Origin of the sequence: Exiguobacterium sp. s166 (genome assembly GCF_018618855.1) — a bacterium.
Taxonomy (GTDB): Bacteria; Bacillota; Bacilli; order Exiguobacteriales; family Exiguobacteriaceae; genus Exiguobacterium_A.
The window spans coordinates 115,344-173,014 of record NZ_JACSMU010000001.1 but is presented as its reverse complement, the minus strand read 5'-3'; the positions used below and the strand labels follow the sequence as shown (position 1 = coordinate 173,014).

Here is a 57,671-nt window from a genome sequence, read left to right as displayed (position 1 = left end):
TCGAGCGGTTGCTTCAAGAAGATGCACCGCTCGATACGATTGTCGAACGTCTCGTGTCCGAGGCGAATGACCGGGGAGGCGCAGACAACATTACGATTGCTGCAATCCGTTTTAAAGAAAGAGAGAGGATCTGAATATGCGTTACGGAGATCGATTGAACGACCGCTACCGCATAGAACGGTTAGTTGGAAATGGCGGGATGGCAAACGTTTATCAGGCATATGATGAAATCTTGAATCGAACTGTCGCAATCAAAATTTTACGTACAGAGTTTTCGCATGATGAACAATTCATCCGTCGATTTGAACGAGAGGCACATGCTGCGACGAGTTTAAATCATCCCAACATCGTCGCGGTTTATGACGTAGGAGAAGAAGAAGCGATTTATTATATCGTAATGGAATATATTGATGGCATGACACTGAAAACGTATTGTGAAGGGCGAGCATTGCCGGTCGCAAAAGCGATTGACATCATCAGCCAAATTTGTGATGCAATTGATCATGCCCATGCACACCGGATTATTCATCGCGATATCAAACCGCAAAATATGCTGGTCCGTGAGGATGGGACTGTCAAGGTGACCGATTTCGGCATTGCGGTCGCCATGTCGAATGCGACCCTGACCCACACGATGTCAGTCCTTGGATCCGTGCATTACTTTTCGCCGGAACAGGCAAAAGGAAAATTTGCGGATGAAAAATCAGATATTTATTCGCTGGGAGCCGTTTTGTACGAACTCGTGACGGGGCAAGTTCCGTTTGAAGGCGATTCACCGGTTGCTGTCGCACTGAAACATCTGCAAGATACTGCCCGTCGTCCGACCTCGTTAAATCCGGCTGTGCCGCAAGCTTTAGAAAATTGCATCATGCAAGCTCTCTCGAAAGCGCCGCATGATCGGCAACAAACGGTCGCTGCCTTCAAAGAAGACATGGTGACCGCGATGTCAGCTGAACGGGCAAGTGAAGGCATTCGCGGTGACGATTTGATGGAAAAAACGATGGTGCTCAGTCCAGTGTCCCTGCCAACAGCAGACATCGAACACACAGCACCGGTTCCGAAGGTCGCTACCGTCATGTCAAAACCAGAAAAGAAAAAGAAACGTGCGTGGTGGATCATCTTATTGTTGTTATTCATAATGGCTGGAGCCGCAACGACTTTTGCCATGTGGCCTGACCCGACGGTCGTCGTTCCGGATGTAACGGGGAAAGATGCCGACGACGCGGAAACGAAGCTTGAAAAAATGGGATTCATCGTGGAATCGACCGAACGCTCAAGTGATACGGTGGAAGAAGGGTTCGTCATCAGTCAGTCACCGCGTGAACAGGCGACGGTTAAAAAAGGATCGACGGTGGATTTGATCGTTTCGACAGGAAGCGATCCGGTCGAGGTGCCGGACGTCTCAGATGAGACAGAGAAAAAAGCGATCGCCATCTTAAAGGACAGCGGTTTTGAAAAAGTGGATGTCGAACGGGAAGACTCTGAAGACATCAAACGTGGGAATGTCATCCGGCAATCCATTTCAGCTGGAACGGAAGTCATCGCGAAAGAACAGATGATTACCATCACGGTCTCAAATGGATCACCCGTATTCGTTCTGAAAGATTTGACTGACTTATCGAGTGCTGAAGCAAAAGCTTATTTGGATGAGATGGGACTGGACGGGACGTTTGAACAGGAGTTCTCAAGTGAGGTCGCGCTCGATCAGGTCATTCGTCAATATCCGCAAGCCGGTGCGCAAGTCGAACCGAACGATTCGGTAACGGTCTTTGTTTCTCGCGGAGAGGAAGAAAAGACCATCACGGCGACGTTCCCCGAGAAAGTAGTCTATGATGGCGTCAGTGAAGACGAGGAGCCTGCGCCACGTCAACTCGTCCGGATTGAGACGGAAGATGCCAAAGGAAAACGAACCGTCATCGAAGAATCGATTGATCAGGATGAAACGTTTGATGTTCCATTGACGATTGATCCGGGAGAAGAAGGCAAGATTACGATTTATAAAGATGACGAAGTTTACCGGGCGAAGACGATTACGTACAATCAGGCAAAATCACAAGAATAACGAGCAGGACGTTAATCCTGACAAAGGAGGGCATAGGATGGCAGAAAATCGAATTGAAGATAATCGGGATGGAACGATTATCCGTTTACAGGGTGGCTTTTATGATGTCATGACGCCTCAAGGTGAAATCCGTTCACGGGCACGCGGTAATTTCAGAAAACGGGGCATCAGCCCTGTCGTCGGCGATGAAGTCGTGTTACACATCGAAAGTGAGACCGGATATATCCTGGAAGTAAAAGACCGTCAAAATTTCTTGGTCCGCCCACCAGTTGCCAATATCGATCAAGCTTTGTTGGTCGTATCGGCAGCAGAACCTGATTTTTCTGCCCATCTGTTGGACCGGTTTTTAGTGTTGATTGAAGCAAAGGAAATTCAACCGATCATCATCTTGACGAAGATGGACTTGTTACAAGGTGAAGCCGAACAAGGGGTATTGGAAGCCATTGCCGCTTACCGGACCATCGGATATCACGTCATCGAAACTTCAAGTGAGACATTGGCCGGAGTCGAATCTGTCCGTCCGTTGTTAAAAGATAAAACGAGTGTCCTGGCCGGACAATCCGGTGTAGGGAAAAGTTCGTTGTTGAATGCCTTGGAACCTTCGTTGGCACTGGAAACGAGTCATATTTCGAAGGCACTTGGTCGTGGACGCCATACTACCCGTCATGTGACATTGATCCCGCTTGGCGAAGGCTTAATTGCAGATACCCCGGGATTTTCGAATCTCGATTTTCCGCACGAAATGGAACTCGAGGAGTTACGATGGTGTTTCCCTGAATTTGTTGCTTTACAGGACGAATGCAAGTACCGTGGCTGTCTGCACTTGAATGAGCCCGGTTGTGCCGTTAAACAAGCCGTCGAGGCCCATGAAATCATGGCTTCCCGGTATACGAATTATGGTATGTTTGTAGAGGAAATCAAGAATCGGACGCGGAGGTATTAAGATGATTAAAATCGCACCATCAATCTTATCAGCAGATTTTGCAAATTTAGAGCGGGATGTCAAAGCAGTTGAAGCGGCGGGAGCCGATTATATCCATTTTGATGTCATGGATGGTCAATTTGTTCCGAACATTTCCTTTGGACTCCCTGTATTAAGCAGTTTACGTCAAAAAACAGATATGGTTCTCGACGTCCATCTCATGATTGATCGTCCGGAAAACTTTGTCGAATCCTTCGTTGCAGCAGGTGCTGATATCGTAACCTTCCACGTGGAGGCGACGAATCATGTCCATCGTGTGTTGCAACAAATCAAAGCAGCTGGAGCGAAAGCAGGAGTAGTACTCAACCCGCATACGCCGCTGTCGACGATCGAACACGTGCTTGAAGATGTGGACATGGTCTTATTGATGACGGTCAATCCGGGATTCGGCGGACAAGCGTTCATTCCAGGTGTGATGAAGAAATTAAATCAACTGGCTGCAATGAAAGCAGAACAAAATCTATCCTTCGAGATTGAAATCGATGGTGGAGTCAATGCGGAAACAGCAAAATTATGTATCGAGAATGGGGCAAACGTACTTGTTGCAGGTTCCGCTATCTACAATGCACCGGATTATTCAGAAGCAATCACTAGTATTCGGAATGCTGCTCACGTATAATAGGGGCAGAATCAAAATTAAATGATGACCGCAAGGGGTGTCGCGTCAAGCGGCTGAGAGAAGTGATTGGACTTTAACCCTTCGAACCTGTTCCGTTCAGACGGACGTAGGGATGTGGCGCACGCAGGCAGTACGGCGTTCGTCGTACTGCCTTTTTGCCGTCCTGCGATTTTATTTTTTAGGAGGAAAAAAGGATGAAACGGCTACAAATGTTAATGGAAATTGCAATCTTTGCAAGTCTTGGTGTGGTGTTCGATTTATTGATCCCATTTAAAATGCCGCAAGGTGGTTCAATTAGTTTAGCGATGTTACCGATTTTCGTCATGGCGTTTCGTCACGGCGTTGTCGGTGGGGTCGTGACGGGAGCGCTCGTCGGAACGATTCAACTGATGTTCGCTCCACAAATCCTGACGGTCGTCCAGCCGTTACTCGATTATACGATCGCGTTTGGAGTCGTCGGGCTGAGCGGACTGTTCGCACGGCAAGTCAAAAAAGCAGCAGCAGCCGGGAAAAATGGCCGTCTAATGGCGATTGTACTAGGTGCGACATTGCTTGGTGCAGGTTTCCGTTATGTCTGTCACGTCATTAGTGGAATCGTGTTCTTCGCTGAGTATGCGGAAGGTCCGGTCGTCCCGTATTCGTTGATCTATAACGCGACGTATATGGTTCCATCGTATCTGTTATGTGGTATTGTCGCAGGACTCCTGTTTACGACAGCACCACGACTTCTTCGTTATTCAGCACGGGGTGTCTGATGCGGGTTGTGATTGTAGCGGCCGGTCCGGCGGAAGACATCCCGTCCCTGAAACCGTTTATGGATGAGAAGACGGTTGTCATCGCTGTTGACGGAGGTGTCACCGTGTTGGCACAGCAAGGTTTCGCTTTTGACTTGGCGATTGGGGACTTTGATTCTCTCGGATACAAACCGGAAGGAGCGATCATCCATCCGGCTGAAAAGGATGAGACCGACTTGGAACTGGCTTTACGACATGTCAGTCAACAGTATGAAGCAACGGAAGTGTTAATATTCGGTGCGACCGGAGGACGACTTGATATGACGCTTCAAAACGTCTATCTGCTAAAACAATTTCCGGCAGTCCGCTTGATGACGAAGCGGGAAGAGGTTCGTTTCTTACAGCCGGGGACGTATGAGATCGAGGCAGATGGATTTCACTATCTCTCTTTCATCCCGCTCGTTCCGACATGTCTGACCCTCCGCGGGGTCAAGTACCCGTTGACGAATCATGACGTGCCGGTCGGCGGATCATTGACCGTCAGCAATGAATGGACACATCACGGAGTGGCGAACGTGACGGTGCATACCGGTGAAGTGATTGCTTTAAGAAGTTTGTCAGACCACTAAAAAACGTGATCGGCTTTAGGATATCCTAAAAGTCGATCACGTTTTTTGTAGTTTTTTAAGATTCCAATGTCGAGCTGGCTGCCTGACGTTCAGTTTGAGCCGCAATATGTTTTCCTTTGACGAACAGGTGGTAAGAGGCCCACGTCAAGAGGAAGAATGGAACACCTATATACAGCGCAATCCGTTGATCCGCTTGGAATGCCAAGCTGATCAGTACAAGCATGTTTAAAGAGAACGAGATAATCGGCAAGACCGGGAAGAACGGAGTCTTGAATTTCAATTCACTGACAGCATGTCCCTCTTTGGTGAATTGACGACGGAAGGCGATCTGTGAAGCGGAAATCGAAATCCAACCGACTTGCGCACCGAGTCCTGCTAGTGACAACAACCAGATGAAGACGGTATCTTCCGCGAAAAAGGCAGTCAATAGTGATAACATCGCAAACAGCATCGTAAAGCACAAAGCGCGCATCGGTACTCCGCGTGAGTTGACGATGGCAAGTTTTTTCGAAATCATGCCTTCTTGTGACATCGACCATAACATCCGAGTAGCAGCGTACAACCCCGAGTTCCCGACCGACAGTAAGGCTGTCAACACGACGATGTTCATTAAATCAGCTGCATAAGGAATTCCGATGGCATCAAAGACCATGATGAACGGACTGCTGATGCCGCCGGCTGTTTCGTAAGGAATCAAGGCGCCGACAATCGTAATCGAGAGGACGAAGAAGATGAACGTCCGCCAAACGGTATTACGGATTGCTTTTGGAATCGATTTTTCTGGATCGTTTGATTCTCCGGCAGCAACCCCAATCAATTCGGTTCCTTGGAACGCAAAGTTGACGGCAATCATCGTCGTCAATACCCCCAGGGCGCCGTTCGGGAATAATCCGTTTGAAGTAAAATTGGCGAACAAACTTTCCGGACGTGCTGCCGCCATATCAATCCAGCCAAACCAAGCCGCTCCCCCGAGCACGATGAAAAATAGAATGGCCAGGACTTTCAGGCTCGAGAACCAAAACTCAGCCTCCCCGAAGGCTTTTGCGGAGACCGCATTGAGACCGAATAAAATGACGGTGAAAATCGCACACCAGATGACGATTGGTGTATCCGGAAACCATCGATCCATCAGACTGCCGGCTGCCGTGATTTCGAGCGCCACCGTGACAGCCCAACCGAGCCAGTAAATCCAACCGACGGCAAATCCGATACCCGGTCCGATGAACCGTGTCGTATACGTTTGGAAAGATCCTGAGACCGGCATATGGACAGCCATCTCCCCTAAACATAACATCGTCAGATACATGATGGTCCCACCCACGATGTAACTGAGAACCGCCCCGAGCGGTCCCGCTTGCGAAATCGTCAATCCAGAACCGAGGAACAGTCCCGTACCGATAATCCCTCCGAGTGAAATCATGAAGAGATGTCGGCTTGTCATTTCTCTTTTTAACTGCATGTTGACCCTTCCCCCTTGAAAAAAATAACTGCTCACTTATTGTAAGCGTTTTCAATTATTCAGACAATTAGTTTATAAGAAAAATAAAAAAAGAACAAAAAAAGAACCGGAAGGGAAGATTCCCATCCGGTTACTGCGCCTTATACGCGTTCGACTTTACCTGATTTGAGCGCTCGAGCTGAAACCCAAACCTTTTTAGGTTTACCGTCAACGAGGATACGTACTTTTTGTACGTTGATTCCCCAAGTGCGTTTCGTTTTGTTCAATGCGTGTGAACGGTTGTTTCCCGACTTCGGCGATTTCCCAGTAACGTAGCATTTACGTGCCATGTGTTCCGCCTCCTTTTATGTTGTTTTGCGTTCGTCCTAATAGACACTTTGCTATCTTAGCATGCTGTTAAGACGGTTGCAACATAAAAAAAGTAGCTGACAAGAAAAAAACTTGACAGACAACCTCAAAATTTAAAATAATGAATGAGAATGATGGTAAAAGTTCATTTGACCGCTACTATTTTTCACATATTCATTGTATAGTCAGTACGGCGACTTTTCAATAGTAGGTCCTTATAGTAGAATTATGAGAAGAACACAATTAACAAAGGGGGCTACTCAAGTGGCGATCGAGATGAAAACGACTTATGGAAAAATTGACGTAGACAATGATGTCGTTGCGCAACTTGCAGGCGGAGCAGCGATGGAATGTTTTGGTGTCGTTGGTATGGCATCCCAGTCGCAAATCAAAGACGGACTGGCTGAACTGCTGAAACGCGAAAACTTTGCCCGTGGTGTCATCGTGCGGCAGGTATCAGAACAAGTTCACATCGATATGCATATCATCGTGAGTTACGGTACGAAAATCTCAGAAGTCGCAAACAACGTCCAGAGCCGTGTGAAATATTCACTCAGCCAGGCACTTGGTTTAGAAGTGACATCTGTGAATATTTTTGTCCAAGGAGTCCGCTTGACGAATGTCTAAGGCGGGAATAGAGGAGGAAACTTTAGTGAGCGTAGATCGTTTAACAGGAGCGCAACTGGTCAAGATGATCCAGAATGGCGCAGCGAATCTCTATCAAAATGCGGATTTTGTCGATTCGCTGAACGTTTTCCCGGTCCCAGACGGTGACACGGGAACAAACATGAATTTGACGATGACATCGGGTTCGAAAGAAGCCGCAAAAACAACGACAGACTCGGTCTCAGAAGTTGCCACGGTTTTTGCACGTGGTCTTTTAATGGGAGCACGCGGGAACTCAGGCGTTATCTTAAGCCAATTGTTCCGTGGTTTCTCGAAATCAATCGAAGGAAAAGATGCGATTGATACAAAGGAATTCGCAGATGCCCTGCAAAAAGGGGTCGACACAGCGTATAAAGCAGTCATGAAACCTGTCGAGGGAACGATTTTGACAGTAGCACGCGAGACAGCTGTTGCAGCCATTGCCCAGTCAGAATCAACGACCGATCTGCTTGAGTTGATGCGCGGTATCGTTGAAGCGTCAAAAGTATCACTTGAAGGTACACCAGACTTGTTACCTGTACTTAAAGAAGTCGGCGTCGTCGATTCCGGTGGTCAAGGTCTTGTTTGTATTTATGAAGGATTCCTTGCGACACTTGAAGGGAAAGAACTTGAAAAACCGCATGCACCGGTCATGGAAGCACTCGTCGAAGCAGAGCATCACAAATCGGCTCAAAGCTTCATGTCGACGGAAGAAATTCATTACGGCTACTGCACGGAAATCATGGTTCGTTTCCAGGACGATAAACTGGCGAAAACACCATTTAGCGAAGAAACCTTCCGGAATGAGCTCGCGGAATTCGGGGATTCATTACTCGTCGTCGCAGACGAAGAGTTACTGAAGGTCCATGTTCACGTCGAAACACCGGGTGAAGTCATCACGAAAGGTCAACGTTTTGGTGAACTCGTTGCCGTCAAAATCGAAAACATGCGTCAACAGCACTCGACGATCCTTGAAGAAGAGGGCGTCAATCAAGTGGCAGCTCCAGTCGCGACGAAAGCAAAAGCGCAGTCGGCACTTGTGACGGTAGCGATGGGTGAAGGAATCAGCGAACTCTTTAAATCACTGGGTGTCAGTGTCGTCATCGAAGGCGGACAAACGATGAACCCGTCAACGGAAGACATCGTTAAAGCGATCGAAGATGCCCATGCGGAACATGTCTATGTCTATCCGAACAACTCAAACATCATCATGGCGGCCGAACAAGCGGCATCAGTGGCCTCTTGTGGTGTGACAGTCGTGAAATCGAAAACAGTTCCTCAAGGACTTGCCGCGACAATCGTCTACAATCCGGAAGCGACAGTCGCTGAAAACGAACGTCATATGATGGATGCGATCGCAGCAGTCAAATCTGGTCAAGTCACATATGCCGTCCGCGATACGAGTATCGATGGTGTCGAAATTAAAAAAGATGATCATATGGCGATTGCTGAAAAGCAAATCATCGCAACGGATCGTTCGAGTCTCGGTGCGGTCAAGAAACTCGTTGACACACTCGTGACGGACGAAGATGAAATCATCACAGTCCTGTTTGGTGAAGGCGTGGCGCAAGCAGAGGTTGACGAACTTGTTGCTTACATCGAATCCATCAATCCGGAAGCGGAAGTAGAAGTGCATGACGGCAAACAGCCACTCTACTCGTATATCCTGAGCGTCGAATAATATAAAACGTGAACGTACCTTTTCACACATCCCACCATCTGCGATAATAGAGGTGGGATTTTTGTTTAGTTGGAAGAGAGGGGAAAAAGAAGATGAAGTACCGAAGTGTATTTGATATCATCGGACCGATTATGGTCGGACCATCCAGTTCGCATACAGCGGGGGCAGCGCGAATTGGATTAATGGCAGGGAAACTGTTTGGCGAACAACCGACGGATATTACGATTACGTTTTATGGATCATTTGCGGATACGTACCGGGGACACGGAACGGACGTCGCCATTATCGGCGGTGTCCTTGGCTATGACACGTTTGACGACCGGATTCCGGAATCGATTAAGATTGCGGAACAAAAAGGGATCCGGATTCATTTTGAAACAAGTGAGGCGTTGACGGACCATCCGAATACGGCTCGCGTTCATTTGACGGATGGACAGGCGGAGTTTGAACTCGTGGGTATTTCAATCGGCGGGGGAACGATTGAGATTACCGAGTTGAACGGTGTGCCGTTAAAGTTGTCAGGCGGTGGACCGGCCTTGATCGTCCTGCATCATGACCGCTTTGGTGCGATCGCAGCCGTCACAAGTATTTTGGCCGATTATGAAATCAATATCGGACACATGGAAGTATCGCGTCATGAAAAAGGTAAACAGGCATTAATGGCCATAGAAATCGATGACCGGATGCCGATTGCTGTACTTGAAGAAATCAACCGGTTACCACAAGTCGAGCGTTCTGTCATGATGGGAGAGTGAAGAGATGTTTAAATCCGTAAAAGAACTCGTCGCACTGGCGACTGAAAAAAATGTACCGATTTCAGAAATCATGATTGAACAGGAAATGACCGTTAGGCACCTCGAGCGGGATGAAGTCCTCGGGATGATGGAACGGAATCTCGAAGTAATGGAAGCGGCGGTCGAACGTTCGTTGACAGGGGACGGCGTCGAGTCCGTCACCGGTCTGACCGGCGGCGATGCGGTCTTGCTGCAACGATACCGGGCGAGCGGTCAAGGCTTATCCGGTGATCTGTTGTTAGATGCCGTCAGCAAGGCGATTGGAACGAATGAAGTCAATGCCGCGATGGGCAAAATTTGTGCAACACCGACGGCTGGTAGTGCGGGCGTCGTCCCGGGAACATTATTCGCAGTTCGGGAACGCTTGAATCCGAGTCGCGAACAGATGCTACGTTTCTTGTTTACATCCGGAGCATTCGGCTTCGTTGTCGCGAACAATGCGTCCATTTCCGGCGCAGCGGGCGGATGTCAGGCGGAAGTCGGTTCGGCAACGGCAATGGCGGCGGCGGCAATCGTTGAAATGGCGGGCGGAACACCCGATCAATCGGCCCATGCGTTTGCAATCGCCCTTAAGAATATGCTCGGACTCGTCTGTGATCCGGTTGCCGGACTTGTCGAAGTACCGTGTGTAAAACGAAATGCCATGGGCGGAGCGAATGCGCTTGTTGCAGCTGATATGGCGTTAGCCGGTATTACGTCACGGATTCCGTGTGATGAAGTCATCGGAGCGATGTATGAAATCGGTCAAATGATGCCATCCGCTTTACGGGAGACGGCCAAAGGCGGACTTGCCAACACACCGACCGGACGCTGGCTCGAATCAAAAATCTTTGGGGAACTCTCGAATGAATCCATTAAGTAAAGTGACTGCACTAAAAGGAGTAGGGCGTGATTTAGCCCGTAAACTCGAAGAAATGGATATGCTGACGATTGCGGACGTGCTTGAGCACGTCCCGTTTCGTTATGACGATTTTGTGACCGGCAGTCTGACAGAAGCGATCCATGAAGACAAAGTGAAATTCACGGGGCAGGTTCAATCGGAAGCGCTTGTCCGTTATTATGGAAAAGGAAAAAACCGGCTCACATTCCGTCTGCTTGTCGAAGACCGTTACAGCGTCACCGTGACGATGTTCAACCGTGCTTTTTATAAAGATCAGTTAAAACTCGGCGAAGAAGTGACGGTCAGTGGCAAATGGGATTTACACCGAATGACGATTTCGGCGACGGAATTACAATTCGGAGCGATTGAGGGGGAATTGACGCCGGTCTATTCGCTAAAAGGAGATATGCGGATGAAGACATTCCGGCGGGTTGTCGAACTGGCTTTTGCCGAAAGCGAAACACTCGAAGAACGCGTTCCGGATAACATTCGCAAAACGTACCGGTTACTTGATCGCATGACGATGTTGCGTCGGTTGCATTTCCCGACGACCCGGCAAGATTTGACGACCGCCCGGAGAAGTTATGTGTATGAGGAATGCCTGTACTTCCAACTGAAGTTACAGACGTTACGTCTCGGAAAACGAAAGGGACAAGGTCTTGCTTTGCCGTTGTTCCAGCAAGAAATCGACCAATTCATCGCAGCGTTACCTTTTCCGCTCACGGGAGCACAGCAACGTGTGACGGAAGAAATCTTAGCCGACATGCATCGACCGGAACGGATGAACCGGCTTCTCCAAGGGGACGTCGGAAGCGGGAAGACGGTAGTGGCAGCTATCGCCCTCTTCACTGCAGTCCGTGCCAATAAACAAGGGGCATTGATGGTGCCGACAGAGATTTTAGCGGAACAGCATGCTTCATCACTGGCTCCATTGCTCGAGCCGCTGGGAATCAAAGTAGGATTACTGACGAGCTCCGTCAAAGGAAAAAACCGGGTGCTCCTACTGGAAGCATTAAGGCAAGGGGAAATTGATGTGTTGGTCGGGACACATGCCTTGATTCAAGATACGGTCATTTTTAAGGATCTTCATCTTGTCATCACGGATGAACAGCACCGGTTTGGTGTCGAACAACGAAAACGTCTCCGGGCGAAAGCGGAGAAGGCGGATGTTCTTTATATGACGGCAACACCGATTCCACGGACACTTGCGATTTCCGTGTTTGGTGATATGGATGTCTCAATCATTGACGAGATGCCGGCAGGAAGAAAAGAAATTGAAACTTATTGGGCAAAACCGGAACAAATGGAACGTGTCTTTGGGTTTGTCGAAAAAGAGTTACTGCTCGGTCATCAAGCGTATGTCATCACGCCACTGATTGAGGAATCTGAATCACTTGATGTTCAAAATGCAATCGAACTGCATTTGCTTTTGACAGAACGGTTTTCCACGCAACGTGTCGGATTGATGCACGGTCGTCTCAGTTCGTCAGAAAAAGACGACGTCATGCAAGCCTTTAAGGAAAATCAAGTGCAAGTCCTGGTTTCGACAACCGTCGTCGAAGTCGGTGTCAACGTCCCGAATGCCTCGATCATCGTCATTTACGACGCGGAACGATTTGGTTTGGCCCAATTGCACCAGTTACGTGGTCGGGTCGGGCGGGGAGCAGCCCAATCGTTTTGTATCCTGATTGCCGATCCGTCTTCCGACACAGGAAAAGAACGGATTAAAACGATGACAGAGACAAACGACGGATTTAAGTTGGCTGAAAAAGATTTGGAATTACGCGGAGCCGGAAACTTCTTTGGAACCGAGCAAAGCGGATTGCCCCGATTCGTGCTGACGGATCCGGCACTCGACATCCAAGTGATGGAGACTGCACGAAACGACGCAGTTCGTCTGTTACGTTCCGATGCCTTTTGGCAACAACCGGAGTACGCAGTTTTACGTCAATACATCGAACAGCAGGGACTGCTGGACGGAGAAAGAATCGAATAATACTTGAAAGTGAACAACAAGGGATATATACTACTATTAGTACCAGGTGATAATGGTAGACATCCTTCTTGTGGGAGGAACGTACATGCGGGTACCTAAAAAAGAGCGACAAACTGAATTACAGCATACAATTGAACAAAATCCGTTCATTACGGATGAAGCATTAGCGACTCATTTCAACGTCAGTATCCAGACGATTCGTCTGGACCGGATGGAAATGAAGATTCCGGAACTACGTGAACGTATTAAACACGTCGCGACGGAACGGTTAGATGATGTGCGTACATTGACTGAAAATGAAGTCATTGGTGATATGATTGACCTGAAACTGGATACATCGGCGATTTCGATTTTAGAAATCCTACCGGAACACGCGTTCAGCCGAAATGCGATCGCCCGCGGACATATTTTGTTTGCCCAAGCGAACTCATTGGCAATCGCCCTGATTGATGATGAACTGGCCTTGACGACAAAAGCCAATGTCCAGTTTACGCGATCCGTCCACGTTGGTGAACGTGTCGTGGCGAAAGCATTCGTCAGCTCGCATCGACAAGATGGACGATCGGACATTAACGTCGAGAGTTTTGTCGGCGATGAGTGTGTGTTCATCGGTGAATTTACGGTGTATCGAAGTAGTAAGGAGGAGTCAAGATGATTTTAGCAGTAGACGCAATGGGAGGAGATCATGCTCCACGCGCCATCGTAGAAGGAGTCGTCCAATTTTTAGCGGAACGTCCAACGGAACAGGTTGAAATTCGGTTGGTCGGCGATGAATTAAAGTTACGTTCGTATGACATCAAGGATCCACGTGTGAAAATCGTCCACGCTGCATCCGTCATTACCGGGGAAGACGAGCCGGTCCGCGCAATCCGTCGCAAGAAAGATAGCTCACTCGTGGTGGCTGCAAACCTGGTGAAATCAAAAGAGGCAGATGCTTTGATTTCAGCAGGCAACACGGGTGCACTCATGACAGCCGGATTGTTCGTGATCGGTCGAATCGAAGGAATTGACCGTCCGGCATTAGCGCCGACTTTCCCGACACGAAATGGAAAAGGGGTCGTCATCTTAGATGTCGGTGCCAATCCAGATGCAAAAGCAGAACATCTTTTGGATTATGCGATCATGGGGTCGGTCTACGCAGAACAAGTCAGAGGAATCAAACAGCCAAAAGTGGCGTTGCTGAATATCGGATCAGAAGCCGGTAAAGGGAACGCACTGACGAAAGAGACATATCCCCTGCTTGAGGCCGCTCCAATCCATTTTGTCGGGAACGTTGAGGCGCGAGAAGCGATGAGCGGTGAAGTGGATGTCATCGTAACGGAAGGATTTGCCGGAAATACGCTCTTAAAGAGTACAGAGGGTGCCGCCAGCATGATCATGGGCGTCATGAAAGAACAATTCATGAGTTCGTTCAGTTCAAAAATTGCGGCCTTGATTCTAAAGCCGAAACTGAAAAAAATGAAACAACTGCTTGCCTATGAAGAATACGGCGGAGCCGGATTGTTCGGGATTGCCGCTCCGGTCATCAAAGCACACGGCTCAAGTAATGCCTATGCATTCAGCCGGGCATTGGCACAAGCAGAACAAATGGTTGAACAGCAGGTAGTCACAAAAATCATCGAGGCAAAGACAACGAAAGAAATCTAAAGGGGTGAGACGGATGGGTAAAACAGTTTGGATGTTTCCAGGTCAAGGTTCACAAATGCCAGGAATGGGACAAACGCTTCTACATCATGAAGAGTCACGTCAAGCATTGATGGACCTTGGGACACGGATTGGTCTCGATTTAACGGATTTATTGACGACGGGGACAAAAGAAGATTTGAAGCCGACAGAAATAGCACAACCTGCCATCGTTGCACACAGCACGTTGCTTGCGAATCGTTATGCGGCACTTGGTCATCGACCGGACTTTGTACTCGGACATAGTGTCGGAGAGTACAGTGCACTCGTTGCAGCGTCTGTGTTAACAGCAAGTGAAGCGGTTTACCTCGTTCGCGAACGAGGTAATCTGATGAATCAAGTGACAGGCGGTACGATGGCAGCTGTCATCGGGTTGAACGATGTCGAAGCCGCACATCATGCGGTCGAGTCCATCGCGGCAACAGGAGAGATCGTCCAAATTGCAAACTACAACTGTCCGGGACAATTCGTGATTTCAGGACAAGTTGCAGCTGTCGAGGTGGCGACTGCGAAATTAAAAGAGTTGGGTGCGAAACGTGTCCTACCGCTTGATGTATCGGGAGCGTTCCACTCGTCGTTAATGACTCCATTCGCCTCACGATTTGAAGATATCTTGGTTTCTTCACCTTTCCAGGCGGCGAAAACAAAATTCATCTCGAACGTCGATAGTGATTTTCACGATCAGCCGGATGAATTGATTCGTTTACTGGTTCAACAATTGTATTCACCGGTTCGTTTTGAATCTTGTGTGGAAAAATTGATTGAAGAGGGTGCGGATACATTTATCGAATTCGGTCCGTCGTCACCACTTAGTGGGCTCGTCAAGCGGATTAAAAAAGATGTCAAGATCGTCAGCATCACGACACTTGAACAATTGGAAGCGGAGGCGATTCGTTGAATAAAGTAGCACTCGTAACCGGTGCATCACGCGGAATCGGAGCCGCTATCGCCAAACGTTTGGCGACAGACGGATTCCGGATCGTCGTGAACTACGCCGGTAATACAGCAAAAGCAGAAGAAGTCGTATCATCTATCGTTGATGCCGGTGGTGAAGCCATCGCCGTCCAAGCAGACGTTGCAGACGCTGAACAGGTGAAAGCATTGCTGAAGACGACAATGGATACGTACGGCCAGTTGGATTGCGTCGTCAACAATGCCGGTATCACGCGGGATGGTCTGTTGATGCGAATGAAAGAAGCCGATTTTGACGCCGTTCTGAATACGAACTTAAAAGGTGCGTTTCTTGTGACGCAAGCAGCGACGCGCCCCTTGTTGAAATCGAGCGGCCGCATCATCAATATCGCTTCCGTCGTCGGAATCACCGGTAACCCGGGTCAAGCCAACTATGTGGCGGCAAAAGCCGGTCTGATCGGATTTACGAAGTCGGTCGCACGTGAACTGGCGAGCAAAGGCGTTACGGCAAATGCGATTTGTCCCGGTTTCATTGAAACCGATATGACGGATGAATTGACAGAAACACAACGCAATCAGACACTCGACCAAATTCCGTTAAAACGATTTGGTCAGACGGAAGATATCGCGTCGCTTGTCAGTTTTATCGCGTCAGACAATGCCCGTTACATCACTGGTCAAACTTTGGCAGTCGATGGCGGCATGACAATGTAAGTGAACTGTGGTACTACTTTGCCAAATTGGCAATCATCTTATATACTCAACTCATGGAGGGATTTTCAAATGACAAAAGAACAAATTTTAGTAGACGTGCAAGAAGCAATCGCAGAGAAATTAGGCAAAGAACAGAGTGAAATCACACTCGACAAATCGTTCAAGGACGATCTCGGAGCAGATTCACTTGAAGTCATGGAACTCGTTATGGATCTCGAAGACAAATTCGAAATCACAATCGAAGATGACCAAGCAGAAAACTTAAAAACAGTTGGCGATGTCGTCAGCTACATCGAAACACAAGTCTAATACATGAAGCTGGACCCACCGCGTTTTTGCGGTGGGATTTAGCTGTTTAGGAGGCATTATGACGAATCAAAAGGGACGTCGTGTCCGAAAAGGACCGTATGTAAAGCGACGGAAAGACTCACGGGCTTTGGCGCAAATTGAACAGAAGTTCAGCCAGTTGCAAGAACGGCTGGATATTCATTTTGCGAATGTAGAACTATTGAAGCAAGCATTTACGCATTCTTCTTTCGTAAATGAACAACGTGAATCAGATGGAGATAACGAACGTCTGGAGTTTTTAGGCGATGCCGTATTAGAATTGACGGTCTCCAGGTATTTATTTCAGCACTATCCGGAACGTTCCGAGGGGGAATTAACAAAGCTGCGTGCGGCCATCGTGTGTGAGCCGTCACTGGTCCAGTTCGCGAATCATTATGAGTTTTCTGAAATGATTCTACTTGGCAAAGGTGAGGAACTGACAGGGGGAAGAAATCGTCCGGCACTATTAGCGGATGTGTTTGAAGCCTTCATCGGAGCCTTGTATTTGGACCAAGGGATTGAAGCTGCAGAACGATTCCTCGCCGAAGCGGTTTTTCCGAAAGTGGCGTCTGGATTTTTTGAAGAACAAACTGATTTTAAAAGCCAGCTCCAAGAAGCCATCCAACGGGTCGGACTTGGACAAATCGAGTATGAAATCATTGAGGAACGTGGTCCGGCGCACAGTCGTGAGTTCATCTCGCGCGTACACATCGCGGATAAGCTGGAAGGCATCGGGACCGGTCGTTCGAAAAAAGAAGCCGAACAGCAAGCAGCTAAACAAGCATTGCTGGAACTTAAAAACAGCTTCTGACATGGAAAAGGCACCCATTTTAAAATGGAGTGCCTTTTTTTGAGGAATCTTAAACGGTTTTGAGTGATTTCAGTTCGTCGACGATAGCATCGACTTCTGCTAACGTCAAGGACTCACGCATCATGACGAAGTCATAAATCTCTTTTAAATCATCATTTTTTGTTCCGTCGAATTGTTCCGCCTTGATGACGCCTTTGTTGATAATGTTTAATTTATCCAAAATGTCTACAATCATTTGTTCAATTGTCATGTCTTAAAATCTCCTCTTCATTTCTTTAAGCCTAACATTACCATAAAAGCTACCATTTTGTAGACCTTTCGGCTATGGTAAACTAAAAGAAAATCAAAAAGAAATTTAAACATATGGGTGGTCAAGATGTACTTAAAACGAATTGAAATCAATGGCTTCAAGTCATTTGCCAGTCGGACGGAGCTCGACTTCCTTCCGGGAGTCACAGCCGTCGTCGGACCAAACGGCAGTGGGAAGTCCAATATATCGGATGCTGTGCGCTGGGTGCTCGGTGAGCAATCAGCTAAATCATTACGCGGTGGGAAGATGGAAGATGTCATCTTTGCCGGAAGTATCACGGAACACCGGAAACAATTTGCGGAAGTCACGCTCGTGCTCGACAATGAGTCGGGGACTGTTGCCTTGCCGTATCAAGAAATCAATGTAACGCGGCGTGTCAGCCGGAACGGCGACAGTGATTATTTTTTAAATAAAAAACCATGCCGATTAAAAGATGTTCTGGATTTATTCATGGATACCGGATTGTCGCGTGACGCGTTCGCCATCATCGGTCAAGGACGGGTCGAACAAGTGATTTCCGGAAAGCCGGAAGAACGACGCGCGGTCATCGAAGAGGCAGCAGGCGTCTTAAAATACCGGAACCGTAAAAAACAAGCCGAACGAAAGTTAACGGATACAGAAACAAATTTGTCACGGGTCGACGACATCTTATTTGAATTGGGTGGACGAATTGAGCCATTACGGGAACAAGCATCACTGGCAAAAGAATTTTTAGTTGCACGGGAACGGTACGACTTCTTGGAACGGGGCATCATTGTAACCGAAATTCAACAATATAAGACACAGCTTGCTGACGTGTCGACGGAAATCGAATCGTGCCAAGCTCAGTTATTGATGGAACAAGACCGGTTGCAAGATACGATTGCAACACGGGAAACGCAAGAAACGTCGCTAGAAGAGACACGGCGACTTGAGACGGAGATGCAGGATCGTTTACGGCTTGTCTCGAATAAACTCGTTGAAATCGAAGGGGCTTTGAACCTGGCGAAAGAGCGGGAAAAACACGGGGCGGAAATGAAGGCGCGTCTGGAACGGGAAGTAGCAGTTGCCGAACAACGCGTAGCGCAAATCGAGCAAGAGGAACAGGCGGTGCTGAAACAACAGCAACAGACACAGCAACTGTACCTCGATACTGTTGCGCAACGGGAACAAGCCGATGCTGCCTTGTCTTACTCCGATCGGGATTTTGAAAAAGAAGCCGAACAATTACGTTCGGAAGCCTTTGAAGTGGCCAGCCGTCTGGCGGCGGCAACGAATGCTTACCACCGTGCCAAACAAGATCTTCTTCATGCAGAAGAACAGCAAATCAGCTTTTCTGAAAATGTCGGGTCAAAACAAACGGACCGCTCGACGTATGAAGCCGAAACGATCCGTCTGGGGCAACAGGCGGAAGAGTTGCGGAACCGTTTAGAAACGTTGCGTCAAGAAGAACACGCAAAACAAGACCAGCACCGTCAGCAACAAGAGACGTTGCGGCAAATGGAGCAATCCATCATCGATCTCCACCGGCGTCGCGATAAGACGGAAGACCGGATCGAGTTTTTGGAATCGGTCAAAGCGGACTACAGTGGCTATTTCGGAGCCGTCAAAACCGTTTTGAAACAACGTGACCGGATTGCAGGGATCCATGGCGCTGTTGCGGAACTGATTACCGTTCCTGCCCGTTTTGAGGCGGCAATCGAAACTGCTTTGGGCGGAGCGATGCAAAATGTCGTCGTCGATACAGATGTCACAGGCCGGAAACTGATTCAAGAACTACGTCGATTGAATGCCGGTCGGGCGACATTCATGCCGCTCGCGTCCATTCAGCGTCGTGAACTGAGTGCTTCCGTGCAAGAAAGTCTATCCGGCATGTCCGGCTACCTCGGCGTTGCGAGCAATCTGGTCACGACACGAGAAGACTTCACAAAACTGAAAGAGAATCTGCTGGGGACGACTTTGGTCGTTGAATCGCTTGAACAAGCGAATACGATTGCCCGTTCGACAGGACACCGTTACCGGATCGTGACGCTCGAAGGCGATGTCGTCAACGTCGGGGGATCGATGACGGGAGGCAGCCGGAAAAAAGGAACACCTCTCTTCAGCCAGTCGCGTGAACTGGAAGAGTTGCAGACAGGATTAAAACAAGGTCAGGCTGTTATTCGGGAACAAGAGCGACGCCGTGATGAAATGAGAACGGCTAACGCACAACTTGCCGGTTCACTTGAAGAAAATGTCCGCAACATTCAACTGGTCCAGGCGCAATTGGAAAGTGTCCGTGAAGCCTTTACAGAGGCGAAGCGCAGTCTTGCCGTCACCGCCTCGGAATTATCGGTTCACGATGGTCAGCTGAATCGTCTTGCTGAACAAGCGACCGAAGCAAAAGCAATCATTGCAACATCAGAGCAGGACATGGAACAGTTGACGAAACGCCAAGTGGAACTGCGCCAGGCTCTCGATCAACTGAAAGAAGCGCAGTCACGCGGGGCTGTTGCAGTCGAGGAATTGAAACAACAACAAGCTGAAGCATTGCTTGAGGAACGGACGGTCAGTATGACACGCGATCAAATCGACCGTGAAGTCATGCGTCTCCGGGAGACACTGAGTCATGCGAAATTAGAAAGAAGCCATAAAAGGCGTGATTTGAAGCATATTCTGGAAGGATTCGATGAAGCGAAGATTGATGCGCTGCACGTTGAAAAAATGCAGATGCAACAAGAACAAACTTCAGTCGAACATGAATTGACGCTTGTGACAAAAAAAATCCGGCAGGCAGCAGAAGATTTGCGTCTGTTACGGATTCAGGAAGCGAAATTGACGGAAGCACGTCAGGGGACGACGCAACGTCTCGATCAAGCCCGACTCGCCCAGGGACGACTCAGCACACGTCTTGAGACACGTCATGAAATACTGGAAGAAATGGGGCTGGTCGCGGACTTGATCCAACCATTGACCACTTCATTCGAGGAAGCCAAGGAAGAATTACATCTCTTGAAACGGCAACTCGAGGAAATCGGGATTGTCAATCTCGGTGCCATCGATGAATTTGCTGAAGTCGATCAACGCTTTACGTTCTTGGCGACGCAGCGTGACGATTTAGTCAATGCGAAAACTGATTTGTATGCTGTCATTGAAGAAATGGACCGGGAAGTCGTCCGATTGTTCAAACAGACATACACCGCCGTTCGGGAACATTTCCGGGAAACCTTCCGTGAACTGTTTGGCGGCGGGGAAGCCGACTTGATTTTAGTGGATCCAACCGACCTCTTGACAAGCGGTATCGATATCGTAGCCAAACCACCCGGCAAAAAGTTACAAAATCTGTCCCTATTGTCCGGTGGGGAACGTGCCTTGACTGCGATTGCACTGCTATTCGCCATCTTAAAAACACGACCGGTCCCATTCTGTGTTCTCGATGAGGTCGAAGCGGCCCTCGATGAGGCGAACGTCGCCCGGTTTGGAGAGTTCGTCCATCAACTGGCACGCGAGACACAGTTCATCATCATTACCCACCGAAAGGGAACGATGGAGTCTGCCGATGTCCTGTATGGCGTTACGATGCAACAAAACGGTATTTCTGAAGTATTATCCGTTAAACTGGAAGAAGCGAGACGGACACTCAGTGAAGAAGTAGAACCAAAGGGGATAAAAAAATGAGTTTCTTTAAAAAATTAAAAGATCGTCTGACGACATCCACGCAAGAAGTGACGTCGAAGTTTACAGAAGGCTTGACGAAAACACGGGACGGGTTGGCGAATGCCGTCAACGATCTCGTCTACCGTTTCCGTGAAGTCGACGAAGATTTTTTCGAAGAGTTGGAAGAAGTATTGATTCAGGCCGATGTCGGTGTCACGACGACGATGGATCTTGTTGAAAAGTTAAAAGTTGAAGTCAAACGTAAAAACGTCAAGGATACAAAAGAAGTGCGTGACGTACTGGTCGAAGTCGTCGCGAGCATGTTGGTGGAAGAGGAAGAGTCGGAACTGGATCTCAGTCACGAACTCAATGTCATCTTATTTGTCGGTGTCAACGGCGTCGGGAAAACAACGACGATCGGTAAACTGGCGAACCGTCTGAAAAACGAAGGCAAAACGGTCATGCTCGCAGCCGGAGATACGTTCCGGGCCGGTGCCATCGATCAACTACAAGTCTGGGGTGAACGTTCCGGTGTGCCTGTCATTCGTCAAGGTGAAGGGTCGGACCCGGCGGCAGTCATCTATGATGCGGTTCAAGCCGCTAAAGCACGAAAAGTCGACGTCCTGATTTGCGATACTGCCGGTCGACTGCAAAACAAAGTCAATTTAATGAATGAACTCGAAAAAGTAAAACGTGTCATCGAACGGGAAATTCCGGGGGCGCCGCATGAAGTATTGCTTGCGCTTGACGCGACGACCGGTCAAAATGCGATGGTTCAAGCAAAAGCCTTTAAACAAGCGACGGATGTCAGCGGGATCGTTTTGACGAAGCTCGACGGAACAGCGAAAGGCGGAATCGTCCTTGCGATTAAGAACGAGTTGGATTTGCCGGTGAAATTCGTTGGTCTCGGTGAAAAAATTGATGACTTACAACCGTTCGATGCTGAACAATTCGTATATGGATTATTTGGAGATGTCTTTGAAGAAAAAGAAACGGTCGAAGAAGTCCGAGAAGAGGACTGACCACGATTTCCTTGTAAAGAAAAAAACTTGACAACACACTGTGAGGGCTGTACTATACTATCTGTAAAGGAATTTCACTTAACAACCGCGGAGGTGTTCGAATGACACTTGATAAGACGAACCGGATGAATTATCTGATTGACTTTTATCAGGAGCTTTTGACGCCGAAACAACGGAATTATATGTCACTCTATTACTTAGATGACTTTTCGTTAGGTGAAATCGCCGATGAGTTTGAAGTCAGCCGACAAGCAGTCTACGACAACATAAAACGTACGGAAGCGATGCTTGAACAATATGAAGAACGACTGAGTTTGTTCGCAAAGTATGAACAGCGAAAGATACTTCTTGATCAGTTGAAGCAACTAGACCTTCCGAGCGAAGCTCACGTGACCATTATGGCACTCGAGCAATTAGAGTAGGGGGCAATTTCATGGCATTCGAAGGATTATCGGAACGGCTTCAAGCCAGTCTCGCTAAAATGCGGGGTAAAGGTAAGATTTCTGAAGCGGACGTAAAAGAAATGATGCGTGAGGTTCGCCTTGCGTTATTAGAAGCTGACGTCAACTTCAAAGTCGTCAAACAATTCGTAAATGATGTGAAAGAACGTGCAGTCGGGCAAGATGTCATGACGTCTCTCACGCCAGGTCAGCAAGTCGTCAAAATCGTCCATGACGAATTGACGAAACTGATGGGGTCAGAAGTTTCTCCATTGACGTTATCGAACCGTCCGCCAACCGTCATCATGATGACCGGTTTGCAAGGGGCAGGTAAGACGACGACAGTCGGAAAACTTGCGAATCATTTACGGAAGAAACAAAATCGCAGTCCACTGCTCGTTGCAGCGGATATTTACCGACCGGCTGCGATCAAACAGCTCGAGACATTAGGAAAACAACTCGAACTGCCTGTTTTCTCAATGGGAGATCAGGTCAGTCCACAAGAGATTGTCACTAATGCCCTCGACTATGCAAAAGAGCATCACCACGATATCGTGTTGATCGATACGGCGGGACGCTTACATATCGACGAGGACCTCATGCAGGAACTGGTTGATGTGAAAGAAATCGCCAAACCGAATGAAATCTTCCTTGTCGTCGATTCGATGACGGGTCAGGATGCCGTCAATGTCGCCGAAAGCTTTAATGAAAAGCTCGGTGTGACAGGTGTCATCTTGACGAAACTCGACGGGGATACTCGAGGCGGAGCAGCACTCTCCATCAAGGCAGTCACCGGAGCACCGATTAAGTTCGTCGGTCTTGGAGAGAAGCTGGACGCAATCGAGCCATTCTATCCGGAGCGGATGGCGTCACGGATTCTCGGCATGGGAGATATGCTGACGCTGATTGAAAAAGCGGAGTCTCAAATGGACGCGACACGCGCCAAAGAGCTCGAAGGCAAAATGCGCGATGCATCGTTCACGTTTGACGATTTCATCGAGCAGTTACAGCAAGTGAAACAGATGGGTCCTTTGGATGAGTTGTTAGGAATGATTCCGGGTGCCGGTAAAGGAAAGATGAAGGGTCTGAAAAATGCCCAAATCGATGAGAAGCAACTTGTTTATGTCGAAGCGATTATTCAATCGATGACAAAACGAGAGCGGACTGAACCGGAAATTCTCAATGCGAGTCGTCGGAAACGGATTGCGCGCGGCAGTGGTCGTAGCATTCAAGAAGTGAACCGATTGATCAAGCAATTTGAAGACATGCGGAAGATGATGAAACAATTCTCCGGCCAAATGGGCAAAGGGAAAAAGAAAGGCGGCTTTGGCCTCCCATTCTTCTAAAAGTCTTTTCACTTTTGCTGGAACGTTGTATACTAGTGAAGTTGTCAATTTGACTAAACCAAAAAATTATTTATTATCTGGAGGGACTTACGAATGGCAGTTAAAATTCGTCTTAAGCGCATGGGCGCAAACAAATCACCTTTCTACCGTGTGGTAGTAGCAGACTCACGTGCACCACGTGATGGTCGTTTCATCGAGCAAATCGGATACTACAACCCGGTTGCTAAACCAGAAGCAGAAGTAAAACTTAACGAAGAGCTTGCTCTTAAATGGCTCGCTGAAGGTGCTAAACCTTCAGACACAGTTCGTAACCTCTTCTCAAAAGCTGGTATCATGGAGAAATTCCACAACGCGAAACTCGCGAAGTAAGACGATTGGAGGTGAGCGAAAGCTTACCTCCTTTTTGTATGGCAAAATAATAACGGGAAACAAGACTTGTGAATAAGGAAGTGGAACAGATGGAATGGTTGGAAGTCGCAAAAATCGCCAACACGCACGGCTTGAAAGGCGAATTGAAACTACTGGCAAGCACAGATTTTCCGGAACAGCGCTTTAAAGTCGGCAATGATGTATTTTTAGAATCAAACGGAACATACACACCGTTTACGATCAGCAGTTACCGGAAACACAAACAGTTCATTATGGTGACGTTCAAAGGAATGCAACACATCAATGATGTCGAGAAATATAAAGGCTCGAAGTTGTATGTTCAGCCGGAAGCCTTACAGGAGCTCGGGGAACATGAATTTTATTATCATGAAATCATCGGCTGTACGGTCTTCGACGGTGAGAACGAAATCGGTGTCGTCTCTGATATTTTAGAAACGGGAGCGAATGACGTTTGGACAATCAAACGTCCTGGTAAAAAAGATGTTCTGATTCCCTATATCGAACAAGTCGTCGCCTCAATCGACGTCGAAGCAAAACGGATTCAAATCACACCGTTACCGGGTTTGATCGAAGGATGAACATCACGGTCCTGACGCTATTTCCGGAAATGTTCACGGCGCTCAATCACTCAATTGTCGCCCGTGCGCAAGAGGAGAAGCGGATTGAACTCAACTATGTCAATTTCCGGGACTATTCGACGAATCGTCATGGGCGCGTCGATGATTCTCCATACGGTGGAGGAGCCGGAATGTTATTGACTCCCCAACCGGTGTTTGACGCGATTGCGGCATTGCCAGAAGCCAACCGGCGAATCATTGCTCTGACACCGACGGGGCGGCGATTTGATCAGCGTCTTGCGGAAGAATGGTCAACCGAAACGGAGCTCGTCTTTTTGTGCGGTCATTACGAAGGCTTTGACCAACGGATCCATGATGAGCTCGTGACGGACGAAGTGTCGCTCGGTGACTTTGTTTTGACGGGCGGGGAGCTTGCCGCGATGACGATGATTGACGCCACCGTACGCCTGTTACCGGATGTCCTTGGGAAATCAGCCAGTCATGAAGACGACTCGTTTTCGACCGGATTGCTCGAGTATCCGCATTATACGCGTCCGGCTGACTTTCGGGGTTTAGTGGTTCCGGATGTCTTATTGTCCGGCAATCATGCCCGGATCGAAACATGGCGACGTGAACAGGCATTGAAACGTACGCTTGAACGGCGACCGGATTTACTTGAACAGGCCGATTTGTCCGAGGCTGACCGTCGTTACTTGCAATCAATTTCAGGATTGTCAAACGACTGAAACTGTGATAAGTTAAAACATGTGGCAAAAGCCACCTATTAACGATGTTCCGCTGTTGGATGCCAAGGGCAAATGAAGATACGAACATTGGTGAAAAAAGGAGAAATCATTCATGAACACACAACAATTGTTCCGTGAAATTACACAAGAACAAATCAAGTCAGACGTCCCTGCATTCCGTCCTGGTGATACAGTCCGCGTCCACGTTAAAGTCGTCGAGGGTACGCGTGAGCGGATCCAGCTTTTCGAAGGCGTAGTCATCAAACGTCACGGTGGCGGCATCAGCGAAACGTTTACAGTTCGTAAGATTTCTTACGGAGTTGGCGTTGAGCGTGCATTCCCGCTTCACTCACCACGTGTTGCGCAAATCGAAGTCGTTCGTTACGGTAAAGTCCGTCGTGCGAAACTTTACTACCTCCGTAACCTTCGCGGTAAAGCGGCTCGTATTAAAGAAATTCGTCGTTAATCATGTGAAAAAGTGGCTTGTCTCCGGACAAGCTTCTTTTTTTTACCGTTTATGCGTATACTAGGTTTAGGCAAGAGATTGAGTTGAAGGAGTGGAACGCGTGAAGGAGTTATTTAGTTGGATCAAGGCGCTGGTCGTGGCGCTCGTAATTGCGTTCATCATCCGAACGTTTTTATTCGTTCCGGTCATTGTAGACGGCGAATCGATGATGCCGACGTTACACAATTCGGACCGAATGATTGTCAATAAGGTTCCTTATTATTTCAATGAACCGGAACGGGGAGACATCGTCGTCTTCCATGCAACGGAAACACGGGATTACATCAAACGTGTGATTGCTGTTCCAGGTGATACGATGTACTACAAAGATGATACGTTATACGTCAACGATAAAAAAGTCGAGGAACCTTATCTGAACGAGTTTAAGGCGCAGATGAACGGTGTTCCGTTAACAGAAGACTTTACATTGGAAGAAAAAACAGCACAAACGACCGTTCCCAAAGGAAAAGTATTTGTAATGGGAGATAATCGTCAAAACTCGAAAGACAGCCGGGACATCGGTTTTGTAGACGAAGACCAAATCGTCGGTACGACGAATTTCGTTTTTTATCCGTTTAATGATGTTCGATCGGTCAATTGATGATTTCAGCAAGTAATTAAGAAACGGAGTTCACTGCATGTGGACTCCGTTTTTTTGTTCGGACCGGCACAGGGTTCTTTTCTGGCTAAAAGTTGCGTATACTAGAGAATGGATCGTTTCTCTCGAACAGGCAGTGGATCGGTCACACGAGACACGATGTATAAATCGTTCATTATTAGCAGTCCAAGCACTATGAAAACTTGAGGTGGAAGAAATGACAATACAATGGTTCCCGGGACACATGGCGAAAGCACGCCGTGAAGTCACGGAAAAATTAAAGTTGATTGATGTCGTCATCGAATTGGTGGATGCGCGGTTACCGATGTCGAGCCGTAATCCGATGGTCGAACAAATCACAGCAGGAAAACCGCGACTGATCGTCCTGAATAAATCAGACATGGCTGATGCCCGTCTGACCGAAAAGTGGATGCAGGCACTGCGGAAGGATGGTGTCGACGTCATCGCAGTCGATGCGAAGCATAACAAAGGGTTAGGACAGATTCATGAAGGTGCCTTACGCCTGATGAAAGACAAACATGACCGGATGCGGGATAAAGGGCGGAATCCAAGTGCGATTCGAGCTTTGATCATCGGAATTCCGAACGTCGGGAAATCAACGTTGATCAATCGGTTGGCTGGACGGAACATCGCGATTACAGGCGACCGTCCAGGTGTGACGAAACGTCAACAATGGATCAAAATGAAGACGGGTGAGATGGAACTGCTTGATACACCGGGAATTCTCTGGCCGAAGTTTGATGACCAGCTTGTCGGCTACCGGTTAGCGGCAACGGGCGCCATTAAGGATGATATCCTGAATATTGATGATATTGCCTTGTTTGCAATCCGTGAGTTGATGACTCGTTATCCGGAACAATTAAAACTGCGTTATCGTCTCAAGGAAATCACGGGAGAAGCTGTTGATGTATTAGAAGCCATCGGAAAAAACCGTGGTTTCGTAACCGGCGGCTATGTCGACTTTGAGCGGACAAGTGAAATGTTACTTCACGAGCTCCGAACGGAGAAAATTGGTCGGGTTACGCTCGAGACCGTCGAAGAGTGGGCGACTGTTACAGAATAAGACAGGCTTGGACTTCTCGAGATGAGAAATCCAAGCTTTTTTCGAAAAGGAGTCAAATCATGAACATTACTGAAATCAAAGCACGATTAGCAATCGTCTCACAGGGAGAATTTGAACAAGTAAAAATCGAGTTCGCACAAGATACCCGAAAAGGAGTCGTCGCTGCCCTGAAACAAGCAGAACGCCGGTTGTTAAACGAAGAGCAACAACGACTTCAGTTTCAAGAACGATCGTGTTTTGAAGACCAGTACCGCGCGCAAGGTCACCAGCGTATTGCTGGAGTGGATGAGGTCGGTCGGGGACCGCTTGCGGGTCCGGTCGTCGCAGCAGCTGTTATTTTACCAGTGGATTTTTATCATCCCGGGCTGACAGATTCAAAACAGATGTCGAAAAAACAACGACTTGCTGCATATGAGCATATTCAGGAAGTCGCAGAAGTCGCAATCGGTATCGTCGAACCGGAAGAAATTGACCGGATCAACATTTACCAGGCCTCTAAACAGGCTATGCAGCAGGCTGTCGCTCAATTGACGCCGGATGCCCTGTTAGTGGACGCGATGACGCTTGATGTCGATCTCCCACAGGAATCCTTGATCAAAGGGGATGCCCGGAGCATCTCGATTGCAGCAGCAAGTGTCGTCGCGAAAGAAACACGGGATACGATGATGGAACAATACGCCATGATCTACCCGGAATATGGCTTTGACCAACATGCCGGATACGGGACGGCACAACACTTACAGGCACTCGACCGTGTAGGTGTGACGCCGATTCACCGGAAGACATTTAAACCGGTCCTCGACCGACTTTAGGAGGTGAGCTATCGTGCAGATTGAGCATCGTGCCTTATTGCCCTTTAAAATTATTGATTCGGCTAACCAACCTTTGCGTGAAGGGGCAAACGTCATCGGTAAAGTACTGAAACTGCTTCCGGACGGTCTGATGGAACTGCAAGTCGGACAACGTGTCTTGACGGCGGGGACGACAGCCGAGCTAAAAGAAGGAGCGACCTACCGGTTTCTGGTCACGAGTACAGATGGACAGCCCGTTTTAAAAATTGTTTCACAGGAAACCAGTTCTCCGAAATTACCGGTGCTTCCGACATTTGATCGGATTGCTCCACTTTCAGCGGAATCCGTCCCGCAAACGACACGAGAAGTGTTGCAACAGCTGGGTCAAAAAGTGATGGAGGGATCCGGAACAGCCTTCAAACAAGCCATCATCGAGTTGGTTCAACTCGCTCGGAGTGCGGATGGTACAACAGAGGGGCAGCTCGACCGGAAGACGAGTGATCAGGTGCTGGCCCAACAGGTCATTCAAGCAACGAATGAAACCGGACGCGGTATATTTTTGTTTCAATTACCGCAATTTGGTCCTTTCGAAGAAGTCGACGTCACGATGGAGGCACCCTTTGATCAAAAAGAATTTAATCCGGATCACGCACGAATTGCTTTTTACTTAAAACTGCCGAAAGTCGGCGAAATTGCATTGGATTTATTAATCACGGATCGAAAAATCGCGATTTCCGTTTTTCATCCGGATGACCGGATTGCCGCTTTTATGTGCCACTATCAGCCGACCATCGAACAACGTCTGTACGAGCAGGGATATGATTTGATCCGCTTCGAACAAATAGAAGCGGAAAAAGAACGGATATCGTTCCAACCGACGGATCGAAACGGAAGGGTGGATTATCAGATATGAAAAAAGCCATCGCCTTATCATATGAAGAACAGATGCAGGCTCCTAAGGTCGTCGCGAAAGGATCAGAACGGGTGGCGGAGCGAATTCTCGAAGAAGCTCTCCAACACGGTATTCCGATACGGCAAGACGAGACGTTGGTCACATTGCTCGACGCCGTCCAAGTCTCAGAGCAAATTCCAAATGAATTATATGGGGTCATTGCCGAGTTATTCGCCTTTTTATATCAACTCGATCAAACAGGAATTTCGAAGAAATAAATGCTTTCGGTCGATAACGATAGACAGCGCTTCCAATTTTAACTACAATGAAAGAGCCGAAACTAAAGGGGTTAAGGGGGATTTTTTCATGAATGTACATGAATATCAGGCAAAAGAGTTACTTCGTTCGTACGGTGTACCTGTTCCGAACGGAATTGCAGCATTTACAGTTGAAGAAGCAGTCGATGCAGCAGAACAATTGTCAGGTCCGATCAAAGTCGTAAAAGCACAGATTCACGCAGGGGGTCGCGGTAAAGCCGGTGGTGTTAAATTGGCAAAATCGCAAGAAGAAGTGAAAGAATTCGCGACAGAGTTACTCGGCAAAACACTCGTCACGCATCAAACAGGTCCAGAAGGTAAAGTCATCCAACGTCTTCTTGTTGAGGAAGGTTGCGCGATTGACAAGGAATACTATCTCGGGATTGTCCTTGACCGTGTAACGGGACGTGTCGTCATCATGGGTTCAAGTGAAGGCGGAATGGATATTGAGGAAGTCGCAGAAGCAACTCCGGAAAAAATCATCAAAGAAGTGGTTGATCCGGCAGTTGGTTTACAAGCCTTCCAAGCGCGTAAATTGGCGTTTGCAATGGGTGTTCCGGTTAAACTTGTCAATAAATTCGTCGGTATGGTCACTAAATTGTATACATTCTTCGTCGATAAAGACTGCTCGATTGCTGAAATCAATCCACTCGTCACAACAAAAGACGGTGATGTCTTGGCACTTGATGCAAAACTCAACTTTGATTCAAACGCGTTATACCGTCATGCGGATGTCGTTGCACTCCGTGACGAGTCAGAAGAGGATCCACGTGAAGTGGAAGCTTCTAAAAATGACTTAAACTATATCGCACTCGACGGAAACATCGGATGTCTCGTCAACGGTGCAGGTCTCGCGATGGCGACGATGGATATCATCAAGCATTTCAGCGGCGATCCAGCAAACTTCCTTGATGTCGGTGGCGGTGCGACAAAAGAAAAAGTAACAGAAGCCTTTAAATTGATTTTATCGGATGAGAACGTCAAAGGGATTTTCGTTAACATCTTTGGTGGAATCATGAAGTGTGACGTCATTGCAGAAGGTATCGTTGCCGCAACAAAAGAAGTGGGCTTAGAATTGCCACTCGTCGTCCGTCTCGAAGGAACAAATGTCGATGCCGGGAAACAAATTCTCAAAGATTCAGGTCTAGCGATTACAGCAGCTACATCAATGGCAGACGGCGCAGAAAAAATTGCTGCGCTCGTGAAGTAAGGGGGAGCTAAGGATGAGTATTTGGGTAAATGAATCAACAAAAGTCATCATTCAAGGAATTACAGGGAATCAAGGGATGTTCCACGGCGAACAGATGATTGATTACGGAACGAACCTCGTCGGTGGCGTGACACCAGGTAAAGGTGGAACGGAAGTATTAGGAGTACCGGTCTTCGATACAGTAGCTCAGGCAGTCGAAAAGACAGCTGCCAATGCTTCAATCATTTATGTACCGCCTGCATTTGCAGCGGATGCCATCATGGAAGCAGCGGATGCAAACATCGCTTTGATCATTTGTATCACGGAAGGAATTCCGGTTCTTGATATGGTTAAAGTAAAACGTTATCTGGACGGAAAACCAGTCCGTCTGATCGGACCAAACTGTCCGGGTGTGATTACGCCAGGCGTTGCGAAACTTGGGATCATGCCAGGATACATTCATACTCCAGGTCACGTTGGAATCGTTTCACGTTCTGGAACATTGACGTACGAAGCAGTTCATCAATTGACGACAGCAGGAATTGGTCAATCAACAGCAGTAGGAATCGGGGGCGATCCGGTCAACGGAACAGATTTCATTGATACGCTTAAAGCGTTTAATGAAGATCCGGAAACAAAAGCCGTCATCATGCTGGGTGAAATCGGTGGAACGGCAGAAGAAGAAGCGGCTGAGTGGGTCAAAGCCAACATGACGAAGCCGGTCATCGGATTCATCGGTGGACAAACAGCACCTGAAGGTAAACGGATGGGTCATGCCGGTGCAATCATTTCAGGCGGTAAAGGAACTGCTGCAGAAAAAATCAAAACACTTCGTGCCAATGGTATCGAAGTAGCAGAAACGCCAGCTATCATCGGTGAGACGTTGATTCGTGTCATCAAAGAAGCCGGTATTTACGATGAATGTGTCACAGGTTCAACTGTGAACTAAACAAGATGTCAGCTGTCCTGATTTAATCAGGACGGCTTTCTTCTATATAAAAGGAGCGTAATGAATGGACAGAGAACTGTATGCACGTTTTGCGACTTGCCGGGTTCCGTATTCAATCGTTGTCTTGATCGAGCAGTACGGTCTTTTACCGGTAGAGGATTTACCCGTGTCAAGATCCATCAAAAACCGTTATCAGCAAGCCTTACAATTGGATCAAGTCCCAATGAACCTTCTTGTCCCCGGAGACCCGTGTTTTCCGATGTCGTTACTTCAGATTCCTCAGCCCGTTTATGGTCTTTTCTTCAGCGGTGATCCTTCCCTATTACAACAGCCGATGATCAGTATCATCGGAAGTCGTCAACCTTCTCCTTCTCACTCAAAACGTTTATCTTTCTTACGTCCCTTTTTTGAGTCTCCATTCGTCACGGTGTCAGGTGGCGCCCTTGGCATTGATTCTCTTGTACATCGTCTTTCCCTTAAACATCATCAAGCGACGATTGCTGTGTTAGCGAGCGGGTTTGATTACTTGTACCCCGTCCGGCATTCACGACTGTTCCAGCGGATTCAACAAGCCGGACTGCTTTTATCTGAGTATCCCGCTTCAACCCCAGTCAAGAAATATCAGTTTTTGGAACGAAACCGGATCATCTCGGGACTGGCGTCAGGATTGATTATCGTTGAGGCAACCCGGAAAAGCGGAACGATGAACACGGCAGGTCACGCGCTGGAACAGGGAAAAGACGTGTATTGTATCCCTGGTTGTCCAACAGAAAAACACTTTCAAGGGACAAATCAACTGATTGCGGAAGGGGCGATTCCGCTCTTGAATCCGGAAGAAGTTTCAAAAAGTATCTTGATGAACGTTGACAAATAGGAATCGAGACTACTATGATAAGTGAGATTAAAATACGAGTACGCCTCTAATAGGGAGCGATTGTAATGGCAAAATATTTAGTAATTGTCGAATCACCTGCAAAGGCAAAAACCATCAAACGTTATCTCGGTTCAAACTATACCGTGAAAGCTTCGATGGGACATGTCATCGACTTACCGAAAAGTCAAATGGGTGTTGACGTAGAACATGATTATGAACCAAAGTATATTACGATTCGTGGTAAAGGTCCGGTTTTAAAAGAATTAAAAACGGCCGCTAAAAAAGCACAAAAAATCTATCTCGCAGCCGACCCGGACCGCGAAGGGGAAGCAATCGCTTGGCATTTAGCGAAAGCCCTCGGTGTCGATGAATCGACAGAATGCCGGGTCGTCTTTAATGAAATCACGAAAGACGCCATCAAAGATTCGTTCAAGAGACCCCGCAAGATCAACTACGATCTTGTCGATGCACAACAGGCACGGCGTATCTTGGACCGTCTCGTCGGTTACAGCATGAGTCCGTTACTCTGGAAGAAAATTAAAAAGGGCTTGTCAGCAGGACGTGTTCAATCGGTTGCCGTGAAGATGATCATTGACCGCGAGCAAGAAATCAATGCCTTTTTACCAGAAGAATATTGGACGATCAAACTAGAGCTTGATGCCAATGGTGAAAAGCTCGAAGCCAACTTCTACGGGATTGACGGGAAGAAACGTGAATTGCACTCAGAAGAGGAAGTCAATGAAGTATTGGCAAAACTTTCAGAGTCCTTCACGGTCGACTCCGTCACGAAAAAAGAGCGTCGCCGGAATCCAGCCTTGCCGTTTACGACGAGTTCGCTCCAACAAGAAGCAGCCCGCAAGCTGAACTTCCGTGCGAAGAAGACGATGATGATTGCCCAGCAATTATATGAAGGAATCGAGCTCGGCAAAGAAGGAACGGTCGGTTTGATTACGTACATGCGGACCGATTCAACCCGGACATCCGAAACCGCCAACATCGAAGCGCAGGGGTTCATCGAAAATGCATACGGGAAAGAATACATCGCTGTCGAAAAACGGAAAGAGAAAAAAGCAGCGAATTCGCAAGATGCCCACGAAGCTGTTCGTCCGACATCGACGATGCGTGACCCGCAACTTGTCAAATCGTATTTATCCCGCGATCAGTTCCGGTTATACAAATTGATTTGGGAACGGTTCGTTGCGAGTCAAATGGCTCCGGCTGTTCTCGATACAGTCAAAGTCGACTTGGTCTCAAATGATGTCATGTTCCGGGCAAACGGTTCGACGGTCAAATTTGCCGGATTCATGAAAGTCTATATTGAAGATACAGACGATGAGACGGTAACGGACGTCAAGGACGGTTTGTTGCCGCCGCTTGAAGACGGTGAAGTCTTGGAGCAGGAAATGATTGAGCCGAAACAACACTTTACGCAACCACCACCGCGGTATACCGAGGCACGCCTCGTCCGGGCGATGGAAGAACTTGGGATTGGTCGTCCGTCGACGTATGCGCCGACACTCGATACGATCCAAAAACGTGGTTACGTGACGCTCGAAGAGAAAAAATTCCTGCCGACCGAACTCGGGGAACTGGTCATCGATATGATCAGTGATTATTTCCAAGAATTCATCACCGTTCAATTTACGGCGGATATGGAAGCGTTGCTCGATGCAATCGAAAAAGGGGACATGCAGTGGACGGAAGTCGTCGATCCGATTTATAAATCGTTCGAAAAGCGTCTGACACGTGCAGAAGCCGAAATCGAAAAAATCGAAATTAAAGACGAACCGGCCGGAGAAGATTGTGAAGTCTGCGGACACGCGATGGTCATCAAGATGGGCCGTTATGGAAAATTCATGGCGTGCTCAAACTTCCCGGAATGTCGGAACACGAAGCCGATTCAAGTTGAGATTGGTGTTAAATGTCCGACGTGTGGAACAGGTGAGATCGTGGAACGCCGGAGTAAAAAAGGACGCTTATTCTACGGCTGTTCGAATTATCCGGAATGTGAATTCGTCTCATGGGATAAACCGGTCGAAGAACCATGTCCGGTTTGTAGCAGTATGATGGTACAAAAGAAAATCAAGAACGGTGTGAAAGTAGAATGTACGTCTTGCGGACATCATGAAACACGCATCGATCAGGAGCAAGAGGAGGAATGACCGATGAAACGGGTAACCGTAATCGGCGCCGGTCTCGCAGGTTCTGAAGCAGCATGGCAACTTGCGAAACGTGGTGTACAAGTAGATTTATATGAAATGCGACCAGTCAAGCAGACACCTGCTCACCATACCGATCAATTTGCAGAACTCGTCTGCTCGAACTCACTTCGAGCTAATCAACTGACAAATGCAGTCGGTGTATTAAAAGAAGAAATGCGACAACTCGACTCACTTATCCTCAAGGCTGCCGATCTTGCGAGTGTGCCGGCAGGTGGTGCGCTTGCTGTCGATCGACATGACTTTGCCGGATACGTGACGGAAACGTTAAAAAATCATCCGAACGTCACGGTTCATCATGAGGAACTTGAAGCGATTCCGGATGGTCCGACCATCGTCGCGACAGGTCCTTTAACAAGTGCCTCCTTATCCGAATCCCTTAAGCAGTTCACCGGAGAAGATTACCTGTACTTCTTTGATGCTGCCGCACCGATTCTTGACGGCGATACGATTGACCGCGATAAAGTATATTTAAAGTCACGTTATGATAAAGGGGAAGCAGCTTACTTGAACTGTCCGATGACAGAAGAAGAGTTTATGCATTTCCACAATGAGTTGATTCAAGCGGAAGTCGTTCCGTTAAAAGAATTCGAGAAGGAAATCTACTTCGAAGGATGCATGCCATTTGAAGTATTAGCGTCACGCGGACCGAAGACACTTTTATTCGGACCGATGAAGCCGGTTGGTCTTGAAGATCCGAAAACGGGTGAACGTCCGTATGCCGTCGTTCAACTTCGTCAGGATAACTCAGCCGGGACATTGTTTAACCTCGTCGGATTCCAAACGCATCTGAAGTGGGGCGAACAAAAACGGATCATCCGTTTGATTCCAGGTCTTGAAAATGCTGAAATCGTTCGTTATGGTGTCATGCACCGGAATACGTTTGTCAATTCACCGAACTTGTTGCAACCGACGTATCAGACACGAACACGTCCGGATCTATTCTTTGCCGGTCAGATGACAGGTGTCGAAGGATACGTCGAATCAGCTGCTTCCGGTTTGACGGCAGGTATCAATGCGGCTCGTTTAGTTAATGAAGCGGAGCCGATCGCCTTCCCGAAGGAAACGATGATGGGTGCGATGGCGCATTACATCACGACGACGGAAGGAAAGAACTTCCAGCCGATGAATGCAAACTTCGGACTTGTACCGGGACTTGCCAACCAAACCGGTCGAATGAAGAAACCAGAAAAATATGCGCTTCTTGCCGAGCGGGCATTGGAAGCAATCAAAGACTTTACCGATATGTAAGTAAGATGGGGGAGAAGGCGCAATTCAGCGTTCTTTTCTCCCATTTCTTAATTTGTCATAAAAGCGTGATAATTTTGTTATTTTTCCGGTTTTTGGTCTATTGTCAGACTACTTACGGTGTGCTATGCTAAGGGCGATTCGAGTATGAAATGGTTAGAAGGGGGCTCATCAATGGGAGTAGACTCAGAGTTTGACGTACTGCGAAAATCGTTTTTACGGTATGTACACATCGAGCGTCAATTATCTCCAAATACGGGCCGCTCTTATGATCAAACACTTCGACAATACGCCGCTTTTTGCCTCGATCATCAGCTGAGATCGATTGAATTGGCAACTGCACGGCGTTATTTGTTTGCTCTTTATGATCAAAAAGCATCTAAATCAACGATCGCTCAAAAAGTATCTTGTTTGAAACAGTTCGGACGTTTTGTGACGCGGGATACGAATGACGTCAATCCTTTTGAGGGATTGAAGGCACCCAAACGTGTCCAAACGCTACCGACGTTTTTAGTGCCATCAGAATACGAACGATTTTTAGAAGTTTTCCGAACGTCGGATTCATTAGGGGTACGGAATGTGGCATTGATTGAGTTGCTGTATGCGTCAGGAATGCGTGTCAGCGAATTAGCCGGATTGAACGTAAAAGATTTAGATCCGGACTTGGAATATGTGCATGTATACGGAAAAGGACGAAAAGAACGGATTACACCAATCGGATCATTTGCGAGAAAAGCCTTATCCGAGTATTTGATGAAACGACAACCGGCCGAGGATGAAGCACAAGCCGTTTTTCTTTCTCGTTCAGGTCGCCGTTTGACAACGGACGGGATTCGGAAAATCTTAAAAAAGGCAGATCCCTTTTTATCGAAACATGTGACACCACATGCTTTACGACATAGTTTCGCGACCGATTTACTGGAACGTGGAGCAGATTTACGAGCGGTGCAAGAATTGCTTGGGCATGCTTCATTATCGACGACAGGGCAATATACACACGTCACGACGGAGCGGCTACGACATGTTTATCAGCAAGCGCATCCGCGTGCCTAAGGGAGGAAATAGCATGTTTCATGCAACGACGATTTTTGCGATTCAACATAACGGTCAATCTGCAATGAGCGGGGATGGACAAGTGACTTTTGGTAATCAAGTCATCATGAAGAAAAGTGCAAAAAAAGTCCGACGTCTCTATGGTGGAAAAGTGATTGCAGGGTTTGCAGGAAGTGTAGCCGATGCGTTTACATTATTCGAAAAGTTTGAAGCAAAACTTGAGATGTACAACGGGAACCTGCAACGAGCTGCCGTGGAATTAGCAAAGGAATGGCGGGGCGATAAAATGTTACGCCAGCTGGAAGCTTTGTTACTTGTCATGGATGGAACACATTTACTTCTTGTTTCAGGTAACGGAGAAGTCATCGAACCCGATGACGGGATTTTGGCCATCGGTTCAGGCGGAAACTATGCGCTTGCCGCGGGTCGGGCACTGGCTCGGCACGCTGCACACATGACGGCCGAGGAAATCGCCCGCGCCGCTCTTGAAACAGCAGGGGAGTTATGTGTATTCACGAATGATCAAATCATTTTAGAAACGATTGGGGGAAGTGCAGATGCATGAATTTACACCGAGACAAATCGTGGAAAAACTAAATGAACATGTTATTGGTCAAGCGGACGCGAAACGAGCCGTCGCGATTGCACTCCGAAATCGTTACCGCCGTCAGTTGCTCGATCCGAGTCTGCGTGATGAAGTGACACCGAAAAACATCTTGATGATCGGACCGACAGGAGTCGGGAAAACGGAAATTGCCCGTCGACTTGCTAAACTGGTCCGTGCACCGTTCGTTAAAATCGAAGCTACGAAATTCACGGAAGTCGGTTATGTCGGACGTGACGTTGAATCAATGGTCCGTGATTTAGTCGAAGCTTCACTACGGCTTGTCAAAGACGAGAAAAAGGAAGCTTTGAAAGAGCGTGCTGAAGCGGTTGCGAATGAACGAATCGTCGATGCCCTTGTCGGTAAAAAAGCTTCGACTGGTCTTGGGGGAGGAAATCCGTTTGAGATGCTGTTCGGTGGAACTCAAAAACCGCCCGAGCAGGAAACTGCCAGCGATACAGCCGATCGATCCGTCATTCGTCAACAATTGTTTCAAGGTCAACTAGAAGACCGCATGATTGATGTGGACATTGAAGAACGCCAAATGGATTTGTTCTCCGGACAACAAGGTATGGAAGGTCTTGCGAATCTGCAGGATATGCTCGGACAAGTCATGCCGAAAAAAACAAAGAAACGTCAGCTGAGTGTCAAAGAGGCACGTCCGATTTTGACAGCAGAAGAAGCGGAACGATTACTCGATTTAAATGAAGTCCACGATGAAGCTGTTCGTCGTGCTGAACAGATGGGAATTATCTTCGTCGATGAAATCGACAAGATTGCAACGAAGGGGCAAGATAGTGCCGGTGTATCACGTGAAGGCGTGCAGCGTGATATCTTACCAATCGTCGAAGGATCGACTGTCGTGACGAAGTATGGTCCTGTGAAGACGGATCATATGTTATTCATTGCAGCCGGGGCTTTCCATATGGCAAAACCATCCGATTTGATTCCGGAGCTGCAAGGACGTTTTCCGATCCGGGTGGAACTCGACAGTCTGACCGAAGATGACTTTGTTAAAATTTTGACGGAGCCTAATCAAGCATTGCTGAAACAATACAAGGCTTTGCTTGGAGCGGAGCAAGTCCATGTCACGTTTACCGAAGACGCGATTCGTCAAATTGCACGGATTGCGGCACAAGTAAATGATGAAACAGATAATATCGGTGCTCGCCGTTTATATACCATCATGGAACGTGTATTAGAAGAATTATCGTTTGAAGCGGCAGAGATGCCAGAGACAGACGTCACCATCACACCACAATATGTCATGGACCGCGTCGGAAAAGTAGCAGATGATCGTGACTTAAGTCAGTTCATCTTATAAGTGGAGGAAGAAAATCATGAATTTATTGGCAAAAACACGAAAGCTCAACACGATGTTACAACAAGAAGCAAGCACACATGTCGACTTTAAGGTCATGGCAGATCGTTTAAGTGAAGTTATGGAATCAAATACCTTTATCGTCAGCCGTCGTGGAAAGTTATTAGGAATTGCGATTAAACAACAAATCGAGAATGCACGGATTCGTGGATTCCTTGAAGAGCGTCAGTTTCCGGAAGATTATACGAAAAAATTGTTTAATGTGACGGAAACGACAGCGAACATCGCAATCGACAGTGAGCATACAGCTTTCCCGATCGATAACCGCGATATGTTTGAGACATCAAAAACGACGATTGTTCCGATCATCGGTGGCGGTGAGCGACTTGGAACACTTGTCCTTGGCCGGATGCTCGAAGATTTTAATGAAGAGGACTTGGTGCTTGCGGAATACGGAGCAACAGTTGTCGGAATGGAAATCTTACGTGAGAAAGCTCATGAAGCGGAAGATAAAGCGCGGAAGAAAGCCGTCGTTCAAATGGCAATCAATTCTTTATCGTATTCGGAACTTGAAGCCATCGAACATATCTTCGAAGAGTTGGACGGAAACGAAGGATTACTCGTGGCCTCTAAAATTGCCGATCGTGTCGGCATCACGCGTTCAGTCATCGTCAATGCGTTGCGGAAACTTGAAAGTGCCGGCGTCATCGAGTCCCGTTCGCTTGGTATGAAAGGGACATATATCAAGATTTTAAATGACAATTTCCTCTATGAGTTAGAGCGCATTAAATCGAACTAAAAAAAGGAAGAATTAGAATTTAAAAGAAGACCTAGTAAAGTACTAGGTCTTCTTTTTTTTATAGGTATTATTTATCATTTTTATAAGAAAAGGGTTTAAAAAGCGAAATACTAACATCTCATTCCCCTATTTTTCAAAAAACTTCTTTTCAAACATTGACCTATTTGTTTCAATTATTTCAGATATGTTACTAACCGCTTACTTTATAATACTAATTTTTACCAGATAAATAGAGGTGGAGGTTGAATGATGAACTGGCTTGGTTCAGATTATGCAACAATGACACAGGCCGTCGATCGGACGGTAGCTGCGCAGAAAGTAATTTCAGCAAATATTGCGAACGTCGATACGCCTGGATATAAATCAAAGCGCGTAGTGTTCGGAGATGTCTTGGATTCTGAAATGAAAATGAGTTTAAAACGACACGCGACGATCGGTACGTCAGGAAGTATCGTCGAACAATCGTCTGCTATGCGTAACGATGGGAATGGGGTCGATATTGATCTCGAAATGTCTGAATTATCACGCAATCAAATTGAGTACGAAGCATTGGTCGAACAATTGAACCGGAAATTTTCCGGAATCCAGTCTGTCATCCGGGGAGGACGTTAATTCATGAGTATGTTTTCAGGTTTTCATACGTCCGCAACGGGATTGACGGCACAGCGTCTGCGACTCGATACCGTCTCTGCCAATATCGCCAATGCTCAGACGACACGCGGTGAGCTAGTTGACGGAGAATGGCAACCATATGCCCGCAAATTAGCCGTTTTGAAAGAAACAGGCAACGGGGTGACAGTCAGCGAGATTCGAAAAGATCAAGAACCATTCAAATTGGAATACAATCCGAATCATCCAGATGCGGATGAACTGGGATACGTTAAAATGCCGAACGTCGATCTACTGAAGGAAATGGTCGACATGATGGGGGCGACACGTTCTTATGAAGCGAACGTCACGGCGTTGAATGCAACAAAAGCAATGTTGGTTAAAGCGATGGAAATCGGCAAGTAAGAAGGAGATGACACGATGGCGATTCAACCGATTCAAAGTATGCAAATGGTCTTACCGTCTCAATCGGTTACCAAAACGACACCAAGTGATTTCAGTGAAGTATTGAGTCAGGCCATGAACGGTCTGAACGAGGCGCAACAAGCCTCTTCGCAAGCACGAGTAGATCTTGCGACTGGAAAAACGACAGACTTACATAACATCATGATCAAAACAGAAGAAGCATCGCTTTCTATGCAACTCGCTATCGAAGTCCGGAATAAAGGCATCGAAGCATACCAAGAAATGATGCGTATGCAACTGTGATTGTTGAGGAAAGCGTGGGAGATGTTTGATGAATGAAGGACTAAAAACGCGCTTTGGCGCATTAAAAATGACATGGCAGGAATGGTCGCTCGTTAAAAAAGCAACGATCATCGGAATTATCTTATTTCTAATTGCAGCTATCATTGTTGCAGCCATTTGGTTAAGTAAACCAACGATGACACCGCTCTACTCAAAGTTGTCACCACAAGAGGCTGGGCAAGTGACTGAGAAATTAAATGAAGATGGTGTACAGTCCGAAGTCGTCAGTGGGACAGACGGTGTAACGATTCTTGTACCGGAAGAAAGTGCCGAAAACTTAAAAGTGGAGTTGGCGACAGCTGGAATACCTAAATCAGGTCAAATCGATTATTCATTCTTCAGCGAAAACGCCGGATTTGGAACAACAGATAAGGAAATGAACATTCTCGAGCGGGACACGATGCAGACGGAATTAGAAAATCTGATTACGCAAGTCAACGGGATTGATGCTGCGAAGGTCATGATTACATTACCGGAAAAAAGTGTTTTCTTATCAGATAAAGAAGAGACGTCAACTGTCTCAGTCGTCTTGACATCAAGCGCCGGCAGCGACTTGAATCAGCAGACGGTTCAAGGTCTGTATCATCTGATTGCGAAAAGTATCCCGAATCTAAAAGAAGAAAACATTACCATCATGGATCAGTACTTTACGTATTATGAGCCGGGTAAGGGAGCACAGACTGCAGGAGGAACGGATCCGATGCAGCTGAAGAAAACGACGGAAAAAGATTTACGCCAACAAATTCAGCAGATGCTGTCAGTCGTTCTCGGTCCACAAAAAGCACTGGTTTCTGTTACCGCAGATGTCGATGTCACGCAACGGCAAGAGGAACAAAAATTAGTTGAACCGGTTGATCCTGATAAAATCGAGGGAATCGTGACATCGGCAGAGAAAGTCGCTGAAGCGTATACGGGAGCGGCAAATGAAGGAACTGCAGGAACGGGTGAGAATGAGACCATTAACTTCCCGCAAGGTACAGGTACGGCAGGAGACACAAGTGAGAAGACGCACGATATCATCAATTACGAAGTCAATCGAATCACAAAACAGATTACCGGTGCGCCGTATGAAATTCGGGATTTAGGAATTCAAGTCATCGTTGAGCCACCTAAAGGACAAAATCAAATTGATCCGCAACTTCAAACAGATTTACAGACTATGATGTATTCGATCATTCGTACTTCACTGACGAAGACGGATGCGAAGACGACCTTAACCGATGCAGAGCTTGCGAATAAAGTCGTCGTCATGTCAAGACCATTTGCCGAGACACCGAAACAGACAGTAACAACGGAAACAACACCGATGTGGGTCTGGTTTGCATTAGGTGCCGCAGCACTGGTTGTAGTAGGAGCCATCTTCCTGTTGATGCGTAGAAGAAGAACAGCTGAAATTGAGGAACTGGAAGAATGGACTCCGATTGAGACAGAGATTCCTGAACTGTCGACAGAGGACACAAGTGAAGGAACGGTCAAACGGAAACAGCTTGAGAAGCTTGCCGCATCCAATCCGGATGAATTTGCGAAGTTGTTACGCACCTGGTTAGCGGAGGATTGATGAGATGAAGAAGTTAGAGATGAGTAGTCGGGAAAAAGCCGCCATTTTAATGATTTCGCTTGGTCCGGAAGTCGCGGCCAGCGTATACAAACATTTGTCTGAAGAAGAAATGGAATGGCTGACATTACAGATTTCGAGCATGAAACGGATTGATCCGGATGAGAAGCTCGAAGTGTTAGAAGAATTCCATGAATTAGCGACAGCGCAAAATTATATCACGCAAGGTGGTATCGGATTCGCCAAATCCGTGTTGGAAAAAGCATTAGGTGAAGAGAAGGCGATGGAACTCATTTATCGTTTGACGTCGACGCTTCAAGTGAGACCGTTTGAATTTGCCCGCAAAGCGGATCCGAAACAATTGCTGAACTTCATTCAAAATGAACATCCGCAGACCATTGCCTTGGTCTTGGCGCATCTGGATCCGGTCAAATCGGGACAAATTTTATCAGAACTTCCGGCAGAAGCCCAGTCAGATGTCGCCCGACGGATTGCAACGATGGACCGGATGAATCCAGAAATCATCAGTGAAGTCGAACAAATTCTTGAACGGAATCTATCGCAAGCAGGAATGCAGGATTATGCCCAATCTGGCGGAATCGAGGCAGTAGTTCAAGTCTTGAACGGTGTCGATCGGACGACGGAACGGACGATTCTCGATACGCTTGAAATTCAGGATCCAGAGTTGGCGGAAGAAATCAAAAAGCGGATGTTTGTCTTTGAAGATATCGTTACGCTCGACGCACGTGCCATCCAACGGATTATCCGGGAAGTTTCGAATGAAGACTTATTGCTTTCACTTAAAGTTTCATCGGAAGATGTCAAAGAAATGGTGTACCGCAATATGTCCCAGCGAATGGTCGAATCGTTCAAAGAGGATATGGAATTCATGGGACCTGTACGCTTACGGGATGTCGAAGAAGCACAAAGTCGTATTGTTGGCATCATCCGTCGCCTAGAAGATATGGGTGAGATCGTGGTAGCCCGTGGTGGAGGAGATGATATCGTTGTCTAACGTCATTAAGCGTCAAGTTGTTTTCGACCGGACGCAACGAACGATTTTCCATCAGACGGAATCCGAGCAGGTGACTGAAACCGAACCGCTTGTTTCTTATGACGAGATGATGCGGGAAGGACAAGCCCAACTAAAGCAACAGCAGCTGTTGATCGAACAACAAGAACAAACACGGCGGGCTGATTTGGAGCAAGAGCGGCTTCTCGTGTTTGAAGAAGCGAGACAACAGGGTTACAAAGAAGGGTATCAGTCGGGTCAACAAGCTGGACAAACACAATACGAACAACGGATTGAGGAAACAAATCAACTTGCGAACCGGCTCGAACAGATGTTTTCAGAACGAGTCCTCCTGATGGAAGATGAATTGTGTGCACTGGCTCTTCAATTGACACATCAGTTTTTGGAGCAGCTTCACGATAAGGATGAAGAAGCACTTTATCAGACGATTCAACAGTTGATTCTTCAATTTAGAGATCGCGAAAAATTGATTGTCTATACATCAGCTGAAGACTTTGAACGGGTTGTCTTACTGGATGAACGGTTACAGACCATTTTAGGAGGGACGGCAACAATCCGTTTACGGATTGATCCCGAGCTTCCTGCACGAGATTTCCGGATTGATTCAGAGAACGGTGCCATCACGGGTGGATTGTCAATCGGTTATCAACGATTAATGGAGCAACTCACCGAGGTGTTACACGATGTATAAACTCAAACAGTTACAAGCAGCGATTCGAGATGTTCGTCGGGAAGAACTTGTCGAGCATTCTGGTAAAGTCGTTCAAGTCATTGGCTTGATGATTGAATCACGTGGTCCGACAGCTGTTGCCATCGGCGAGCGGTGCTTGATCCGGATTCATCGTGGAGACGAGATTGAGGCAGAAGTCGTTGGATTTCGAGAAGGACATGTACTATTGATGCCTTATGGTGAAACGACGGCCATTGCACCGGGATCGATTGTCATCGCAACAGGAAAACCGCTTCATGTTCCTGTCGGAGATGATTTGATCGGGAAAGTCCTGGATGGTCTCGGACGTTCGCTAGACGGGAAATCACTGGCGCATTTACGGACGACTTCAATTGTCCGTAAGCCGCCAAGTCCACTCGATCGTCCGCGGATCGATCAAGTGTTATCGACAGGTATTCGTGCCATCGACGGTTTATTGACCGTCGGACAAGGGCAACGAGTCGGACTATTCGCAGGATCGGGTGTCGGTAAATCGACATTACTCGGTATGATTGCCAAACGATCGACGGCTGATATTAATGTCATCGCCTTAATCGGTGAACGGGGCCGTGAAGTGAAGGAATTCATTGAGGCGGAGTTAGGTGAGGAAGGCATGAGCCGTTCGATCATCGTCGTAGCGACGAGTGATCAGCCGCCACTCGTTCGACTCAAAGGAGCGTATACGGCAACGGCAATCGCTGAATATTTTCGGGATCAAGGAAAAAATGTCGTATTGATGATGGACTCCGTCACACGTTTTGCCATGGCTCAACGTGAAATTGGCCTGGCGACCGGTGAACCACCTGCTTCGAAGGGATATACACCGAGTGTATTCGCCTTACTTCCACAACTGTTGGAACGAAGCGGGAAAACGACAGAAGGTTCCATTACGGCATTTTATACCGTACTGGTTGACGGCGATGATATGAATGAACCGATTGCGGATGCGGTCCGCGGAATTCTTGATGGTCATTTTGTCCTCGACCGAAATCTCGCTAATAAAGGACAATATCCGGCGATTCACATCTTACGCTCCATCAGCCGGGTCATGAATCAAATTACTTCGACCGAACATAAAGATAGTGCGATTACGTTCAGACAGTTATTGTCGACATACCTCGATGCCGAGGATTTAATCAATATCGGTGCTTATAAAAGTGGTACAAACCCTGACATTGATCGGGCTGTTGAAAAATATCCTGAATTGATCGGTTTTTTAAAACAACGGGTGGAAGAAAAAAGCCATTTCGAAGATGGCATGGGTCGTCTGATTTCGACAATCCGTTAAGGGAGGGCGCGAATGAAAACCATATATGAACGTATTATTCCTTTAGCGGAAGCGGAAAAGGATCGTGTTTCAAAACATACTGCTGAAAAAAAGAAGCAATATGAAGTCGAGGTCGAGAAACTGTACCATCTTCTCGTTCGTTATGAAGCTTTTTTAAAAGCACAAAATGAAACAGGAACGGTTGAGCTGCTTGCTTCTCAATACCGTGAACGTGCACGTGATGTCGTCAAACAACAGATTGAGCGACAACAGCTATACGTGACCCAGGCGAAAAATCAGTATGAACGGGCTCAAGTCGATTTAAAAGAGGCTTTGATTGAAGAAAAGAAATTTACACGACTGCAATCAAATCAATTAGAAGAAAATCGGCGGACACTCGCTTTGGTGGAACAGAACCAAATGGATGAATTAGCATTATTGCAGTTTGGAAGAAGGCGAACGACATGAGTGAGAACAAGTCATCAAAACAATGGATTTTGCCCTTATTAATCATCCCGTTGTTATTGTTATTATTTACAGCCTATCTCGTATTAAATTACGCTAATGGGCGGCCGATTTTTTCATTGCCTTTTGCGTCAGAAGAAGTAACGAACACGAAGGTAACGTCTTCAAAAAGTTCGGAGATCGAACAACGTTTGAAATTAGCAAACGCTGAAATCAAAAAACTACGGGCAAAGACGACTGATCAAGCAGAACTCATCCAAGCGAAAGAACAGGAAGTCGTCCGGTTGATTGCGGAACGGGATCGGTTGAAAAACACGCCGGCTACACCTGCAACGACAGTGACAGATAAGTCTGCGTCGAAAAAGACTGCTGATGTGACAGATGTCTATGCGGAGATGACGCCGAAAGATGCAGCCAATATTTTTAACGAATTGAGTCCGACGGAAGTCGTTGCAATCATTAAAGAAATTGATGCTGAACAACAGGCGGCCATCATGGCAAAGATGGATCCTAAAAAAGCTGCAGCGTTGACACAATTGTTGGCAGTCCAATAAGGGGTGAGAAAATAAAATGAACTTGACGACGGATGTACAGCAAGCACAAACAGCTAAACCGGTTACGAAGTGGAACGGGAAAGAGCTCCCGGCGAATGGCGTTGGAAATTTTGCTTCGTTACTTCAATACTTAGTGCAACCTCTAGCTGAGGGCGTACAGAATCCTTCACTGGATCAACAGACAATACCAACTGAAGGGGAGACGAATCTTGAAGTCAAACCGCTGTTGGAACAATTGACCGCACAGCCGGAAAAAGTCTTAAAACTTTTGGAGCAACCCGAAGTAGAAGGTATGATACATGATCCAAAAAAAGCGACGGAGCTGATTCAGTTCATCAAGTTGATACAAGACGGACAACAAGGACAAGCGATGGAGTTATTCGAACAATTTCCTGTCTCGGTCCAACAAGTACTCGCAGCGGCCGTTTCAACTGTCATCGGAGTCGATAAGGAAAATGTGAAATCAAATGAATTACCGGTCGGAATGAATACTCCGGTTATACGGATGACTGACACTCCAGGAATTGCCTTGTCAGCTCCACCGGTGAGTAATCCCACGTTGGTTGATTCTACAGGCATCAAAAAAGATGCAGTTGTGACTCCGTTTTCGAACCGTCTTGTACTTCCTGAACAAAATACACCAACACTGAAAACAAGTGTCATGACTAAAAAGGTGATTGAATCCATTCAGATAGCTGCTGATTCGGAAGGGAAAGACCAACCATCAGCACTAACCGGTTTGAAATTTGAACGAATGAACAGTGCATTAGGAGTAGGCGTTCGGCCATCCATCATGCAGCCAAGTGTCGATGATCAACTCACGTCACGGATTGAAGCGGCGATGAAACAAGCACCATTTTTAAAAGGCGCGGACGGTTCGACAAGGATGTCCATCCGATTATATCCAGAACAGTTGGGTGAGGTCGTCATCCAATTGGATAAAAAAGATGGTTTATTGACGGTAAAGCTTTTCGCAGCGACGGAACAAGCGAAACAAATGCTGGATCAGCAACTAGGAAAGTTACATACTTCGTTGCAGCCGCAAGCACCATTCGTCAAAGTCGAAACCGGGATGTTAGCATCGAGTGTCAAAGACTTTGAACAAGGTTTACCGCAAGAACGACGAGAGCGTCAGCAAGAAGAACCTGCACCGTACGAAGAAGAACTAGAGGAGGATGAAGATGACTGAATCCATCAAAAATGATGCGTCGTCCTATCAGTTACCGGAGAAAACGAAAGTACCATCCAGTAACTCGATGGACAAAGACATGTTCATGAAAATCCTGATTGCCCAACTGTCCAATCAAGATCCGACGGCACCGATGGAAGACAAGGAGTTCATTTCGCAGATGGCTCAGTTTTCTTCTCTTGAACAGATGCAAGCGATTGGAAAAGGGATGGATACGATGATGCTCAATCAGCATGCGGCGGCTCTGATGAACTATAGTAATTTGATTGGAAAAAGTGTCAGCTATGAAGGTGAGACTGTCACGAAAGATGCGACAGGAGCAGATGTGACATCGACCGGTAAAGTGACGGCAAACGTCCTCAGTGTAAAGCGTGACGGGGTCGATGTCATTGCCGAGTTATCGAACGGAAAAAGTGTCAGTGTCTACGAATTGACTGAAATTAAAACAAAGGAGGAAAAATAATGTTACGTTCAATGTATTCAGGAATCAGTGGGTTAAAGAACTTCCAAACAAAGTTAGACGTCGTCGGGAATAACATCGCCAACGTCAATACATTTGGTTATAAAAAAGGCCGTGTCACGTTTAAGGATCTTGTCAACCAATCAGTTGGTTCCGCATCAGGTAATGGTGGAGGTGTCGGTGGGACAAACCCGAAACAGGTAGGACTCGGGGCCTCGATGTCAACGGTCGATAACGTTTACAATCAAGGAGCGTTACAAAATACAGGTCGAACGCTTGATGTCGGGATTTCCGGTGAAGGATTCTATCAAGTCTTAACGGCAGACGGTGTGCGTTATTCTCGTTCCGGTAACTTTTATACAGATCTTCAAGGAAATATCGTAACGGGAGATGGAAATTATCTCGTAGGATTGTCTGATCCACCGCCTGCCAACCCTGGACAGCCACCTGCCGATCAAGCAAACCTACCTGCCAACCAATACGATGCTCAAGGTCAAATCACAAACAAAGTAAATAATGGCTACATGAAGTTACAAATTCCGACAGGAGCACAGAACCTTGCAATCGGAAAAGATGGACTAGTCACGTTTGTCGATGGAACGGGTAACTTGCAACGAGTTGGTTACGTATCAATGGCTAATTTTGCTAACCCGGGTGGTCTTGAAAAATCAGGAGTGAACTTATTTGCCGCTTCTCAAAACTCGGGTATCGCAGCGACTGGAACGCCAAGCACAAACGGTCTTGGTCAATTAACATCCGGAACACTTGAAATGTCAAACGTCGACTTATCGGAAGAGTTTACGGAAATGATCATCGCCCAACGCGGATTCCAGGCGAACACCCGGATCATTACAACATCAGATCAGATTTTAGAAGAACTCGTTAACTTGAAACGATGATTACTTTAACGACATTACGTGAAACACCGCTTGTCTTAAATGCAATCTTAATCGAAGCGGTCCGGTCGACACCCGATACGACGATCCAGTTGGTCGGGGGACAGACTTATGTCGTCAAAGAAACATTGGAAGAGGTAAAAGCAGCCACAATCGATTTTTACCGACAAGTCGGTTTAACGGGCTTGAACAGTGCTAGGAGGCTCGAAGATGGCAGAAGAAAAGAAGAAGAGTAAGTTGAAATTACCACTCATCATGGTCGTCGTCGCGATTATGATGGTAGGCGCGGGCTACATGCTTTCAAAATATTTGTTAACGAGTGATCCGACCGAAGCGAAAGTCGAACAACCGACAGGAGCGGAACTCGAAGAGCGAAGTTTTCAAACAGATGATTTAACGACGAACATTGCAGACGAACGATTCTTAAATGTTCAGTTTACAATCGTCACGGATGACGCGGCGACGCGGGAAGAACTGGAGTTACGCAAGTTTCAAATCAACAATATCATCTTAGGGGATTTAGCTTCGATGAAAAAACAAGATTTAGATTCTAAACAAGACATGGCGAAACTCGAAGAAAAATTACGGGGGCAATTTAAAAAGCTCCTGCAAGAAGGCGATGTTCAACGTGTCTACACGACGAAAAAAATCATCCAGTGAGGTGGCCGCATGAGCGAAGTATTATCACAACATGAAATTGACGCCCTGCTATCAGCCATTTCAAGCGGAGATATGGAAGTCGAGGAAATACGCAGTCAAGAAGAAGAACGTCGTGTGAAAGTCTATGACTTTAAACGGGCGTTGCGATTCTCAAAAGACCAGATGCGGAACTTAACGCGGATTCATGAACAATTCGCCCGAGTCTTGACGACCCATTTCTCAGCACAGCTTAGAACATACGTCCAGTTTACGGTCAATACGGTCGAACAGCTGCCTTATGATGAATTCATTCATTCCATTCCGAACATGACCTTGATTAATTTAGTGAATCTTCATCCGTTAGACGGACGGGTCATCTTCGAAGTGAATCCGAACATCGCGTATGCGATGCTCGATCGATTGCTCGGCGGACCGGGTGAAGGCATGAATAAGATTGAGAACTTGACGGAAATCGAAACCCGGATCTTGACGCAGTTATTCAAACGCGCCTTTGTTCAATACGGGGCAGCGTGGGAATCGATTGCCGAAATCGAAGCCGAGTATGATGATTTGGAAATCAATCCACAATTTCTTCAACTCGTCTCACCGAATGAAACGGTCATTCTCGTCTCGATTTACGTGACGGTCGGAGAAGTAAGCGGAACGCTTAATGTCTGTCTGCCGTTCGTGACACTCGAACCAATCATTCCGAAACTTTCGAGTCACTTTTGGATGCAACAAGAGAAACGAAAGTCAGCCGATAACCAAGAGTCAGAACATATGCAAACACAGTTGATGGGATCAATCGTCGATTTGAAAGCAGTGCTCGGCCAGACGGAACTTTCGTTTGGAGAATTGTTACACCTCGAGGTAGGCGATTGCCTGTCCCTCCAGACACGTACATCCGATCCGGTTGAATTGTTCGTCGATGATCGGAAAATGTTCAAAGCGCGGCCTGGTCTGAACGGGAAGCATCTCGCTTTACAAGTCTTACAACGAATTGAGGAGGAATAACATGAGCGATATGCTTTCGCAAGATGAAATCGATGCATTATTACGTGGAACCCCATCGGCTGAAGAACCAACCGATACCCAATCAACAGACGATTTACATCAATTGGATGAGATGGAAATTGATGCGCTTGGAGAAGTCGGGAATATCTCGCTAGGGAATTCCGCGACGGCTCTGTCCGCGTTATTGAATCAAAAAGTCGAAATCACGACACCACACGTGCGGATGATTACGATGGAAGAATTGCGGAGTCGTTATCCGATTCCCCACGTCGCCCTTCGTGTCGGATATACAGAAGGATTCAAGGGAGAAAACGTTTTAATTTTGACACAACGGGATGCTTCCGTCATTGCGAATTTGATGATGGGCGGCGATGGTGTCGTTGACGAGAGTCTTGAAATGGAACCGATTGCGTTATCTGCCGTCCAGGAAGCGATGAACCAGATGATGGGAGCGGCTGCGACCTCAATGTCGACCGTTTTCTCAATGCGTATCGATATCTCGCCTCCAGCGGTCGAAGTTTTTGATTTCTCGCAAGAAAAAAGTATCGTGGATAGCTTCTCGTTATGGGAAAGCATGGTCATCATCGAGTTTGATTTGAAGATCGGAACGCTGATCGATTCAAAAATCGTACAATTGGCACCACTTGAATTTTCCAAACAACTGATTCAGAAATTATTCAGTGCCAGTACGACAACGACCGAACCGGCACCCACAGCTCAAGTCCCTACACCAGAACCGGTCCGGGAACAGCCGGCCGCGCCACAGCCACAACCGGAACCCCGGTATGAAGCACCGCCGGAATACAAAAAAGAGCCGGTTGGTGTCAGTCCTGTCCAATTCGGTCAGTTCTCTGAAGTGCAACAAGAAGGTCCGCCCGGAAATATCGGCATGCTCTACGATGTACCATTGAATGTCACAGTCGAACTGGGACGGACACGCCGGTCAGTCCGGGACATTTTGGAACTGACGCAAGGTTCAATCATTGAACTGGATAAATTAGCAGGAGAACCCGTTGACGTGTTCGTCAATAATACATTGATTGCAACGGGTGAAGTCGTCGTCATCGAAGAAAACTTCGGTGTCCGGATTACAGAGATTGTCAATAAAAAAGAACGTCTGCGGATGTTCTAAGGAGGAAATAGGATGAGTGCAAAAGTTTTGATTGTAGATGATGCAGCTTTCATGAGAATGATGATTAAGGAAATTTTATCGAAGAACGGCTATGACGTCGTCGGTGAGGCGGAAAACGGACGTGAAGCAGTTTCGAAATATAAAGAGTTAGCGCCGGATCTCGTCACACTTGATATCACGATGCCGGAAATGGACGGGATTTCAGCATTAAAAGAAATCAAAGCCTTTAACCCGGCTGCCAAAGTCATCATGTGTTCTGCAATGGGACAACAATCGATGGTCATCGATGCGATTCAAGCCGGAGCAAAAGACTTCATCGTTAAACCGTTCCAGGCAGACCGTGTACTCGAAGCCGTTTCGAAAACCATTTCATCATGAGAAGACTGACCTGTTTGACCTGTCTTCTCCTGTTCCTGCTGACGCATCAGGTCGGTGCCGAAACAGTGGAAGAGAAGCTCAACCCATCTAAGAAAAATGAACCTACAACACAACAGGTCGACGGGTCATCGACAGTCGTCACGGTCGTAAAAATCGTCGTGACACTCGCAGTTTTGATTGGTGGATTCCTTCTTGCCGTCCGTTTCATCAATGAACGGACAAAGGGAGTCCGTCAATCGAGCCGACTGTCGCATCTCGGTGGTGTCCCGCTTGGCAAAGATCGATCCGTTCAGCTCGTGAGGGTTCACGGTAAGATTTATGTTGTCGGTGTCGGTCAGAACGTTGAACTGCTTGATACGATTGAAGAAGACGACGAATGGTTAGCAACGGATACATCCGACAGCCTACCACATCCGTCAGCCGCATCCCCGTTTCTGGAATCATTTAAGCAACAGCTCGATCAGTTCCAGAAGAAACGAGGACGGTCATGACGACGATTGAAAACTTGATTTCCTTGGATACGCCGTCCGGGACGGCGACTTCCATCAAATTACTGGTCTTACTTACGCTTTTATCATTAGCACCGTCGTTACTGATTTTGATGACTTGTTTCACACGCGTCATCGTCGTCTTATCCTTTGTTCGTTCTGCTTTAGGAACACAACAAACACCGCCTAACCAACTGCTCGTCGGACTGGCGTTATTCATCACATTGTTCGTTATGGCACCTATTTTAACAGAATTGAACACGACGGCATTACAACCGTACATGGACGACAAAATCAGTCAAGAGGAAGCCTTTGATCAAGCCGGAGGAACGATGAAACGTTTTATGTCTCAATACACGCGGAGCAATGACTTAGAACTGTTTTTGAAGTATGGCAATTACGAGAAGCCCGAGAAGGTGGAAGATATTCCGCTCGTCGCGTTAGTACCGGCCTATGCCATCAGTGAGTTAAAGACGGCGTTTCAAATCGGATTTATGATTTTCATTCCGTTCCTCGTCATCGATATGGTCGTTTCGAGTGTCTTGATGTCGATGGGGATGATGATGTTACCACCGGTCATGATTGCCTTACCGTTTAAATTATTATTGTTCATTTTAGTAGATGGTTGGCATTTGATTGTCGAATCACTACTCGTCAGCATGCGATAGGGAGGGACGACATGACGCAGGAAATGATTATTCAATTAGCCAGTTCGGCCGTCTGGACCTTGTTAAAGGTGTCAGCTCCGCTCTTGCTCGTCTCACTCGTCGTTGGACTTCTCGTCAGCATCTTGCAGGCGACGACTCAAATTCAAGAGCAGACCTTATCGTTTGTTCCGAAGATTGTTGCCGTTTTTTTAGCACTCGTCTTTTTTGGACCATGGATCATGGAAGAACTCAAAACGTTTACGATTGAAATCTTCAAACAGATTGCCGAGGTTTCGCGGAAATGACGTTACTGTCCTTTGTCAGTGTTTTTTTACTTGTATTTGGCCGACTTGTTGGATTTTTAGTGGCTGCTCCTTTGTTTTCATCGAAGCAGTTACCCGCTCAGCATAAGTTGGCAATTGCTGCAGGACTTGCCTATTTTGCCAGTTACGCGGTCAAGACAACGGTTCAAGTCGATGACATCGATTTCTTTTTTCGAATGGGAACAGAAGTCATCATTGGGCTCGCCCTCGGTTTGCTCGCCAGTTTTTTACTGTATGCGCCACAAATGGCCGGATCAATCATTGATTTACAGATGGGGCTGGCGATGGCTTCCGCATATGATCCGATGTTTGGTGGTCAATCGCCGATCGTCGGTCGATTTTTTTACATGTTGACACTGCTCGTGCTGCTGGCGTCAGATATGCATTTGATTTTACTGGATGGCATCTATACGAGTTTTAAAATCTTTCCGCCCGGCAGTGCGATTAACGTTTCCGGAGAAGCCGGCATGAGCTTAGTCGTTCGTGTCGTCGGGCTCGCGATGCTCACGGCTCTTCAAATGGCGATGCCACTTGTGGTTGCCTTGTTTTTAGTCGATTTGGCGCTTGGTTTTTTAGCGAAAACCGCACCCCAGTTCAATATTTTTGCGATTGGATTTTCCGTCAAGTTATTGATGGGTTATGCGATTTTGTTTTTACTCGCCGGAGCGACCATTACCGGGATTTCCCGATTTGTTCCCTTATTACAAGACGTACTGTCCGATGCGATTCAATTACTAGGAGGTTGAGATGAAAAAATACACATTAACGCTTGACCTCCAGTATTTTGCGGGCGAAAAGACGGAAAAGGCATCACCCCGAAAACGTGATGACTCTCGGAAAAAAGGTCAGGTCGCAAAGTCGGCTGATTTAACGAGCAGTTTGATGTTGTTCGGAATGTTCTTGATTCTATTTTTCTTTGGTCCGTTTTTAGGGAAACGGTTCGTCATGGTATTAGAAGATGGGCTGAGCGCCCAAACGGTTTTAGTCGCTGTCGAAGAAGGACGCGTCCAGGAAGTCATGATTGAAATGCTGGTCCAAATGAGTATTCTTGTTGCACCATTCTTTCTGACGGCTGTCGTCATCGGCATTTTAGGGAATTTTGTACAAATCGGAGCATTGCTTAGCACCGAATCGATTCAACCGAAACTCGACCGGATCAATCCGTTGCAAGGCGTCAAACGAATCGTCAGCATGAAAGCATTAATTGAATTCTTAAAATCTGTTTTTAAATTACTTGTCATCGGTGTGACGAGCGGAACTGTCTTATGGAATAACAAAGTAGAAATTTCACGTTTGACGTCAGAACCGATTGGTGACGCCTTGGCGATTATCGGTCATCTGACGTTCCTGTTAGGGATTTCGGTCAGTATTGCGTTGATTGTCCTTGCTGTACTCGATTTTGCATATCAAAAATTTGATTTTGAAAAGTCGATTCGGATGAGTAAACAAGACTTAAAGGATGAGCATAAGAATACGGAAGGTGACCCGCAAATCAAAGGGAAAATTAAACAGCAACAACGGGAGATGGCGATGCGGCGGATGATGCAAGAAATACCGAATGCCGATGTTGTCATTACGAACCCGACCCATTACGCCGTAGCGATTCAATATGATGACGGCAAACATGCCGCACCCATTGTCGTCGCCAAGGGAGTGGATGCTGTCGCATTCCGGATTCGGGAGAAGGCGACAGCAGCTGAGATCCCGATTATTGAAAATAGACCGCTCGCACGAGCATTATTCGCAAAATCAGAAATAGGAATGGCAGTGGATGAATCATTTTATCAGGCACTCGCTGAAACACTCGCCTTTGTCTATCAAATGAAACAAGCGAAATGAAAGGATGAAGCATCATGACTATTTCAACACGAGATTTATCTGTCCTGCTAGGCGTCATTATGATTGTCTTCATGCTCGTCATTCCACTGCCAGGATTTTTACTCGATTTTCTCATTATCATCAATATTTTAATTGCCTTAATGGTCTTACTTGTCGCAATGAACGCGAAAGAAGCATTGGAATTTTCCGTTTTCCCGACACTCTTACTGATTGTGACTTTGTTCCGATTGGCATTGAACGTCTCGACGACCCGTGCGATTCTCTCGAACGGGAACGGTGGAGAAGTCATTGAAGCATTTGGTAGTTTCGTTGTCGGCGGAAACGCCCTGGTTGGATTCGTCGTCTTCTTGATTCTCGTATTGATTCAGTTTTTGGTCATCACGAAAGGATCAGAGCGGGTATCGGAAGTGTCGGCCCGTTTTACGCTTGATGCCATGCCCGGAAAACAGATGGCGATTGATGCCGATTTGAATTCCGGTATGATTGACGAATTACAGGCCCGGACACGCCGCCAAAAAATTCAATCGGAAGCCGATTTTTACGGAGCAATGGATGGAGCTTCGAAATTCGTCAAAGGAGACGCGATTGCCGGAATCATCATCGTCATCATCAACTTGATTTTCGGAATGATCATCGGTGTCGTGCAACAAGGGTTACCAATGGGGGAATCTGTCAAGCTGTATACGCTGTTAACCGTCGGTGACGGTCTTGTCAGTCAAATCCCGGCCTTATTGATTTCTGTTGCAACCGGAATCATCGTTACCCGCTCGACTTCTGACGGTAACTTAGGAGAAGACATCATCGGTCAGCTCTCACGGACACCGCTCCTCGTCATGATTGGAGCCGGTGCAATCTTCCTGCTAGGACTTTTTACAGCAATTCCCGATTACGTGACGATTCCTGTCGCGGCTGCAGCGGCTTTCTTCGCTTGGCGATTGACACGAACGTCAAAAGCAGCACAAGAAGAAGTGGCTGTCGAAGAAGCACCAACTGAAAATCTGCGATCTAGCGAATCGGTCATTTCCCTCTTGAACGTCGATACAATTGAGTTTGAATTTGGCTATGGTTTGATCCCGCTCGCAGATGAAGCACAAGGTGGGGATTTACTCGACCGGGTCGTCATGATCCGGAGACAGTTGGCACTTGAACTTGGATTCGTCTTACCGACAGTCCGGATTCGTGACCATCTGCAACTTCCACCGAACCACTACCGGATAAAAATCCGTGGAAGTGAGATGGCAACCGGCGAACTGTTACTCGATCATTACCTGGCAATGAGTCCGGGAGTGGATGATCCGGAAATCCAAGGTATCGAGACGGTTGAACCCGCGTTTGGGATGCCGGCCTTATGGATTGACGAACGGACGAGAAGCCGAGCAGAGATGTCCGGCTATACAGTCGTCGACCCGCCATCTGTTGTCGCAACACATTTGACAGAGCTTCTGAAAAAACACGCGGCCGATTTACTCGGTCGGGAAGAGACAAAACAACTGGTTGATCATTTAAAGGAATCGCATCCGATTTTAGTCGACGAAGTGACACCACAATTGTTGTCGATCGGCGAGCTACAAAAAGTGTTCGT

65 protein-coding genes and 1 riboswitch (2 of these 66 cut by a window edge) are annotated in these 57,671 nt (G+C 47.1%); of the genes, 62 read left to right on the top strand and 3 right to left on the bottom strand.

The features are described 5' to 3' along the window. From KNP93_RS00905 to KNP93_RS00880, 6 genes are all read left to right on the top strand, one after another. On the top strand, positions 1-134 hold the 3' end of the coding sequence (locus KNP93_RS00905) for a Stp1/IreP family PP2C-type Ser/Thr phosphatase (RefSeq protein WP_131972498.1). It extends 601 nt beyond the left edge of the window; 134 of the gene's 735 nt are visible here — the last part of the coding sequence; the start codon falls outside the window, past its left edge; its stop codon occupies positions 132-134. A gap of 2 nt (positions 135-136) precedes the next feature. Then, the gene (gene pknB, locus KNP93_RS00900) at positions 137-2,062 is read left to right on the top strand and encodes a Stk1 family PASTA domain-containing Ser/Thr kinase (RefSeq protein WP_214852704.1); all 1,926 of its coding nucleotides are present in this window, start codon (positions 137-139) and stop codon (positions 2,060-2,062) included. 37 nt (positions 2,063-2,099) lie between these two features. Continuing rightward, entirely contained in the window at positions 2,100-3,005 is a 906-nt protein-coding gene (gene rsgA / locus KNP93_RS00895; RefSeq protein WP_131972499.1) for a ribosome small subunit-dependent GTPase A, read from the top strand. 1 nt (position 3,006) lies between these two features. Continuing rightward, positions 3,007-3,663 carry a ribulose-phosphate 3-epimerase gene (gene rpe / locus KNP93_RS00890; protein WP_131502611.1) on the top strand — a complete coding sequence of 219 codons (657 nt, stop codon included), beginning with the start codon at positions 3,007-3,009 and terminating at the stop codon, positions 3,661-3,663. Between the two features lie 23 nt (positions 3,664-3,686). Continuing rightward, a riboswitch (TPP riboswitch) is annotated at positions 3,687-3,793 on the top strand. A 64-nt stretch (positions 3,794-3,857) separates the two neighbouring features. Then, entirely contained in the window at positions 3,858-4,418 is a 561-nt protein-coding gene (gene thiT, locus KNP93_RS00885) for an energy-coupled thiamine transporter ThiT (RefSeq protein ID WP_131502610.1), read from the top strand. Beyond that, positions 4,418-5,026, top strand: a complete 609-nt coding sequence (locus KNP93_RS00880) for a thiamine diphosphokinase (RefSeq protein WP_131502609.1) — start codon at positions 4,418-4,420, stop codon at positions 5,024-5,026. The genes thiT and KNP93_RS00880 overlap by 1 nt, the downstream gene beginning before the upstream one ends. A gap of 55 nt (positions 5,027-5,081) precedes the next feature. Here the strand turns inward: KNP93_RS00880 and KNP93_RS00875 are convergent, their stop codons facing one another. Further along, a complete protein-coding gene (locus KNP93_RS00875) occupies positions 5,082-6,485 on the bottom strand; it encodes an amino acid permease (protein WP_214852699.1) in 1,404 nt (467 codons plus the stop codon). Between the two features lie 140 nt (positions 6,486-6,625). Beyond that, positions 6,626-6,814, bottom strand: coding sequence for a 50S ribosomal protein L28 (gene rpmB / locus KNP93_RS00870; protein WP_012370787.1), 189 nt, complete (start codon positions 6,812-6,814; stop codon positions 6,626-6,628). Positions 6,815-7,097: 283 nt separating this feature from the next. On the opposite strand from rpmB, the gene KNP93_RS00865 reads away from it, so the two are divergent. From KNP93_RS00865 to rnc, 11 genes are all read left to right on the top strand, one after another. Continuing rightward, positions 7,098-7,460, top strand: a complete 363-nt coding sequence (locus tag KNP93_RS00865) for an Asp23/Gls24 family envelope stress response protein (RefSeq protein ID WP_026827974.1) — start codon at positions 7,098-7,100, stop codon at positions 7,458-7,460. A 25-nt stretch (positions 7,461-7,485) separates the two neighbouring features. Further along, the gene (locus tag KNP93_RS00860) at positions 7,486-9,159 is read left to right on the top strand and encodes a DAK2 domain-containing protein (RefSeq protein ID WP_370528937.1); all 1,674 of its coding nucleotides are present in this window, start codon (positions 7,486-7,488) and stop codon (positions 9,157-9,159) included. Positions 9,160-9,251: 92 nt separating this feature from the next. Continuing rightward, complete coding sequence (gene sdaAB / locus KNP93_RS00855; RefSeq protein WP_131972502.1) at positions 9,252-9,914, top strand: L-serine ammonia-lyase, iron-sulfur-dependent subunit beta; 663 nt, start codon at positions 9,252-9,254, stop codon at positions 9,912-9,914. Positions 9,915-9,918: 4 nt separating this feature from the next. Further along, entirely contained in the window at positions 9,919-10,815 is an 897-nt protein-coding gene (gene sdaAA, locus KNP93_RS00850) for an L-serine ammonia-lyase, iron-sulfur-dependent, subunit alpha (RefSeq protein ID WP_026827977.1), read from the top strand. Continuing rightward, a complete protein-coding gene (gene recG, locus KNP93_RS00845; protein ID WP_131502605.1) occupies positions 10,799-12,829 on the top strand; it encodes an ATP-dependent DNA helicase RecG in 2,031 nt (676 codons plus the stop codon). Before sdaAA ends, recG begins: the two co-directional genes overlap by 17 nt. An 85-nt stretch (positions 12,830-12,914) precedes the next feature. After that, a complete protein-coding gene (fapR, locus tag KNP93_RS00840; protein ID WP_114595475.1) occupies positions 12,915-13,484 on the top strand; it encodes a transcription factor FapR in 570 nt (189 codons plus the stop codon). Further along, positions 13,481-14,476 carry a phosphate acyltransferase PlsX gene (gene plsX, locus KNP93_RS00835; RefSeq protein WP_131502604.1) on the top strand — a complete coding sequence of 332 codons (996 nt, stop codon included), beginning with the start codon at positions 13,481-13,483 and terminating at the stop codon, positions 14,474-14,476. The genes fapR and plsX overlap by 4 nt, the downstream gene beginning before the upstream one ends. 13 nt (positions 14,477-14,489) lie before the next feature. Then, complete coding sequence (gene fabD, locus KNP93_RS00830; RefSeq protein ID WP_131972505.1) at positions 14,490-15,410, top strand: ACP S-malonyltransferase; 921 nt, start codon at positions 14,490-14,492, stop codon at positions 15,408-15,410. After that, complete coding sequence (gene fabG / locus KNP93_RS00825; protein ID WP_131502602.1) at positions 15,407-16,138, top strand: 3-oxoacyl-[acyl-carrier-protein] reductase; 732 nt, start codon at positions 15,407-15,409, stop codon at positions 16,136-16,138. The genes fabD and fabG overlap by 4 nt, the downstream gene beginning before the upstream one ends. A 69-nt stretch (positions 16,139-16,207) precedes the next feature. Further along, positions 16,208-16,447 (top strand): acyl carrier protein, encoded by a 240-nt coding sequence (acpP, locus tag KNP93_RS00820; protein WP_012370777.1) that lies wholly within the window; start codon positions 16,208-16,210, stop codon positions 16,445-16,447. Between the two features lie 58 nt (positions 16,448-16,505). After that, on the top strand, positions 16,506-17,276 hold the full coding sequence (gene rnc / locus KNP93_RS00815) for a ribonuclease III (RefSeq protein WP_034769816.1): 771 nt from the start codon (positions 16,506-16,508) through the stop codon (positions 17,274-17,276). 49 nt (positions 17,277-17,325) lie between these two features. On the opposite strand, the gene KNP93_RS00810 is transcribed toward rnc, so the two are convergent. Next, complete coding sequence (locus KNP93_RS00810; protein WP_026827983.1) at positions 17,326-17,526, bottom strand: DUF1128 family protein; 201 nt, start codon at positions 17,524-17,526, stop codon at positions 17,326-17,328. Positions 17,527-17,652: 126 nt separating this feature from the next. On the opposite strand from KNP93_RS00810, the gene smc reads away from it, so the two are divergent. From smc to flhA, 45 genes are all read left to right on the top strand, one after another. Beyond that, complete coding sequence (smc, locus tag KNP93_RS00805; protein ID WP_214852696.1) at positions 17,653-21,222, top strand: chromosome segregation protein SMC; 3,570 nt, start codon at positions 17,653-17,655, stop codon at positions 21,220-21,222. After that, positions 21,219-22,223, top strand: coding sequence for a signal recognition particle-docking protein FtsY (gene ftsY, locus KNP93_RS00800; protein WP_114595480.1), 1,005 nt, complete (start codon positions 21,219-21,221; stop codon positions 22,221-22,223). The genes smc and ftsY overlap by 4 nt, the downstream gene beginning before the upstream one ends. Positions 22,224-22,324: 101 nt before the next feature. Further along, positions 22,325-22,645, top strand: coding sequence for a putative DNA-binding protein (locus KNP93_RS00795; protein WP_131502600.1), 321 nt, complete (start codon positions 22,325-22,327; stop codon positions 22,643-22,645). A gap of 11 nt (positions 22,646-22,656) precedes the next feature. Next, complete coding sequence (gene ffh / locus KNP93_RS00790) at positions 22,657-24,009, top strand: signal recognition particle protein (protein ID WP_026827987.1); 1,353 nt, start codon at positions 22,657-22,659, stop codon at positions 24,007-24,009. A gap of 93 nt (positions 24,010-24,102) precedes the next feature. Continuing rightward, positions 24,103-24,378: a 30S ribosomal protein S16 gene (rpsP, locus tag KNP93_RS00785; RefSeq protein ID WP_012370770.1), complete on the top strand. Its 276-nt coding sequence runs from the start codon at positions 24,103-24,105 to the stop codon at positions 24,376-24,378. 89 nt (positions 24,379-24,467) lie between these two features. Next, positions 24,468-24,977: a ribosome maturation factor RimM gene (gene rimM, locus KNP93_RS00780; protein WP_026827988.1), complete on the top strand. Its 510-nt coding sequence runs from the start codon at positions 24,468-24,470 to the stop codon at positions 24,975-24,977. Then, the gene (gene trmD, locus KNP93_RS00775) at positions 24,974-25,702 is read left to right on the top strand and encodes a tRNA (guanosine(37)-N1)-methyltransferase TrmD (RefSeq protein WP_131972507.1); all 729 of its coding nucleotides are present in this window, start codon (positions 24,974-24,976) and stop codon (positions 25,700-25,702) included. Before rimM ends, trmD begins: the two co-directional genes overlap by 4 nt. A gap of 112 nt (positions 25,703-25,814) precedes the next feature. After that, positions 25,815-26,168 carry a 50S ribosomal protein L19 gene (gene rplS, locus KNP93_RS00770; RefSeq protein WP_012370767.1) on the top strand — a complete coding sequence of 118 codons (354 nt, stop codon included), beginning with the start codon at positions 25,815-25,817 and terminating at the stop codon, positions 26,166-26,168. Between the two features lie 100 nt (positions 26,169-26,268). After that, the gene (gene lepB, locus KNP93_RS00765; RefSeq protein ID WP_131502599.1) at positions 26,269-26,808 is read left to right on the top strand and encodes a signal peptidase I; all 540 of its coding nucleotides are present in this window, start codon (positions 26,269-26,271) and stop codon (positions 26,806-26,808) included. 214 nt (positions 26,809-27,022) lie between these two features. After that, positions 27,023-27,889, top strand: a complete 867-nt coding sequence (gene ylqF, locus KNP93_RS00760) for a ribosome biogenesis GTPase YlqF (RefSeq protein WP_114595485.1) — start codon at positions 27,023-27,025, stop codon at positions 27,887-27,889. Between the two features lie 59 nt (positions 27,890-27,948). Next, positions 27,949-28,701: a ribonuclease HII gene (locus KNP93_RS00755; protein WP_131502598.1), complete on the top strand. Its 753-nt coding sequence runs from the start codon at positions 27,949-27,951 to the stop codon at positions 28,699-28,701. Between the two features lie 13 nt (positions 28,702-28,714). Beyond that, entirely contained in the window at positions 28,715-29,593 is an 879-nt protein-coding gene (locus tag KNP93_RS00750) for a hypothetical protein (protein ID WP_214852693.1), read from the top strand. Further along, positions 29,590-29,850, top strand: coding sequence for an EscU/YscU/HrcU family type III secretion system export apparatus switch protein (locus KNP93_RS00745; RefSeq protein WP_026827994.1), 261 nt, complete (start codon positions 29,590-29,592; stop codon positions 29,848-29,850). The genes KNP93_RS00750 and KNP93_RS00745 overlap by 4 nt, the downstream gene beginning before the upstream one ends. Before the next feature lie 88 nt (positions 29,851-29,938). After that, positions 29,939-31,099, top strand: coding sequence for an ADP-forming succinate--CoA ligase subunit beta (sucC, locus tag KNP93_RS00740; RefSeq protein ID WP_026827995.1), 1,161 nt, complete (start codon positions 29,939-29,941; stop codon positions 31,097-31,099). Between the two features lie 13 nt (positions 31,100-31,112). Next, positions 31,113-32,027 carry a succinate--CoA ligase subunit alpha gene (sucD, locus tag KNP93_RS00735; protein ID WP_114595489.1) on the top strand — a complete coding sequence of 305 codons (915 nt, stop codon included), beginning with the start codon at positions 31,113-31,115 and terminating at the stop codon, positions 32,025-32,027. 64 nt (positions 32,028-32,091) lie between these two features. Further along, entirely contained in the window at positions 32,092-32,901 is an 810-nt protein-coding gene (dprA, locus tag KNP93_RS00730) for a DNA-processing protein DprA (RefSeq protein ID WP_188004508.1), read from the top strand. Positions 32,902-32,966: 65 nt separating this feature from the next. Then, positions 32,967-35,063 carry a type I DNA topoisomerase gene (topA, locus tag KNP93_RS00725; RefSeq protein WP_131502595.1) on the top strand — a complete coding sequence of 699 codons (2,097 nt, stop codon included), beginning with the start codon at positions 32,967-32,969 and terminating at the stop codon, positions 35,061-35,063. A gap of 3 nt (positions 35,064-35,066) precedes the next feature. Then, the gene (gene trmFO, locus KNP93_RS00720) at positions 35,067-36,371 is read left to right on the top strand and encodes an FADH(2)-oxidizing methylenetetrahydrofolate--tRNA-(uracil(54)-C(5))-methyltransferase TrmFO (protein ID WP_131972510.1); all 1,305 of its coding nucleotides are present in this window, start codon (positions 35,067-35,069) and stop codon (positions 36,369-36,371) included. A gap of 171 nt (positions 36,372-36,542) precedes the next feature. Continuing rightward, positions 36,543-37,421: a tyrosine-type recombinase/integrase gene (locus tag KNP93_RS00715; protein ID WP_131502593.1), complete on the top strand. Its 879-nt coding sequence runs from the start codon at positions 36,543-36,545 to the stop codon at positions 37,419-37,421. Continuing rightward, a complete protein-coding gene (gene hslV, locus KNP93_RS00710; protein WP_369835017.1) occupies positions 37,390-37,986 on the top strand; it encodes an ATP-dependent protease subunit HslV in 597 nt (198 codons plus the stop codon). Before KNP93_RS00715 ends, hslV begins: the two co-directional genes overlap by 32 nt. Next, positions 37,979-39,349 (top strand): ATP-dependent protease ATPase subunit HslU, encoded by a 1,371-nt coding sequence (hslU, locus tag KNP93_RS00705; RefSeq protein WP_131502592.1) that lies wholly within the window; start codon positions 37,979-37,981, stop codon positions 39,347-39,349. Before hslV ends, hslU begins: the two co-directional genes overlap by 8 nt. A gap of 16 nt (positions 39,350-39,365) precedes the next feature. After that, the gene (gene codY / locus KNP93_RS00700) at positions 39,366-40,145 is read left to right on the top strand and encodes a GTP-sensing pleiotropic transcriptional regulator CodY (protein WP_012370753.1); all 780 of its coding nucleotides are present in this window, start codon (positions 39,366-39,368) and stop codon (positions 40,143-40,145) included. 246 nt (positions 40,146-40,391) lie between these two features. Then, entirely contained in the window at positions 40,392-40,757 is a 366-nt protein-coding gene (gene flgB, locus KNP93_RS00695) for a flagellar basal body rod protein FlgB (protein WP_251138585.1), read from the top strand. A 3-nt stretch (positions 40,758-40,760) separates the two neighbouring features. After that, complete coding sequence (gene flgC / locus KNP93_RS00690) at positions 40,761-41,159, top strand: flagellar basal body rod protein FlgC (RefSeq protein ID WP_131502590.1); 399 nt, start codon at positions 40,761-40,763, stop codon at positions 41,157-41,159. Between the two features lie 15 nt (positions 41,160-41,174). Further along, a complete protein-coding gene (gene fliE, locus KNP93_RS00685) occupies positions 41,175-41,462 on the top strand; it encodes a flagellar hook-basal body complex protein FliE (protein ID WP_131502589.1) in 288 nt (95 codons plus the stop codon). 28 nt (positions 41,463-41,490) lie between these two features. Next, the gene (fliF, locus tag KNP93_RS00680) at positions 41,491-43,059 is read left to right on the top strand and encodes a flagellar basal-body MS-ring/collar protein FliF (protein WP_131972511.1); all 1,569 of its coding nucleotides are present in this window, start codon (positions 41,491-41,493) and stop codon (positions 43,057-43,059) included. A 4-nt stretch (positions 43,060-43,063) separates the two neighbouring features. Next, the gene (gene fliG, locus KNP93_RS00675; RefSeq protein ID WP_131972512.1) at positions 43,064-44,071 is read left to right on the top strand and encodes a flagellar motor switch protein FliG; all 1,008 of its coding nucleotides are present in this window, start codon (positions 43,064-43,066) and stop codon (positions 44,069-44,071) included. Beyond that, positions 44,055-44,780: a FliH/SctL family protein gene (locus KNP93_RS00670; protein WP_131972513.1), complete on the top strand. Its 726-nt coding sequence runs from the start codon at positions 44,055-44,057 to the stop codon at positions 44,778-44,780. The genes fliG and KNP93_RS00670 overlap by 17 nt, the downstream gene beginning before the upstream one ends. Beyond that, positions 44,773-46,086, top strand: a complete 1,314-nt coding sequence (gene fliI, locus KNP93_RS00665) for a flagellar protein export ATPase FliI (protein WP_131502585.1) — start codon at positions 44,773-44,775, stop codon at positions 46,084-46,086. The genes KNP93_RS00670 and fliI overlap by 8 nt, the downstream gene beginning before the upstream one ends. 12 nt (positions 46,087-46,098) lie before the next feature. After that, a complete protein-coding gene (locus tag KNP93_RS00660) occupies positions 46,099-46,533 on the top strand; it encodes a flagellar export protein FliJ (RefSeq protein WP_026828010.1) in 435 nt (144 codons plus the stop codon). Further along, the gene (locus KNP93_RS00655; RefSeq protein ID WP_131972515.1) at positions 46,530-47,084 is read left to right on the top strand and encodes a MotE family protein; all 555 of its coding nucleotides are present in this window, start codon (positions 46,530-46,532) and stop codon (positions 47,082-47,084) included. Before KNP93_RS00660 ends, KNP93_RS00655 begins: the two co-directional genes overlap by 4 nt. 16 nt (positions 47,085-47,100) lie before the next feature. Next, on the top strand, positions 47,101-48,273 hold the full coding sequence (locus KNP93_RS00650) for a flagellar hook-length control protein FliK (protein WP_214852690.1): 1,173 nt from the start codon (positions 47,101-47,103) through the stop codon (positions 48,271-48,273). Then, positions 48,266-48,736 (top strand): flagellar hook capping FlgD N-terminal domain-containing protein, encoded by a 471-nt coding sequence (locus tag KNP93_RS00645; protein ID WP_131502582.1) that lies wholly within the window; start codon positions 48,266-48,268, stop codon positions 48,734-48,736. The genes KNP93_RS00650 and KNP93_RS00645 overlap by 8 nt, the downstream gene beginning before the upstream one ends. Then, a complete protein-coding gene (gene flgG, locus KNP93_RS00640) occupies positions 48,736-49,632 on the top strand; it encodes a flagellar basal body rod protein FlgG (RefSeq protein ID WP_014970679.1) in 897 nt (298 codons plus the stop codon). Before KNP93_RS00645 ends, flgG begins: the two co-directional genes overlap by 1 nt. After that, positions 49,629-49,865, top strand: coding sequence for a flagellar FlbD family protein (locus KNP93_RS00635; protein WP_026828015.1), 237 nt, complete (start codon positions 49,629-49,631; stop codon positions 49,863-49,865). The genes flgG and KNP93_RS00635 overlap by 4 nt, the downstream gene beginning before the upstream one ends. Then, positions 49,840-50,289 (top strand): flagellar basal body-associated FliL family protein, encoded by a 450-nt coding sequence (locus KNP93_RS00630; RefSeq protein ID WP_026828016.1) that lies wholly within the window; start codon positions 49,840-49,842, stop codon positions 50,287-50,289. The genes KNP93_RS00635 and KNP93_RS00630 overlap by 26 nt, the downstream gene beginning before the upstream one ends. A gap of 9 nt (positions 50,290-50,298) precedes the next feature. After that, positions 50,299-51,282 (top strand): flagellar motor switch protein FliM, encoded by a 984-nt coding sequence (fliM, locus tag KNP93_RS00625; protein WP_012370738.1) that lies wholly within the window; start codon positions 50,299-50,301, stop codon positions 51,280-51,282. A gap of 1 nt (position 51,283) precedes the next feature. Next, a complete protein-coding gene (gene fliY / locus KNP93_RS00620; protein ID WP_131502580.1) occupies positions 51,284-52,414 on the top strand; it encodes a flagellar motor switch phosphatase FliY in 1,131 nt (376 codons plus the stop codon). Positions 52,415-52,426: 12 nt separating this feature from the next. Beyond that, a complete protein-coding gene (locus KNP93_RS00615; protein WP_026828018.1) occupies positions 52,427-52,792 on the top strand; it encodes a response regulator in 366 nt (121 codons plus the stop codon). Positions 52,793-52,806: 14 nt separating this feature from the next. Continuing rightward, positions 52,807-53,283: a flagellar biosynthetic protein FliO gene (locus tag KNP93_RS00610; protein ID WP_251138584.1), complete on the top strand. Its 477-nt coding sequence runs from the start codon at positions 52,807-52,809 to the stop codon at positions 53,281-53,283. Further along, positions 53,280-53,948: a flagellar type III secretion system pore protein FliP gene (gene fliP, locus KNP93_RS00605; RefSeq protein WP_114595506.1), complete on the top strand. Its 669-nt coding sequence runs from the start codon at positions 53,280-53,282 to the stop codon at positions 53,946-53,948. The genes KNP93_RS00610 and fliP overlap by 4 nt, the downstream gene beginning before the upstream one ends. Before the next feature lie 11 nt (positions 53,949-53,959). Next, on the top strand, positions 53,960-54,232 hold the full coding sequence (fliQ, locus tag KNP93_RS00600) for a flagellar biosynthesis protein FliQ (RefSeq protein WP_012370733.1): 273 nt from the start codon (positions 53,960-53,962) through the stop codon (positions 54,230-54,232). Continuing rightward, the gene (gene fliR / locus KNP93_RS00595; RefSeq protein WP_114595507.1) at positions 54,229-54,996 is read left to right on the top strand and encodes a flagellar biosynthetic protein FliR; all 768 of its coding nucleotides are present in this window, start codon (positions 54,229-54,231) and stop codon (positions 54,994-54,996) included. The genes fliQ and fliR overlap by 4 nt, the downstream gene beginning before the upstream one ends. 1 nt (position 54,997) lies before the next feature. Beyond that, entirely contained in the window at positions 54,998-56,089 is a 1,092-nt protein-coding gene (gene flhB / locus KNP93_RS00590) for a flagellar biosynthesis protein FlhB (protein WP_131502578.1), read from the top strand. 14 nt (positions 56,090-56,103) lie between these two features. After that, positions 56,104-57,671 carry the 5' portion of a flagellar biosynthesis protein FlhA gene (gene flhA / locus KNP93_RS00585; protein WP_131502577.1) on the top strand. 457 nt of this gene lie beyond the right edge of the window, so the window shows 1,568 of its 2,025 coding nt (coding positions 1-1,568); its start codon is at positions 56,104-56,106; its stop codon lies off the right edge, out of view.

Coding starts and splice junctions, on each gene's coding strand:
- pknB (WP_214852704.1), top strand. CDS start 137: ATGCGTTACGGAGATCGATTGAACGACCGCTACCGCATAGAACGGTTA.
- rsgA (WP_131972499.1), top strand. CDS start 2,100: ATGGCAGAAAATCGAATTGAAGATAATCGGGATGGAACGATTATCCGT.
- rpe (WP_131502611.1), top strand. CDS start 3,007: ATGATTAAAATCGCACCATCAATCTTATCAGCAGATTTTGCAAATTTA.
- thiT (WP_131502610.1), top strand. CDS start 3,858: ATGAAACGGCTACAAATGTTAATGGAAATTGCAATCTTTGCAAGTCTT.
- KNP93_RS00880 (WP_131502609.1), top strand. CDS start 4,418: ATGCGGGTTGTGATTGTAGCGGCCGGTCCGGCGGAAGACATCCCGTCC.
- KNP93_RS00875 (WP_214852699.1), bottom strand. CDS start 6,485: ATGCAGTTAAAAAGAGAAATGACAAGCCGACATCTCTTCATGATTTCA.
- rpmB (WP_012370787.1), bottom strand. CDS start 6,814: ATGGCACGTAAATGCTACGTTACTGGGAAATCGCCGAAGTCGGGAAAC.
- sdaAB (WP_131972502.1), top strand. CDS start 9,252: ATGAAGTACCGAAGTGTATTTGATATCATCGGACCGATTATGGTCGGA.
- sdaAA (WP_026827977.1), top strand. CDS start 9,919: ATGTTTAAATCCGTAAAAGAACTCGTCGCACTGGCGACTGAAAAAAAT.
- recG (WP_131502605.1), top strand. CDS start 10,799: ATGAATCCATTAAGTAAAGTGACTGCACTAAAAGGAGTAGGGCGTGAT.
- fapR (WP_114595475.1), top strand. CDS start 12,915: ATGCGGGTACCTAAAAAAGAGCGACAAACTGAATTACAGCATACAATT.
- plsX (WP_131502604.1), top strand. CDS start 13,481: ATGATTTTAGCAGTAGACGCAATGGGAGGAGATCATGCTCCACGCGCC.
- fabD (WP_131972505.1), top strand. CDS start 14,490: ATGGGTAAAACAGTTTGGATGTTTCCAGGTCAAGGTTCACAAATGCCA.
- acpP (WP_012370777.1), top strand. CDS start 16,208: ATGACAAAAGAACAAATTTTAGTAGACGTGCAAGAAGCAATCGCAGAG.
- rnc (WP_034769816.1), top strand. CDS start 16,506: ATGACGAATCAAAAGGGACGTCGTGTCCGAAAAGGACCGTATGTAAAG.
- KNP93_RS00810 (WP_026827983.1), bottom strand. CDS start 17,526: ATGACAATTGAACAAATGATTGTAGACATTTTGGATAAATTAAACATT.
- smc (WP_214852696.1), top strand. CDS start 17,653: ATGTACTTAAAACGAATTGAAATCAATGGCTTCAAGTCATTTGCCAGT.
- ftsY (WP_114595480.1), top strand. CDS start 21,219: ATGAGTTTCTTTAAAAAATTAAAAGATCGTCTGACGACATCCACGCAA.
- KNP93_RS00795 (WP_131502600.1), top strand. CDS start 22,325: ATGACACTTGATAAGACGAACCGGATGAATTATCTGATTGACTTTTAT.
- ffh (WP_026827987.1), top strand. CDS start 22,657: ATGGCATTCGAAGGATTATCGGAACGGCTTCAAGCCAGTCTCGCTAAA.
- rpsP (WP_012370770.1), top strand. CDS start 24,103: ATGGCAGTTAAAATTCGTCTTAAGCGCATGGGCGCAAACAAATCACCT.
- rimM (WP_026827988.1), top strand. CDS start 24,468: ATGGAATGGTTGGAAGTCGCAAAAATCGCCAACACGCACGGCTTGAAA.
- trmD (WP_131972507.1), top strand. CDS start 24,974: ATGAACATCACGGTCCTGACGCTATTTCCGGAAATGTTCACGGCGCTC.
- rplS (WP_012370767.1), top strand. CDS start 25,815: ATGAACACACAACAATTGTTCCGTGAAATTACACAAGAACAAATCAAG.
- ylqF (WP_114595485.1), top strand. CDS start 27,023: ATGACAATACAATGGTTCCCGGGACACATGGCGAAAGCACGCCGTGAA.
- KNP93_RS00755 (WP_131502598.1), top strand. CDS start 27,949: ATGAACATTACTGAAATCAAAGCACGATTAGCAATCGTCTCACAGGGA.
- KNP93_RS00745 (WP_026827994.1), top strand. CDS start 29,590: ATGAAAAAAGCCATCGCCTTATCATATGAAGAACAGATGCAGGCTCCT.
- sucC (WP_026827995.1), top strand. CDS start 29,939: ATGAATGTACATGAATATCAGGCAAAAGAGTTACTTCGTTCGTACGGT.
- sucD (WP_114595489.1), top strand. CDS start 31,113: ATGAGTATTTGGGTAAATGAATCAACAAAAGTCATCATTCAAGGAATT.
- dprA (WP_188004508.1), top strand. CDS start 32,092: ATGGACAGAGAACTGTATGCACGTTTTGCGACTTGCCGGGTTCCGTAT.
- topA (WP_131502595.1), top strand. CDS start 32,967: ATGGCAAAATATTTAGTAATTGTCGAATCACCTGCAAAGGCAAAAACC.
- trmFO (WP_131972510.1), top strand. CDS start 35,067: ATGAAACGGGTAACCGTAATCGGCGCCGGTCTCGCAGGTTCTGAAGCA.
- KNP93_RS00715 (WP_131502593.1), top strand. CDS start 36,543: ATGGGAGTAGACTCAGAGTTTGACGTACTGCGAAAATCGTTTTTACGG.
- hslV (WP_369835017.1), top strand. CDS start 37,390: ATGTTTATCAGCAAGCGCATCCGCGTGCCTAAGGGAGGAAATAGCATG.
- hslU (WP_131502592.1), top strand. CDS start 37,979: ATGCATGAATTTACACCGAGACAAATCGTGGAAAAACTAAATGAACAT.
- codY (WP_012370753.1), top strand. CDS start 39,366: ATGAATTTATTGGCAAAAACACGAAAGCTCAACACGATGTTACAACAA.
- flgB (WP_251138585.1), top strand. CDS start 40,392: ATGATGAACTGGCTTGGTTCAGATTATGCAACAATGACACAGGCCGTC.
- flgC (WP_131502590.1), top strand. CDS start 40,761: ATGAGTATGTTTTCAGGTTTTCATACGTCCGCAACGGGATTGACGGCA.
- fliE (WP_131502589.1), top strand. CDS start 41,175: ATGGCGATTCAACCGATTCAAAGTATGCAAATGGTCTTACCGTCTCAA.
- fliF (WP_131972511.1), top strand. CDS start 41,491: ATGAATGAAGGACTAAAAACGCGCTTTGGCGCATTAAAAATGACATGG.
- fliG (WP_131972512.1), top strand. CDS start 43,064: ATGAAGAAGTTAGAGATGAGTAGTCGGGAAAAAGCCGCCATTTTAATG.
- KNP93_RS00670 (WP_131972513.1), top strand. CDS start 44,055: ATGATATCGTTGTCTAACGTCATTAAGCGTCAAGTTGTTTTCGACCGG.
- fliI (WP_131502585.1), top strand. CDS start 44,773: ATGTATAAACTCAAACAGTTACAAGCAGCGATTCGAGATGTTCGTCGG.
- KNP93_RS00660 (WP_026828010.1), top strand. CDS start 46,099: ATGAAAACCATATATGAACGTATTATTCCTTTAGCGGAAGCGGAAAAG.
- KNP93_RS00655 (WP_131972515.1), top strand. CDS start 46,530: ATGAGTGAGAACAAGTCATCAAAACAATGGATTTTGCCCTTATTAATC.
- KNP93_RS00650 (WP_214852690.1), top strand. CDS start 47,101: ATGAACTTGACGACGGATGTACAGCAAGCACAAACAGCTAAACCGGTT.
- KNP93_RS00645 (WP_131502582.1), top strand. CDS start 48,266: ATGACTGAATCCATCAAAAATGATGCGTCGTCCTATCAGTTACCGGAG.
- flgG (WP_014970679.1), top strand. CDS start 48,736: ATGTTACGTTCAATGTATTCAGGAATCAGTGGGTTAAAGAACTTCCAA.
- KNP93_RS00635 (WP_026828015.1), top strand. CDS start 49,629: ATGATTACTTTAACGACATTACGTGAAACACCGCTTGTCTTAAATGCA.
- KNP93_RS00630 (WP_026828016.1), top strand. CDS start 49,840: ATGGCAGAAGAAAAGAAGAAGAGTAAGTTGAAATTACCACTCATCATG.
- fliM (WP_012370738.1), top strand. CDS start 50,299: ATGAGCGAAGTATTATCACAACATGAAATTGACGCCCTGCTATCAGCC.
- fliY (WP_131502580.1), top strand. CDS start 51,284: ATGAGCGATATGCTTTCGCAAGATGAAATCGATGCATTATTACGTGGA.
- KNP93_RS00615 (WP_026828018.1), top strand. CDS start 52,427: ATGAGTGCAAAAGTTTTGATTGTAGATGATGCAGCTTTCATGAGAATG.
- fliP (WP_114595506.1), top strand. CDS start 53,280: ATGACGACGATTGAAAACTTGATTTCCTTGGATACGCCGTCCGGGACG.
- fliQ (WP_012370733.1), top strand. CDS start 53,960: ATGACGCAGGAAATGATTATTCAATTAGCCAGTTCGGCCGTCTGGACC.
- fliR (WP_114595507.1), top strand. CDS start 54,229: ATGACGTTACTGTCCTTTGTCAGTGTTTTTTTACTTGTATTTGGCCGA.
- flhB (WP_131502578.1), top strand. CDS start 54,998: ATGAAAAAATACACATTAACGCTTGACCTCCAGTATTTTGCGGGCGAA.